We start from the raw sequence: 53688 nt of genomic DNA, 5'->3' as shown, positions 1-53688 counted from the left end.
GATCTTCGACCTCGATCACATTAATTCACTTGCCTGGGACGACGAAGGTCTGCCGCCGCCGAATCTGATCGTGCGGAACAGGAATAATGGACATTCACACCTTTTCTACGCCATTCCCCCGGTCTGCACGACTGAGAACGCCCGAGACAAGCCGATTCAGTACATGAAGGCGGTCTACACCGCCTTTGCCCTGCGCTTAAAGGCCGATACCGATTACAACAGCGGCCCCGTCGCCAAGACTCCAGGGCATCCGTGGTGGTCGACATCAGAGTTGCATAACCACGTCTACGAGCTAGGCGAACTGGCCGATTATGTGGAGCTGGAGGTTTCGCCTTGGAAGACGGGGCCACAGCTGGAAGACCTCCCGCACTCCAGACACTGCATCCTGTTTGAACAGCTTCGCTATTTCGCTTACAGCATCGTGAACCAGGAGCGCGAACGCGGGACGCTTGCCACGTTCACACGGCGACTGGAAGCCTTCGCTCACAACCATAACAAGTTCGCTAGGAATGGCTTTACCCAGGACTTAATGCTGTCCTCAGTAAGAGCGACGGTCAGATCCGTCGCACGTTGGACGTGGACGCGCTACGAGGGCAGTGCCAAGTGTTGCCGGGGGGCGATGGAACTCGACAAGTCATTACCACTAAACGAGCGTCAGAGCCTCGCAGCCAGGCGCACCCACGAATTGCGGCATAAGGCTACCGAATCGAAGATCCGAGCGGCGTGCAGAGGACTCCAGGAGCGCGGTGAACAGCTAACTCAAGCCTCGATAGCCACCTTTGCGGGTCTCGCTCGGCAGACGGTGGCCAACTATGGCCACGTCCTGGATGAAGTCTCGCGGCCGCAGATCATAGCCGTCCTGGGCGCGGCTAAATCCCCTTGCATGCAATCACAAATCGTCGCTGGCACCAGCGATCGAGTAAGCGAATGCAATCATTCCGCTGCCCCTACCAGCGCGACCTTGGATGTTAATTATGGTGCACATCAGGTAACCGCCCCTCTGCAGTTGGCTTTGAAAAGCAACTGGCGCGAAGTGGGGGTAGGGATTAGGGGAGCAACGGAACAGAAAGTGCACTGTAAGTCCCCCTGCCTGCCCCGCAAAAAGCTTGAAGAGCCCGTAACCTCAGCCTCATAGCATCCTCAGGTAAAGCGATGTCAAGCTTTATGTGGTAGTCTTGGCACAAATGAGGTGTTCCCATGACCGATAAATCGAAGTCCCAACCAACCGCAAAAGGCCAGCCCCTGTTTCAGGAAGCCGGCAGTGGTCGCTTTGTGACGCTCGCATTTTCTGGCGACCCCTCGCAGCACGAAGAGGTCAAGACTACTCATGCATTGCGAGTGAAGTCTTTCCTACGCCATCGAGGCTGGTCAAAGCTCAAGCATGTTGAAAAGTCGTCCTTGTCAGCGATGCAGAAGGAGATCAAGGAGCTGCAGCAACAGATGCAGGCCCTGGTACGCAGCCAGCAAGAAGCCGTGGTCGTTGACTTGGTGGATCTGGAAGGCCTCACCGTTATGAATTCGGCTGTCGCTCGTGAGATGCTCGACAATCCCCCTCCGCCAAACGCCAAACTCCAGGCCTTGCTCGCACTGCGCTAAGGCTTTAGGAAATGGAATTCAACACTGTCCCGTACGACAAGTCGATAGACCGCAAAGCTTTTGATTGCGGTCGTCACTTTGCCCTTAATACCTATATCGCCCAACAGGCTACCCAAGACGAAAAGCGCAACGTCTCCAGGACGTTCATGCTTGTTGAGGATGGCCAGCTGATAGGCTACTACACGCTGGCCAACGCCTCCGTCGTGGAGTCCGGCCTCAGCGAAGAGCAGATGAAAAAGATGCCCCGCTACCCGATGCCGGCAGTGCTGCTCAGCCGTTTGGCTGTGGACAAAGGTCAGCAAGGTAAAGGAGTCGGCAAGCGGCTAATGGTCGATTTCTTCCGACGGGTGTACGCGATCTCCAAGCATTCTGGCGTGGCTTTCATCCTGGTCGATGCCAAGGACGAAAAGGCAGCAAGCTACTATCGCGATCTGGACTTTGTAGAGACCAACACAAGCCCTCTACGCTTGGCACTCTCGACAGGCACCATCATCCAGGGCTTCAAAGCTCTTGAGGCTGCACAGCAGCCATCCTGACGGGGCAGCAGTTGGGCTTAAGTGCACTTTTCTGTTCCGTTACTCCCAAACTCCAACCTCGGGATAGGAGTGCTTATCGTCGGGGTATCTGCGCGGGGCGATATCTGGAAGGCCCGGAGAACTTGAGCTCTAGACGGGTTCGAGCTGCCTAACATGAATTTAACATCTAGCCCTGGATGCATTACGACTCAGCTAGAGGAATTCGACAGGGGAAATACCATGCGGCCTGTCAGGTTGAGGCGCTGCGTGAGCCGACTAGGCCAGCGACCCTGGCCTATGAGTTGAAGTCCGTGGCTGCGAGCTTTGAGCATGGCAAGGGCCATTATTCAGCGTGGAGCAGGATGAACAGAAATGATCAGTGGGCCTTTTGAACGCTTGTAAATCCTTGCATAATTAACTTGCGCCTTAGTCGTGTACCAAAGGGTGGTCACAGGGATCCGAAAGGATCGCACCCCGTTACTGCGAAAGCAGTTCGCCCAGCGCGACGCAAGAACGACCTGCCCCGTCGAACGCATGCATTCGACGGCTGAGAGTCCCTCCTAGAGAGGGATTCGCCGTTTCTGGCCCCCGATTTCCTGAATAGCCATAGCCTCAAGGCTTCAAGCTCTATGGACTCAAACGCTTAGCGTACGATTTTTTCGTATTCTCTATCGACCCATAGTAGTGCTTATCGTCGGGGTATCTGCGCGCCTGCGAGACGGGATGCCCAATCTTTGATCAAGCGCCAGAGGCGCTTGAGAGGCCCCGTAAGGGAAGGAAATGGATTGAAGGGCCGTGTGCGAAATTGCGCTCCAGTTGACCACCCGGTGCAATCGACCCGACCAGTCACTTGCATTCGTTCTGATCAGTGATTGCATCGGGTTTGACCGATAAGCGTTGTAACAATAATTGGCAGAGAACGGCCTACAGTCTGCAATTTGCCTCGTTGCTGTCGGTGACTGTTGGCGCGCTATGTCGTGGGCTTGATTAATTGGCGCGCCAGTTTGGCGATTTCGCGCGCGTCAAGTTTGGACAGGTGATCAATAAGCGCGATTTTTTTTCCGATCCCGTTCAAGGAGGTGCCCATAACAATGCCAGCCATGTTTTCAGCATCTATCCAAAAACGATCATGAAATTCGTCGGTAACAACATCCTTGATCGAAACATTTGGCGCAACTGCCTTCAGGGCAGAATGCATAGTCGAACTCTTATTAGCCGTTCTACCGTTCGTAAAGAATGTCACGGAGCTAAGCTGGTCGGAAAGTGCGGACATCATTTTTTCGAAAAGGGCAACGCAATCAGGATCATCCGAATAAAAATAGGGATCAATAATGAAAAGATCCTTTACTCCTTTCAGTTTTTCAACGAATTGAAGAACGACGTCCGCGATTTCATTCACATGGATACCCCCATGCATTACAGCATCGCAAGCCAGCGAAAAATTAAATAACGAAGAAAATCCGTTTTCAACAATATATTCTCGAAAATAATCGCGAGCGTTGATCGCATCGAATCTCGTTACGAGAAAATGCGAGAACTCTGGATGTTTGTGGACCTCTTTGAGAAAGTCCACGAAATCGAATCCTTCCTTGTAGCTTTTAACATAAACGATGCCGGAGTCCACAGTCCCTTCCTTTTTTTATTGGCTTCGAAGTTTCAGTTTCTTAACAAGCCTTGGTGCGGAGAACGCACGAACGCTCGATCGTTTCGTCGTTCGCGATGCTACTCCGATCGGGGCTTCGCCGACCCACGTCCGAAATGTTCGCTTAACGGCTCTTCGCAGTGCCTAAGCACCTCCCCGGTCTCGGGATCTAAGACGCGCTCGTAGTAAGTATCAGCATCTCGATCGATATCTCGCACCTTTTCAACAAACTTTTCCCGGGAAACGCTCCATTGGCTTCCCGTCTGAAGGTGTCGTCGGATTTTCCGCTTGCCCGTCACGTTCACATTTTTGGATTGAACGTCTAAAAAGTCTGTCACCGTCAGGTTAGCCTCGTCGACGAACACTAGGTGGATATGCTTCGCAAAGCTCCCGCAGCGACTACACGGAGCTTTTTTCTCGCCGACGCGGATTGGCATGCACGGCTCACCGCAATCTCCACATGTCCAGGTCTCGCCTTGACTCACGGCAAATCTCTCCTTGGAAGCCCCGCCCTGCCTTGCCGGGCGATGTCGTAATAGTTGGAAATGTACAGCATTTACTCTTCTTCCCGTAGATCGTAAGGGCGCATCAGGTCCAGGCTATCGACAGTGATTTGAGTATCATCAGGTGGATTGGATAGAGGGGGTATAGCCAGCTACCGACTTTCCGTAGCGGGCGCACACGGACCTGCAGGAGTAACAGGCCGAACGGCGGTGCAATAGCAGCAACTCCAATCACAATCTGATCGCTGAGCAGCTGATCAGATAGCAGCAGTATTTGTAGGCCGCCGTTTGCTAACACGGCTAAGAGTGCTGCTATTGACCAGCTCGCGATCCTGGACTCAAGCCCCTGCGCCTTGAGCGCAAACATTAAGGCAACAGGCAGTAGCCCCCCTGTCACACCATATCCAAGCACCGGTCTGTAAGCTATCGACAGCGCAAATGCGAGTAACCCGCCTGCAATTAGCCTTGGCGATCTATGATGTGCAGCTTGGGCTATACACAAGCCGAGTGCGAGAGTGAAAAAAATGTTTAAATTTCCATTGTCGAAAAATCTCGAATAAGGCCATTGACTCAGCATTGCGAACAGAAATATCCCACCCAGGTATTTCCACTCGCTCGGATATCCGACCGGCTGCCGGACAACATTTACCGCAATCGCCAGGCAGAATAAAGGGTATGCAAACCGACCGATAATTCGCATCCAGTACAGATTTTCGTGGACTTCATTTGGTAGCACGAACCAGGCGTGATCGATGATCATCGTAAATAGTGCGATCCACTTAATTAGATCAAGTGAGTTGTCTCTTTCGAAATTTTTCATTGTTGGCCTGCAAGGCTATTTGCTAGTGTTGATTATATATGAGTTCTACGCTTGTGATATATATTTATCATGAGTGCTCGTGAGTGAAGTGCTTGTATATGTAGTTGTGCTGGGGGATAATTGTCTTCAAGAAGTGCTTTGTAGTTAATGACTGTGCACCGAGCTTCCCCCGAACAGCGGTAGGGGAGGTTAGGCAATAATTAAAAATGTCCTGTCGGATGGCCGCTGTTACTCATATGTGTCCCAGTTGTTTCTGGCACCCTTCGAATGTTCTCGTTTCAATCATTCGATTAACAGAGTTACGGAGCTCCGACATGAAAGATGTGATTGTTATCCTCAACGATTTACAAGACATTGCAGACTCGATTGCACCGTTGTACCAAAAGTACGATCGTCAATTGCAACCGCAGCCTGCCTACATTGCCATTGACATCTGCAGCGGCGAGATTAAGGCGGATGTCAATGGCGAGGTCGGTAACGGAGTCCCGTTCAGCGTCTGGCATGGCCTGGTGCGCCGCTATAGAGTTCCCAGCGATGTGCGTGGCTCGGCCATCGCAGCATTTCTACGCAGTGCCGAGTTCCAAGTACTGGCCACCCGTATTGTGGGCGGCGCCGAAGATGTTTGGGACGACAATAACAGGGTCGGCAAGCTGAGTGATGACGCCAAAGTTGCTGAAGAAGAGCTGGAAGCCCTGATCCGGGTCGAGTTAGATGGGGACGACGAATATACTCATGCCCAGATCTGGGATGCTGATAGCTTGGGCCAATGCAGCTTGACCGATTACTGGTCAGCCGACAAAACCTTGGATGAGGCCACCATAGAGCTTGAGGAGGGCGCTAAGCACGAGGGCGCTCTATTAGACGTGGATGTCCGTGACTTTCTGTTGGACAACGCGCTCCGCACTTTCCATAGCCGGTCAGCTTGTTCGTTGACCGAAATCCATATTCTCGCTCTGTTGAGCCAAGGTCGGATTGACCAGGACGAAGCCGCTGAGTGGCGCGGTGAGTACCGCGACTACGAGCCTCCACAGCCCTAAAGTTAGACTAATCCAGTCGGGCAGCAACTCGGCTGGAGTTTTAAGTAGTACGGTGTAGATATAAGCTGCGCACTGAACTTCCTCGGATCAGCGACAGGGGAGGGGAGGCAATAAAAAGAAACGCCCAGTCGGGTCTTCGCTGTGACACCAGTTGATCTGCCGCTCCCGCGGCTTCGCATGCCATTGCGTGCAAACCCAATCAACCCGTCGCAGTAAAGGACTCGACAATGAAAAAGATCATCTCCGCATCGCTCATCATCAGCATCCTCTCCCTGGCCGGCTGCGCCAACCTCGCCCCGACTGACAAAGACGGCTCGCGCAACCAGACCTTGACCTGGGGGAGTATCGGCACCATCGCCGGCGCCGCTGCAGGCGCACTGATCAATAAAGGCAACCACGGCAAGGGCGCACTTATCGGTGCCGGTATCGGCGGTCTGGCCGGCGCGGGTTACGGCGTCTATGCGGATCGCCAGGAAGCCGAATTGCGCAAGGCAACTGCCGGCACTGGCATCGACGTACAGCGCCAAGGCGATGACATCAAGCTGGTGATGCCTGGTGCGATCACGTTCGCTAATGGCTCGACCGAACTGTCTCCTGCTGCCCAATTTAACCTGGACAAGCTGTCTGGTTCCTTCAAGCAGTACGGAGAAAACAACATTGAGGTGACTGGCCACACCGATAGCATTGGTAGCAACTCCAACAACATTGAGCTGAGCCAGAAGCGCGCTATCAGCGTCGGCAAACACCTAATCGCCCAAGGCATCGATAAAACTCGCATCCAGATCTACGGTGCTGGCCCGTCCCAGCCGATCGCAAACAACGGCACGGAGGAGGGCAGGGCACAAAACCGCCGGGTCGAGATCCGCCTGAAGGCACCGATCCAGCCCGTGGCCATGGATAAGGCTCAGTAATGAGCCTGCGCCTGGCTTCACCGCCAAGCCTGGATGTCGCCCTGCTCCTGATGCAGGGCGAGCACCTGGAAGCGGTCGCACTGATGGTTGAGTCCGGTGCTGTTGACCTGATGGAGCTTGAGGAACTGAAGATCAAAATTGGCGTATATGCCGAGATTGGTTCCAGCACGAGGATCCGGCTTGCTCCAGGTACACGCGAAAAACTACATCACGGCTCTATTGAGGTTAAACAGATCATCCAGGCCTGGCGCGAAGCGCAGCAGGACCTGGTGCGGGAGATAAACGATGAACGCACTTAGTATTTTCTGGCCCGGATTCACGACCGCTCGCCGGATCGCTCGCATTCCAGTGCGCTTTCTGGTTGCCGGCCTGGAGGCCTGTGTCGACTTTGGTCGTTATGTTTCGATCTCTGATTTCCGCTGGCTCGCTGCTCTCGTGATGTTTGCTCTGGTGTTCGGTTGCGGCGCTGCAGCGATGACCTGGGCGTTTGCGATCGCCGGCCTGACGTACGCCGCTCACACCGGTCTAACGATATCTGGATCTGCTGTCCTCGGCCTGCTGTACGTGACTGCAGCCGCTTACTTGGCCTTGCTCACTCCTCAGCTGATCGAGCTATGAGCCCGCTGATACACAAATCATGCGATCCGGTTGAAAATTGCGAAGTAAAGAGGACTGAAATCATGAAAATCAAAATCGCCATACTAGTGCTGACTCTGGTCGCCCTGGTTGGGTGTGGCGAACAGAAGTTGAATCAGGTCATGCCGAAAGCTGCGACTACTGACGCAGTTTACAGTGCGAAAGCCTCTCAATATCTGGAGGATGCACTCGGCACACCCAAGGCAAAAAAAATCGTACTGACCTTCTGGAATGAGAAAAGCAATCCAGACACCGGCTATTTATCCCTGGTCGTCGATGGCGTCGAAAAAGTCCGTCCCATTGACAACTACGGTGGCGTCAATCGCCGAACAGCAAGCACTGATGGATTTAAGTTTGTCTTTGAGAATGGCACTTGGCGGGCATATGTAGCTGAGAAGGATATCGAGACCCATGGTGAGCATCCCCAGGAGTTCTATAACGAGATGACCGGAATACTTCGCCGGTACTGATCAAGCTTCGCAAAAAAACCCCTCAATGAGGGGTTTTTTTGTGGGTGGGATATTAATAGTCAAGCCATAGTTTATAGCTATTGGTTTGAGAGTTGTGGGCGCTAAATTCTTCCTCGTGTTTGATTATTATATGCTGACAGAATTGCAAAAATATTTACCTGATTAGAAATATGCAATTGGAAGGTTTTGGTGCCGGCTATTAAGATTTAGCATTAGAAATTCGAAAGGAAAGAGTATGAGCATTACAACGGATAAACTTAACCGCGCTTTGGCTGCTCTCCGTGAGATTCAAGTCAAGGCGTGCGAATTACCTGAAATCTGTGAGCACGACGCTCACGTAATAGCAGCACTGGCTGGGACTGTAGAAATAATCTTAGATGAGGAGATTAGAAATGCTGCTTAAAGAGGCCTCAGTAAAGATTCCACGGGCGATTGGGATTGGTTTTATTATTTACTTTGGCCTTGTTGTTCCAGGGCGTGAAGCGACACCAATGCCTCACCCAAATACATTCGCTGCCATACAGGTTCCGCCGGTTCCAGTTCCACCAGTTTATACCAGTGAGACTGATCATGAGTAAGCTCAAAACAGTCGCAGGTTATTTGACCGGCTACAGCCAGACGAAGAATGCTGCACGCGAGCTGAAATATTCAGTAAGCTTGCCGATCTACTTTATTAAAGGGGGTTACCGCTGGTTCAAGGCTATTCGTGACCAGGCGAAAGGTGATCGTGAGCTGGCGGAAACTGATGATCGCCTGCTCTGGGATAAAATGTGCACAGATTGCATGATTACTAATGATTCATTACGACGTGCCTATAAGTCACTTTTATTCGTGAACGCGATTCTTATTCTCGGCATAGCTGGGGTGCTCGGTAATCTGGTTGCAAATTGGGACCGGGGTAGTCTGATGATTTTTGCAAATTTGGCCTTTCTGAACATGGTGTGTATGATGCTTTTCCAAAATGCATATCGTGTGAACATGGCCTATTCGCAAAGCGCTCCATCAGTAATTAAATTTCTGAGGGATGTTATCCGTAATCCGAGTTTGCTCGTCGGTAAAACGTTGCCGGCTGATTACCAAGTTCGGGTGAGGGCTAAGTGATGACCAGTTTTTCACAGTTGGTATTGTCCTGGATGTTTGGGCGTTGGATATTTCACCCGTCAGAAGTTACTGATTTCATTGCCCAAGACGTAACGCCACTGACAATCTTTGCGTCCGCGTTCGCAACACTTGGCCTTGCGATGTTCGGCGCTCTAGCGGCCTGGGCCATGTTTCTCGGTATTTTTCGACTCAAAAACAATGGTAACTTTTTCGGTGCAAGAGATGGAAACGAGGCATTTTTCTACCCGCTGCGGGTGATCGTCGCCTTGTCTTTAATTGCACCAGTTATTCCGGTCTCTAGTGCTGGCGGAATTCCGATCAGTTTGACGCCTGGGCACGCACTTGTCGCAGGTATCTCCAAGTCTGCGGCAGAATTTGGCGACACTATGCAGCACAATGCTTTTGAGCTGATGCATCGCCATAACCTGTTTAGCGATCCGAAATTTCGAGTTGAAGTTGACGCGAAAGTCGCTTTGGACATGTTAAACAGCTGGAAAATCTCAGCGGTTCAACTCGCCGGTCTGAAGATTTTTCGAGATCCTAACGATCAGATGATCTCACTTTCGAGTCGCGACCTTGCAGAAGAGGCTCTGAAAATCAGATGGAACCAGGTTTACGGCAGTAAATATCCCGCTGCAGGCTCGACTGAAACGGCTGCTGCAGATGTGTATATCGCAAACGCTGGCCGATCATTGCAGATACCGTTAATCCCGCCGAGTGACGAATTGGCCCGAGCTGCCAGCATGGGTGTCCAGGGACTGATCGAACCCGACGCTGTTACTGGCACGGTCGAAAGGGAGATGGAAACCGAGGGGTGGTTTTGCCAAGCCGGCTGGTTGTCTTCAATGACTTGCAGCGATGAGTACGCACAGGTCAAGAAAAACAATGCTGCCTCTATCGAGGCCGGTATAGCCTCGGCTCAGCGTCAAATCTGGATCGGTCTGGTTGAGCATGCCGTCCAGCAGGCAATTTCGGCCCGAGACGGGACTGTGGGGGCAGGGGACGCGAAGAAGTTTTTTGAAGACAGCATCACATGGGCTAGTCAGTCCGCTGACTGGTACAAAAAAGTGGTTGAGCAAACCATCGCCACCACAATTGCTACCGACCAGGCTGCTCGCAGTGAAGCGTATTTTAATGAAGTAAAGAATTGGGGTTGGATGCTTGGTGGCACTTTTGTGCTGCGCGCAGCGAGTGACTTCTCACGTGCCGCGAGCTACTCGGAAGGAGCTACAGCTCAGATGATGCCAAAGTCGGCACTGTCTACGCTGACGGCAGGTGACGACTTATCAAAGCTGGTCGAGAACGAAGCCCTGGCTCAAATTCAACCTGGTAATACTGGTACTGAAAAGTCGCTGCTGGCTAGAGTTTTTTCGCTCGACATCCTCAAGTCCACGACCGGGCCCTCGAATCAGAATATCCACAACATCGCGGCCTGGGGACGCTCGCTCGTTGGCACTGGCATTGGCTTTTTTGCGGGTGGGACGATAGCCCAATATATTCCAGGTTTGAGCTCAATCACCGATGGGACGCTGCCAAAAGCAATCGGCGGAGTAATGATTATCTCCGGGGGGTTGCTCGGTTACGTGATGCCTCTGCTTTTCGCGATCTATGGACTGATGGGGGCAATTAGCTGGCTCGTCGCAGTTGCGACGACGTTTTTCGGAGTGACGCTCTGGTCGGCTGGTATGGCCGCACCGAAAGGCGAAGAGCACACCTCCCAGCTGTCGGCGAAAGGGTATAACGCCTTCATCTTCATCTTCCTCTATCCTGCTTTGGCCGTGGGTGGTCTGGCAGCAGCGATCGTGATCAGCGCAGTCGGTCTGGCGATGGTCCAGGCGATGGCCATGGGACTTTGGGGCATGTTTGATCCAGGCGTGGCTGAAGTCGGGCGCCCATTGGAAAGTCTAGGCGGGATCCTGATTGGTGGCTTGCTGATGGTCATAGTCATCATCTTGCTGTCATGGAACGTGGTCGTCACCAGTGCTCAACTAATCACAAGTTTCCCCCGCAGTGTCCTCAACATGATTAGCCTTTCTGAGCCAGGCCTGAACCCGTACGAGAACAGCATGCAAGGAATCATGGGTGGGCTGTCGATGAGTACCCGCCAGATTCTGACGGGCTCTATCAGTCGAATGATCAATCCACCAGGAAGACAGCCGCCTCCTCAAGGTGGCGGCGAATGATGAAGTTATTATTGCTGTAGTTTGATTTGGTTCTACCTATAACTTACCGTTGTGGCCGCCAGTAAGCCCTTTCTTCGCCTATTTCACCATGAATTACGCCAAAGCGCCGAGCTAGCTCGGCCTTTGTGTCGTCGGCAAAATGGTAGTAGTGATTACTCATCATAGCGACGAAGCTTCCGAAAGAAGGATGTTCCTTCCAATATTCACCATGAATGGCGTATTCAAGTGAACGGTCGAACTGCCCCTTCATTGCTGCAAGAGCTCCTTCAACACGATCTTCGATAGTTTTTCCACTATATGCAGCGGAGTAACCATCGCTCTTCAATTGTTCTCGCTCTCTTTGCAAGTCTGGTTTGTAACCGAGTGCAGTGACTGCCGCTTCGTACTGATCATGATGTTCTTGATGGAGGGATACATCTTCGTGAAGGTCTGGAGCGAACGTAAAGCCGCAGTAGGCGCAGCTTCCTATGCTGTCGCATATTTTGACATGAGACATAATCGTAGCCCCACGCAACTGTAGGGGTTTGGGGAGCAATGGAACCAAAAACCAACGTAAGCCCGACTAGCTCCGTTCAGAGCCCTCTTCCCAGGCATCCGACTCGATAAAACCATTGCGCAACTTGACCACCCATTGGCGCCGTTATTGACCAGCCGGCTGCATTCTTGACCAGTTATTTGCATTCGGAGTGACCAGGAGGGGGGCAATAGAGAAAACGGAAAAAATCGTACGCTAAGGCCAAGCGTGTTTTGCTAATGAACTGTGCTAGCAGACAAAACCAGCGGCTAGCACAACATCGATTACTTGCATTGCGACACCCAGTACGAATTGCACGGTACTCCAGTCGTTTTGGGCAGCTATAAAATCGAATTTCGTTATCGAAGTTCGATTATTATGGATTAATCTGTGGAAAATCAGGTAGGCCAACGCATGACTAATACCTCCACCGATGACCGCAGCCCATGGTCGGTTTTTCTTATTTTTCTACGCCTTGGATTGACCTCCTTCGGCGGCCCCATCGCACACTTGGGATATTTTCGCGACGAGTTCGTCACGCGACGGCGCTGGTTGTCTGAACGCAGCTATGCTGATTTAGTGGCGCTGTGCCAATTTCTTCCAGGCCCAGCAAGCAGCCAGGTCGGCATAGCGTTGGGGCTATCACGGGCTGGATATAGCGGGGCGCTGGCTGCTTGGACAGGCTTTACGCTGCCTTCGGCCGTAGCTTTAATCCTGTTCGCGCTGGGCATTTCCAACTATGGGGATTCCGTTTCGCCGGGCGCGTTGCATGGCCTAAAAGTGGTGGCCGTTGCCGTAGTCGCCCAAGCGGTATGGGGCATGGCGCGCAACCTGTGTACGGATGGGCTGAGAGTCACAATAATGGCGATTGCCGCCTGTGCTGTCCTGCTCGTACCGTCCGCGTGGGGGCAGGTTGGTGTGATTGCTGCCGCAGGCATCATAGGCCGACTATTGTTCAAGCCAGCACATACTGTTGAGCACGACCCACTACCTATCACGGTCAGTCACCGGGCCGGCGCACTTTGGCTATCGTTATTTTTTGCCCTGCTGATTGGCCTACCGATCTTGGCAAAATTGCTGCCAAGTCCAACGATGGTGGTAGTGGACGCCTTCTATCGTGTGGGGTCACTAGTGTTCGGTGGTGGCCACGTTGTGTTGCCGCTGCTGCAAGCCGAAGTGGTGTCCTCCGGCTGGGTCAGTAATGAATCCTTCCTCGCGGGGTACGGGGCGGCTCAAGCGGTGCCCGGCCCATTGTTCACATTCGCCGCGTTCCTTGGTGCTTCGATGAGCACCGCTCCCTCTGGCTGGGTCGGCGGTATTGTGTGCCTACTGGCTATCTTCGCACCCTCTTTTCTGCTGGTTGTGGGAGCCATGCCATTTTGGGAGCGCCTGCGTCGCAATACAGGCATGCAAGCCGCGCTGGCTGGGGTCAATGCGGCGGTGGTTGGCCTGCTGCTGGCCGCGTTCTATCACCCTGTATGGACTAGCGCCATATTTCAGCCGCAAGACTTTGTCTTGGCCCTGGTCGCCCTTGTCGCACTGATGTTCTGGAAGCTCCCGCCGTGGCTAGTTGTCGTCGGCAGCGGTGCAGCGGGTTGGCTGTTGAGTATCGCGCTGTGAGGCACGAAAAATGACAGATAAAGACCTGTACGGCGGGTTGATCCGCCTGCACATACTTCACCATGCAGCCGAGAAGCCCGTCTTCGGACTGGGAATCATCGAAGAACTGCAACGACACGGCTACGAGCTGAGCGCCGGGACGGTATACCCAATGCTGCACGGGCTGGAAAAGAAGGGCTATTTGACCTCACGCCACGAACGCACCGGGCGACGTGAACGGCGTGTCTATGAGATCACTGAGCAAGGCCAAGTTGCGCTGGTCGAGGCACGTGCAAAGGTTAAGGAACTGTTCGGCGAGTTGATCGAAGGTTGCTGAGTTTACGGCTTCAACTCGGCGTCAGGCGGTTCACTGGCACCGCGTCAGACTAGGGCCGCTTTCTGCATTTTCTGACGCCAAGGCGTCAATCTCTATGGCCTCAACCTGACAGGCCGAATGCTTAGCGTACGATTTTTTCCGATTTCTCTATCGACCCCAGGAGGATCTGAATTGATCTCTCCACCATGTGTACACTGCCTGACAGCGGAGTTCGTCGCGGTTTAATCTAGAAAGACTTGCCCTAGGGAGATCAGCACGGCTGGAAGAACTGACCCAAACGAGGCAGCAGGTCGCATTTGACGATATCTTCACTGTATACTTTATCGCTCAGCCATACCTCTTGAGCTACAGGAACACCAGCATGACTGTACTCCAAACGATCTACTGGCAGCCTACGCCGCCTTAGCGCTACGCCCCCTCGCAACATCTCGCTTCCGCTAGTTTCGCTCGCGGTCGCGTACTGCTGTATGCCCGGTTTTTACACCCAAGGCACACAGCCAAATAATCCTCACAACTTGAATTCGTATCGACGCGCTCGCCATCTGCCTGGTGTGCGTGTGGTGCATTGCCTTGGATATTCTGATGCTGCAATCGCTCAAACAGACGTGGTTTTCCAACGTCCGTGGAGACGTGCTCGCGGGGATCGTGGTCGCGCTCGCGCTGATCCCGGAGGCCATTGCTTTCTCTATCATTGCCGGCGTCGACCCCAAGGTCGGTCTCTACGCCTCCTTCTGTATCTGTGCTGTCATCGCCTTCGTCGGCGGTCGACCCGGCATGATCTCGGCAGCTACCGGTGCGATGGCACTGCTGATGGTCACCCTGGTAAAAGATCACGGGCTTCAGTATTTGCTGGCAGCCACCTTGCTCTGCGGGGTGCTTCAAATCCTCGCTGGATACCTGAAACTGGGCTCTCTGATGCGCTTTGTTTCGCGCTCGGTAGTCACAGGCTTTGTGAATGCATTGGCGATTCTGATTTTCATGGCGCAGTTACCTGAATTGACCAACGTGACCTGGCACGTTTACGCCATGACCATAGTGGGCCTCGGAATAATCTATCTGTTTCCGTATGTACCGAAGATCGGCAAGCTGATTCCCTCGCCGCTGGTGTGCATCCTGGCCCTGACGGCCATTGCTATTTACCTCGGTCTGGATATCCGCACTGTGGGTGACATGGGCGAACTGCCGGACACGCTGCCGATTTTCCTGTGGCCTGAAGTCCCGCTGAACGTTGAAACTCTGCGCATCATCTTCCCGTACTCAGCCGCCTTGGCCGTAGTAGGTCTGCTTGAGTCCATGATGACCGCGACCATCGTCGACGATTTGACCGATACCACCAGCAACAAAAACCGTGAATGCAAGGGTCAAGGCATTGCCAACATCGCTGCCGGGATGCTCGGCGGTATGGCAGGCTGCGCCATGATCGGCCAGTCGATCATCAACGTGAAATCCGGTGGACGTACCCGTCTCTCCACATTGTGCGCGGGCATTTTCTTGCTGCTGATGGTCGTTTTCCTCGGCGAATGGCTCTCCAAGATCCCGATGGCTGCATTGGTTGCTGTGATGATCATGGTATCCATCGGCACCTTTAGCTGGGATTCCTTGCGCAATCTGAAAGAGCACCCACTGTCGACCAACCTCGTCATGGTCGCGACCGTTGTGGTGGTCGTGGCAACGCATAATCTGGCTTACGGCGTGTTGGTCGGCGTACTGCTGGCTTCGTTGTTCTTTGCGAACAAGGTCGGACATTACCTCGATATCAAGAGCAGTCTTGAAGAGACGGAGTCGCATCGGACTTACCGCGTGGTAGGCCAGGTGTTCTTCAGCTCGGCAGACAAGTTCACCGAAGTTTTTGACTTCAAGGAAGCGCTCAACAAGGTCACCATCGATCTGACACAGGCGCATTTCTGGGATATCACCGCCGTCGCCGCGCTGGATAAAGTGGTAATCAAGTTCCGTCGCGAGGGCGCCGAGGTTGAAGTGCTGGGTCTAAATGAGGCCAGCGCCACAATCGTTGACCGCTTTGGCGTGCATGACAAACCTGGCGCCATCGACAAGCTCATGAGCCACTAAGGAGATCGACAATGACCCACGTAATGGCATGTATTGATAACTCACAATCCTCATTGGCGGTCTGCGACTACGCAGCATGGGCGTCGCAGCGACTCAACGCGCCTCTTACCTTGCTTCACGTATTGGATGAAGAGAAATACCCAGCAGCAGCTGACCTAAGTGGAAATATTGGTCTCGGCAGTCGAGAGCATCTGCTGGAGGAGCTGGCTACATTGGATGCCCAACGCGCCAGACTCGCTCTGGAACAGGGCCAACACATGCTGGAAAAGGCCAGGGAGCGAACGGTCATTTCCGGCGCTGCGTTTCCTGAGCTGAAGCAGCGCCACGGACACTTGGTAGAAAGTCTGAGCGACCTTCAGGAGGATATTCGACTGTTGGTGATAGGGGTTGTAAGCCGGAAACCCAGAAATTTCCGTCAGCCGATCAACATGGCTTGTCTCGCGCTTGGTCGATGAGTTCCTGCATCGCCCGCATGACTTCTTCGTGGGTGTATGTTGGCGCTGATGGAAAATTGACCCACCCTGCCGATTGAAATTTGACCCAGGGCGGATTGCTGATTTTGTTACCAGCAACTGTGGATAAGTCTACCAGCGCAGCTGCTGTTGCCCCCACTCCTTCGCTAGCCCAGTTCAGTTGTTTAAGACCTGCCACACGCAGCCATGTAGCAGGCCGTCGTCGCCATGAAATCAGAACGGCTCATCGTCCTCCGGTTCCTGGCTGCCCTTACGCTTTCGCTCCCGTGATTTGATCTTGGCCTGGGCCGCCAAGCTACTGACTGCCACATCGCCACCAACTGCGCCCGCAGAGCCCCGGTGCGGTTGGATTTACCTTACAACATTGTAATGAAGTTTTTCGAAACGGGCTCGGTAGGAGCGTGTCATAATTCAGTGTCTGCTAACAGGCTGATGAGCCGTATCGGTCAGTAGGCACCGACGACATACAACTATCGAACCCTGGAGAACGCAATGACAAACTCAATGTTCGCTTCCTGTATCCAAGCTTGTTCGAACTGCGCCCTTGTGTGCGAAACGTGCGCCTCTGCTTGCCTGCGTGAGGATGACGTAAAAATGATGGCACGCTGCATCGAGCTTGACCGCGACTGCGCGGACATTTGTAGGTTGGCCGCCATACTGATGAGTCGCGAAAGTGATTACGCTAAAGAATTTTGTGCCCTTTGCGCCAAGATCTGCCGTGCATGCGGAGAGGAATGCGCGAAACATCAAGTGGATCACTGCCAAGAGTGTGCCAAAGCGTGCATGAAGTGCGCTGAAGAATGCGAGCGCATGGCTGCGTAACATTCGCGACTTGCTGCTCTGGCAAAGCTCGTCATCTCGTTGCCAGAGCAGCTTCGCCGGAATGACCTTATATCCCAGCATGTGCAGTTGAAGCTAAGCCAGCTGACTTGCTAGCAGAAAAGGCCTAGATATCCGCTGGCCGAGCTCACCCAAACCGTAAGCGTTCATTCCACGACGTACTGGACTTACTTTACGTCCCGAAGGGGCCTTAGCAATTCCGGTGAGACCTTGTACTGTTTCGTGCCGTTCTCGGCCAGGACGATCACGCTCTTGCGGTTGATCTTGGTGACGATCCCCATAGTCAAGCCAGTTCGGCTTTCGAAGGTCACCTTCAGCCCCACGTGCAGCCGACTCAGCGCCTGCAGGTTTTCTTGATCTTGCAGTTCATCAATGCGCCGGCAGATCATTCGGTTCAGCTCCAATAGCTGATCGATGCTCATGTCTTCAATGCGCATGGAGGGTGCCCTTTGGCTGTGCGGTCTGTCGATCAGAATGGCGCGGATCGATCAGCGAGCGTAACGGATTATCGGCGAACCGGGTCTTCCAGAGCCGAGGCGTCAGGTCAGCGACCTTGCTGGCCGGGTGCTGACTGATGCGCTGCAGCACGTCCACCAGATAGGTGTACGGGTTGATGTCGTGCAGTTTGCACGTAGTGATCAGGCTCTGGATGATGCCCACGTGTTCCGCGCCGAGTTCAGTCCAGCAGAACAGCCAGTTCTTGCGTCCCATGGGAATGGGGCGCAGGGCCCGTTCCAGGTGGTTGGTGTCTGGCTGGACGTCTGGGTCTTCCAGGAAGACGGTCAGGCTGGCTTCACGGCTGAGCACGTAGTTCAGTGCTTTGGTCAATAAATCACTGGGCAGCAGACCGCCCTGTGCCAGTTGATCCCGGCACCATTGGAAGAAGTCGCTGACCACCGGCTTTGAGTGGAGCAGCCGGTACTGGCGTTTCTTTTCGCCGGTCAGTTGCTGGACGCGGATCTCTTCTTCGTTGGTGTATAGCTTGGCAATCTGCTGAAGGGCTTCGGTGGCAGTTATCGGGTGGTCCTTCTGCGCCTCAATGAAGTAACGACGACTGTGCACCCAGCACTGCGCGTGGATGATGTTCTGCTGTGCGGCGGCATAGCGGGCATAAGCAGCATAGCCGTCACTGATCAGAGTTCCGCTGAACTGTTCGTTCAGTACCTGCTCGATATGGGCTCGGCCTCGACTGTTCGAGTAAGTGAACACCACTTCATCGGCATCGCCGTATAACGGCCAGAACCAGCCGGATTTCATCTTGCCTTTTTGTGGGCCTGCCCGACCCTGGTGGCCAGCTTTAATCGGCGTCTCATCCATCGCCAACACCCGGCTGCGCAGAACATTGTCGGTCTGGGCATCCACGATCGGCCGCAGCAGATCAATAGATCGCTTGATCAGATTGGTGAGGGTGCTGCGGCTGAGGGTAATACCCGCTTGCTGGATGCGTTGGTGTTGGCGATACAGCGGTAGGTGAAACTGGAACTTGTCGACCATCAGACCCGCCAACAAGCTGACGTCGGCCAGGCTGTTGTCCAGTACGTTGGACGGGGCCGGCGTGGTCACGGGCTTGTCGCTGCCCTTGCGCCGAAATACGGGGCGTTCCACTTGCAACACCACGTAACTGGACGTCCGCTGGGCCAGCCGATAGGTCGTTTTGGTGCCAAGGATGTCGTACTGGTCGGCGTCGGGGCCGCTTAGCTCCGGCGGCAGGTGTTCAACAACTTCCACTGGCACGTCCGCTGTAAAACGCAGACCCGTATCGTTCAGGCAGTCGTCGTCCCGCTGTTTCTTTCCGGTGCCTCGCTGATAAGCCCGAACCGGGCGTTTCTCCGCATCGAGAGGCTTCTCCGGGCTAGCCGCATCATTCGATTGGAACAGGCCGCCCTGCTCCGGGAGGTCATACACCTGCTTCTCGGACTTGGGGCCGAACAGCTGCTTCTTGAACCAGTCCAACTGCCGCTGCATGACCTGTAGCTGCTCACGCAACAGGGCATTCTCCTCGGCCAGTACCGAGTAGGAAGGGGCGTTGGAATAGGACGCGGAAGCCATTGAATTCATGGCCGATATTATACCGGAACACAACCCGCTACGTGCCCCGAAAACGCTTGAACTGACGGTACTTTTGCACCTCGATACCGTCAATCAGCAACTGGAGATCAGTCAGGTTTAAGGGGCGCTGTCCCGAAGAAGACGGCCGTACCCGGAACTGCCCCTGCTCCAGTCGCTTGGCCCACAGGCAGTAGCCCGTGGGCGTGAAATACAACATCTTCATTTGGGTCTTGCGACGGTTAACGAAGACAAAATACTGCCCGCTGAGCGGATCTTGCTTGAGTTGATTGCGGACCAGAGCGCTCAGCCCCCGGAAGGATTTGCGCATATCCGTGGGCTCGGTGCACAGCCAGATCCGGGCCTGGCTATCCAGACCGATCATCTGATCTGGCTCAGCCTTAGCTCAACACCATTACCCAGGCTCAGCACGATATTCCAGCCGCTTCCGGGAGAGGCCGAGTCATCCATCAGCGATGACAGATCCAGGAAGCTGGCATAACCAGAATCCGCAGCCTCACCGACCGGCTGACTCAACAGGCGCTTGCGCCAACTACAGAAGCTGGCATAACCGAGTTTGTGCTCCTTGCAGAACTGCGTGGCCGACAGGCCGCTGTCACGCTGCTGACCGATTAGGACTTGCCACTGTTCTGCGGTGCGGTGTTTTCTCATGGGGTTGTAAGCCGGAAACCCAGAAATTTCCGTCAGCCGATCAACATGGCTTGTCTCGCGCTTGGTCGATGAGTTCCTGCATCGCCCGCATGACTTCTTCGTGGGTGTACGACTTGGCGTTGGGGTCGTCGGCCTCTCGGAGAGCTTCCTCGACCTCGCGGGTCATCCGCGCATATTCTTCCGGCCACAGCGCTTGCTCCATGCGCAGCGACGCCTGCCCAAGCAGGTGCAGCAGGCCGAACAGCCGCATGTCATTGGTGGCGACGACGTGCTCTCGAATCCGCTCCTGGATCACCTCGCAGGCCCGATGCGCCTCTGGCGTCGCCGTGCCCTCGTAGCCGGCTGGGAGTTCTGCTTCTTCAGCGATTCGCGCCCAAGCGATAGCCGGTGGACAGGTTCATTTGCTCATCCACTTGCGCAGCAGACGCTTTTTCAGGGAGGCGCGCTCTTGCGGATTGCGTCCCTTGTGGTTGGCAATGCGATCCGCCGTGGCGGCCTGGCGCTTGATGGGCCAGTAGGAGCGGCCATCCTTACCCATCGACCAGACGTTGCTGACCTGGTTTTCCAGTAGAGGCAGATGGGCGCATAGAGCTTCCGGCGACGCGCTGGCCAGCGCGGTGCGCTCGTGAGTTCGCCAGCGCTGATGCCAGAGTTTCTTGTCCTCGCGCTCGCTACGGCAGGTCGTGTGCCCAACGATGGGCGTTTTGCGGCGGCTGCGGCTCATGATGTGGTTGTCTCCAAGAACATTCAGGACAGGCTTTCTGGGTAGAGCGCCGTCAACCGGGACAGGGTTTCTTGCACTTGTTCCAGCGAGGTCATCAGATGATCAACCTGATCCTGAAGATCCACGGCGAGATCAAATAGCTCAGCCACTCGGCTGCGTGATCCCTCGTTGAACGCGGCCATTGCCAGTTGATGCAGCTTCAACAGGTCGGTGCGCAGTTGCGGAGGTGCGCCGTCTGCGCTGTCATTCAAATCGCCGCGCAGCACGTCCACGGCATCGACTGCACGCAGCAGTGCCGTGGTATCGAAATTCTCGGGAGTCAGTTCGTCCCATTCGTCGTCGGTGATGCGGGCTGCCATCAGGAGGGCTCCGATTAAGCGGTTGCGAGCGTTAGATGCCCGATCGGCTCGGCTGCTGGCCGTACCTTGATTTCGATGTCGTAGCCGAGGCGATTCAGACAATCCATCAGCTTGCGTTCGGATAGATTGGTGAAGTCGCCGCGCATCATGCCCGACACCTTCGGTTGCGGGATGCCCATGCGTTTGGCCGCCGCTTGTTGAGTCAGCCCAAGGGCGCGCATGGCCCTCCTGATCTCGACCACCAGGCCGGTCTTGATCTTGAGCTTTTCAGCGTCAGGCAGTCCAAGGTCGGCAAAGACGTTGCCCGAGCTGCGCTGAACCTCGACGCCTTCAATGATTCGTTTTTGCATTTCGTAGCTCCTGTGCCAATACCTCGGCCACCTTCAGCCGAGCGCGGATGATGTCCATGTCGGCCTTTGGCGTGGCGATTCCGCTCTTGCTCTTCTTCTGGAAGCAGTGCAGGACGAACACCGCTTCCGCAAACTTGACCGTGTATACCGCTCGATAGGTGCCGCCGGCATCGTCTTCGACGACCTCCAGCACGCCGGCACCACCGAACCCCTTGAGCACCTTTGCTGCGTCATCCTGATCGCCTATCTGCGCCAACGAGAGCGCGTAACCGAAACGGCGACGCACGTCGGACGGCAACGCCATCAAATCCTTGTGGCTGCTCGCGATCCATTCGAGCGGTTTTTCTTTGTTTGTCATGACGGAATTTTATACCTGTTCAGGTAATGATGTAAACGCGGCAACCTCAAGGAGGTGTCGTAAAACATTTGTTTTGCGACAGGCTGTCAGCCGCCGCTGTGCTACCTGTGCAACACCCCCTCAAAAATGTACGGAAAACTCTATCGCTATTCACTATTATGCGGAAACCTGTTTTTGATGGTTATCCGCCTATGTTGGTTGGCTACATGCGCGTGTCGTCGGACTCCGACCGCCAGAGCACGGACTTGCAGCGCGACGCGCTGCTCGCCGCCGGCGTCGATCCGCGTCACCTGTTTGAGGATCGTGCCTCTGGCGCGAAGGATGACCGTGCCGGCTTGGCGCGGGCGCTTGAGTTCGTTCGAGCCGGCGATGTGCTGGTGGTGTGGAAACTCGACCGGCTCGGTCGCTCGCTGTCGCACCTGCTCGCCATTGTGACTTCGCTCAAGGACAAGCGGGTGGCGTTCCGCTCGCTGACAGAGAACCTGGACACTACGACGCCCTCGGGCGAATTCCTGTTCCAGGTGTTCGGTGCGCTCGCGCAGTACGAGCGCGCCTTGATTCAGGAGCGCGTCGTCGCGGGCTTGGCCGCCGCACGCAAACGCGGCCGGATCGGCGGCCGGCCGCAGGCGATCACTGGTGAGAAGCTGGACGCCATCGTCGCCGCGCTCGATGGCGGCATGTCTAAGGCGGCGGTGTGCCGCAACTTCAATGTCAAGCGCACTACGTTGATCGAAACATTGACGCGAGCAGGTTGGCGTGGTGCGGGAAGGACGGTCGATGAGCAACAAGAATAAGCTACTCACCGTCTTTTCTGACGCAGAGCAGGAAGCCTTGTACGGCCTACCGGACTTCGACGATGCTCAGCGGCTGGAATACCTGGCGTTGACCGAATCTGAACTGGCGTTCGCCAGCAGCCGGCCTAGCCTGCAGGCCCAAGTCTATTGCGTCTTGCAGATCGGCTACTTCAAGGCCAAGCATGCTTTCTTCCGCTTCGATTGGCATGAGGTCGAGGACGATTGCGCCTTCGTGCTGAGTCGCTATTTCCACGGCGAAGCGTTCGAACGCAAGGCGATCACCAAGCATGAGCACTACAGCCAGAGGGGTCAGATCGCCGAACTGTTCGGCTACCGGTCGTGGGCGGCTAGCTTCCTGCCGCAACTGGCACAGCAGGCTGAACAGATCGTGCGGCGCGACGTAATGCCAGGATTCGTGGCCGCCGAACTGATCGTTTGGCTCAGCGAGCACAAAATCATCCGGCCCGGCCACACCACCTTACAAGAGCTGGTCAGTGAAGCCCTGTCCACCGAACGCAGGCGCTTGGGCGGCTTGCTGGCAGAAGTGTTGGACGAATCGGCCAAAGCTGCGCTGGGCCAGCTCCTGGTGCGTGACGACACCCTGTCTCAACTGGCAGCGCTCAAGCAGGACGCTAAAGATTTCGGCTGGCGTCAGATGGCAGGGGAGCGCGAGAAGCGCGCCACGCTGAAGTCCTTGCACGGGATCGCCAAGGCGCTGCTGCCCAAGCTCGGCATCTCGCAGCAGAACCTGCTGTACTACGCGAGCCTGGCGAACTTCTATACCGTCCATGACCTGCGCCACCTGAAGGCGGAGCAGACCCGGCTCTACCTGCTGTGCTATGCCTGGGTACGTTACCGGCAGCTCACCGACAACCTGGTCGACGCGATGGCCTTCCACATGAAAAAACTTGAGGACGAGAGCCGCACGGGTGCGAAACAGTCCTTTGTCGCCGAACAGCTGCGACGCCATCAGGAAACGCCGCAGGTTGGCCGCCTGCTGTCGCTGTACGTGGACGACAGCGTGGCCGATCCGACGCCGTTCGGCGAGGTGCGCCAACGCGCCTACAAAATCATGTCCAGGGAATTGCTGCAAAACACGGCGCAGCGCATGAGCGTCAAGCCACTGAACAAACTGGCGCTGCACTGGCAGGCGGTGGACGGCCTGGCCGAACGCATTCGACGCCATCTACGGCCGCTGTACGTCGCGCTCGACTTCGCCGGCACGGCCCCCGATAACCCATGGCTCGCGGCGCTGACTTGGGCCAAGAGCGTGTTCGCCAAGCAGCAGCGCCTATCACAACGGCCACTCGACGAATGTCCGGCGGCAACGCTGCCGAAACGCTTGCGTCCGTACCTGCTGATGTTCGATGCCGAAGGCACGCCGACAGGCCTGCATGCCGATCGTTACGAATTCTGGCTTTACCGTCAGGTCAGGAAACGCTTCCAGGCGGGCGAGCTCTACATTGACGACAGCTTGCAGCACCGGCATTTGTCCGACGAGTTGGTTTCGATGGACGAGAAAGCCGCCGTGCTCGCGCAGATGGACATCCCCTTCCTGCGGCAGCCGGTCAGTGCCCAGCTCGATGCACTGGCGGCCGAGTTGCGTGCGCAATGGGTGGCGTTCAATCGCGAGCTGAAACAGGGCAAGCTGACGCACCTGGAATACGACAAGGACACGCAGAGACTGACCTGGCGCAAGCCCAAGGGGGAGAACCAGAAGGCGCGCGAGCAAGCTCTCTACGAGCAACTGCCATACTGCGATGTCGCCGACGTGTTTCGCTTCGTCAACGGTCAGTGCCAGTTCCTGTCGGCGCTGACACCATTGCAGCCACGCTATGCGAAGAAGGTAGCCGACGCCGACAGTCTGATGGCGGTGATCATTGCCCAAGCCATGAACCACGGCAACCAGGTTATGGCACGTACCAGCGACATCCCGTACCACGTCCTGGAGAGTACCTACCAGCAGTACCTGCGCCAGGCGACGCTACATGTGGCCAACGATTGCATCAGCAACGCCATCGCCGCACTGCCGATCTTCCCGCATTACTCGTTCGACCTCGATTCGTTGTACGGTGCCGTTGATGGGCAGAAATTCGGCGTCGAGCGACCAACTGTGAAGGCGCGCTACTCGCGCAAATATTTCGGCCGCGGCAAGGGCGTCGTCGCCTACACGCTGCTGTGCAATCACGTGCCGTTGAACGGCTACCTGATAGGCGCACACGAGTACGAGGCTCACCACGTGTTCGACATCTGGTACCGCAACACGTCGGACATCGTGCCGAGCGCGATCACCGGCGACATGCACAGCATCAACAAGGCCAACTTCGCCATCCTGCACTGGTTCGGACTTCGTTTCGAGCCGCGCTTCACCGACCTCGACGACCAGTTGCAGGAGCTGTATTGCGCCGATGATCTGGCATTGTACGAGAAATGCCTGATCCGGCCGGCTGGCCAGATCGACCGGCAACTCATCGTCGGTGAGAAGGCGAACATCGACCGAATCGTCGCCACACTGGGCCTGAAGGAAATGACGCAGGGCACGCTGATCCGCAAGCTGTGCACCTATACGGCGCCGAACCCGACGCGGCGCGCAATCTTCGAGTTCGACAAGCTCATCCGCAGTATCTACACACTGCGCTACCTGCGCGACCCGCAACTGGAGCGTAATGTTCACCGCTCGCAGAACCGCATTGAGTCCTATCACCAGCTACGCTCGACCATCGCCCAAGTCGGTGGGAAGAAGGAATTGACCGGCCGCACCGACATCGAAATCGAGATCAGCAACCAGTGCGCCAGGCTGATCGGCAACGCGATCATCTTCTACAACTCGGCGATCCTGTCCCTGCTGCTGACGAAGTACGAGGCAGCTGGCAATGCCAAGGCGCTGGCGTTGATCACGCAGATGTCGCCAGCGGCCTGGCGGCACATCCTGCTGAACGGGCATTACACCTTCCAGACTGACGGCAAGTTCATCGACCTGGATGCGCTCGTGGCGGGACTGGAGCTGGGCTGACGGAAATTTCTGGGATTCCGGCGTACAACCCCAGCGTAGGGCGAATCGAAGAGAAGTGGACATCGCTCAGCTCCTATGTAGAGAGCCTTCACGGTAGGTGCAGAGGACGACGTTCGACTTGAACGAAAGAGCTATGACTTCTGGAGATCGACCGCAGCCAGGGCGGAGGACGGATCGATGCCCAGCAGCGCCCTGAATGTCCGGGAGAAATGCGCCGAGTCGGAAAAACCTGCCGCATGCGCGGCTTCGGTCAGCCGTCCCCCTTTGGCCAGGTGTTGCAGGGCTTGGGTGAGGCGCAGCCATTTGACATAGCTGCGCAACGGCAGGCCGGTTTGCTCCACGAACCAATGGGAAAAACGCGTGGGTGACAAATGCACCAACGCGGCCATTGCCTCACGCCCCATTTGGCCTTCGCGCAGCGCTGCGGTGACCTTGGTCAAGCGCGGATCAGGGATTGGTGGATCGGCAAGCCGCAACAGCCGACGTACCTGCGCCTGCAACTGGACAGGCGAATGCCCCGACGCCCTCAGTGCCTCGACCATCGCAGCAATATCGGCCGCTACGATCTCCATCAGCCTCACGGCTCCGCTCACCCGCAAGGCACGCGCCTCATCGGACAGCACATCCAGGTAGATCGACAGGACATGCCCAGCACTGAGCCGGTGCTTCAAGCCTGCCGGAATCAAGATGGCAGCCCCAGATTGCCCACCCAACGGCGTTTCAACCGTTATCGCGGCGTCGAGCCCCACTGCAATTTGATGTGCTTGATGATGGTGCCAATCCTGGTGGGCGGCATGGCCGAGAAAGACGCCGATACCGGGGCCGACCCAGGCATGGCCTGACCAGCGAGCCACTTCTGCGGCATCCGAGCTTCGCATTATCTGCCCCGGTCCAGTTCCGCGCTTGGACTCAGCACACTGCTCAGGAGCAACATGGCGGCACCGCCCACGATGCCGATGTCCGCCAAGTTGAATGCAGGCCAATGCCAGGATTGCCAGAAAAAATCCAGATAGTCGATCACATGGCCTCGGAAGCTGCGATCGATCAGATTCCCCACTGCCCCTCCCAGTATGAGGCTATAGCCCAGCGCTTCGAGCTTGGCCCTGGGCTTACGCAAGAGCAACGCGAGCCCAATCGAAACAACCAGTGCGAGGAGAATGAAGAAGTAGCGCTGCCAACCGCCCGCGTCAGCTAGGAAGCTGAACGCTGCGCCGGTATTCCAGAAATGGACCAGATTGAAGACTGGGGTCAGAGGAACCACGGCGCCGACCGAGAGCGAACCCTCAATTACATATTTGATCGCCTGGTCGGCCAGGGCAACGGCTAGCGATAGCGTCCACCAGAGCCCGGGAGTGATACGGTGCGCCATTCCAAGTGGCGATTTCATTGTTTCGCTCCCTGAAACAGTCGCTGCAATCCGGGTGAGACGGGCATCGGCGCGAATGCACTGATCCTCGCGCGTCCGGTATTGCCGAGCGGTACCCAGATCTTCGAGAACAACACGGCAGCGATGATCCGTGGTGCTTGGCCGAACATTTCCCGGTAGTCGCGCAACTGCCAGCCAGCCCTTAGCATCAACCAATGGCTCCGCGCATGCAGGACGGGCATGTGCTGGCTCAAGATGTGGGCGCGCTCGAGCCAGGGGAATGCCTCGGTTGGCGCCTTTTCACGGAGTGCTGTCCTTGCCTGGAAAAAGGCTTCATCGATGGCATTGCGGAGGGCGGTATTCATCTGGAACTCACTTGCGCAGCAGTTGGAAGGCCATGATTCTGGGCCGATCGTGCAAGTGAACACCCTGTAGCCGCTATAGGGTCAAGCTCTACGCTTTGAGCAGAAGCGAATGGCACTTTTCTAGCGCGCCTTATGGAAGCCGTTTGCCTCCCTCCACTAGACCCGAAAGTATTCCGCAGTCCAGGCTTTGTCGTTCGTCATCGCAGCAGCTGCGTAACGTCACCAACTGGTTTTCCAGGGCTTGCAAGGATGCGATCTGGGCCCTGACCTGGGCGATATGGCTATCAAGCAGCGTATTGACCGCCGCGCACGGTTGCTGCGGCTGTGCTTGAACGCTCTGCAAAACACCAATTTCGTCCAACGACATGCCAAAGGACCGGCAACGGCGGATGAACAGCAGTTTCTCCACATGATCCGCTTCGTAGGCTCGGTAGCCATTTGCCTGGCGATTGGGCGATGCAAGCAGGCCCTGGCGCTCATAGAAACGAATGGTCTGAATGTCCGCTCCCGTCAGCTGTGCAAGTTGACCAATGCGCATAGGCTGCTCCTCGATAAACAGCCAGTATATCCAGGCTTGACCCTATACCTGCTATATGGTTTTCAATTGCCAGAATTGAACCTGATAGGAGAGGCGGATCATGAGCTCGTGTGAAAAATCCTGTGGCTGCGGTTCAGTGTCAGCGCCTGCTGAAGCAGCGAGCGCGCCCTCGACCGAAGGAGCCTGGGTCAGCCATTTTTCTGTACCCAAGATGGATTGCCCTTCGGAAGAGCGAATGATTCGGCTCGCGCTGAATAGCTTGCCTGAGCTTCGTTCGTTGTCCTTTGATCTGAGCAGCAGGCAGGTACTCGCTTTCCATGACGGGGCGGTTGACCCAATCACTACCAAGCTGGAGTCCCTGGGTCTAGGGGCAGCGCTACTGGGGACTCAACCAGCTAGTCAGGAAGCAGCCTCGACCAATCGCGCTGATGAGGAATTAGCGGCGTCGAAAGAGGCGAGCACCCTGAAAATTTTGCTCGGCATCAACGCTGCCATGTTTGTTATCGAGATGGGCGCAGGGTTGATCGCTCAGTCGACGGGCCTTATTGCCGACTCGCTGGACATGTTTGCGGATGCTGCCGTCTATGGCTTGGCTCTCTTTGCCGTCGGCCGCAGTGCACAGCTGCAAGTTCGCGCTGCGCACCTGGCGGGTTTCTTTCAGATCCTGTTGGCACTGGGCGTACTCGTGGAGGTGGCTAGACGCTTCCACTATGGCAGCGAACCTGAGTCGATGCTGATGATGGGGATTGGCTTAGTTGCACTCGTCGCAAACGCCAGCTGTCTCTTGATGATCTATGGCCATCGCGAAGGCGGTGCACACATGAAAGCGAGCTGGATTTTTTCGGCCAACGATGTGCTCGCGAACATTGGCGTTATCGTCGCCGGCGCGCTGGTTGCGTGGACGGGCTCTCCCTACCCAGACTTGGTGATTGGTACGGTCGTTGGCCTCATCGTATTGAACGGTGCGCGCCGAATCCTGGCATTGAAAGCCTGACCAACCGATCCTGTATTCCATCGCGATGGGCTCACTTTCTACAAGTGAACATCAATGGTACGGACAGTCCAATAAACCTTCGTTTGATAGACGCCTCTGGCGAGGTGTGCTGGGTGCACTCCTGGAAGGATTGAGCTACAATGTAGCTCATCAATCTGGAGGATCAAACCATGTCCGCAAATGCTGTAGTCCGTGCCCGTATCGACGAGCACATCAAGGAAGAGGCGACCGTCGTGCTGGCAGCGATGGGACTCACCGTGTCTGACGCCTTCCGCATCATGTTGACCCGAGTCGCCCGCGAGAAAGCCTTGCCGTTCGAGCCGCTGATTCCGAACGCCACCACCATCGAGGCGATGAAGGAAGCGCGCCGTGGCGGCTTGAAGTCGTTCGCTTCCGTCGAGGATCTGATGGCGGATCTGAATGCGGACGATTGAACAGACCAGCCGGTTCAAACGCGATTATAAACGCGAAGCCAAAGGCCCGCATCGTCAGACGCTGGCGAGCGATTTCATTGCCGTCGTCACAGCCCTGGCGAATAACCAGCCTCTGGCCGAGAAGCACCGTGACCACGCCCTCACCGGCGACTGGAAAGACCACCGGGACTGTCACATCAAGCCCGACCTGGTGTTGATTTACCGCAAGCCGGATGACGCCGTGCTGCAACTCGTGCGTCTCGGATCGCATAGCGAGCTTGGCCTGTAACGCCGGGGTCTGCCCAGGACAAGGAAAGAAGCTACATGACAATCAGCATCACCGACGACGATTGGAACGAACTGACTCCCGAGAGTTTCGATACCACCGCACTGCTGCGGGCAGTCGATGCCGTGGACGAGCTGCGCGGCGATTGAGTGACAACGCAGACGGCGGGCCTCCGCAACTGCGCACCGACCTGTTGAAGCTGCATCAACTGGCGATGAGGTGATCCAGGTGCGGATTCGAGAGCACGTCATCGCCACCAATGACATGCGTCTGTTCGGTCTGCACCTACTGGGGCAGGCGTCGCTGCGCATGGAGCAAGCGCTGTGGCCAGAAGAATATGAGCGGATGACCCGCGAGGTCGAAGAAGCTCTCCGTGAGGCCGACGACCCCAACGCCAAGTCGTACACCCACGAGAAGTCATGCAGGCGATGCAGGAACGAATCGACCAAGCACGAGACAAGCCATGTTGATCGGCCCTGCCCCAACTCCCTCGAACTCGGATGAGTCGGACCTAGCAACGTGGTGACACCGATCATCTAGGGCCGGAGCAGAGCCTGTGTCAGCCCGCGAGGCGGTGCGTCACTTCGCTGAGCTGGGCCGACAGCGTATGCAGGTTCTGGCTGGCTGCCTCGGTACGCTCGACATTGTCCTGGTTGGTGGTGGCGATGGCGGTAATTTCGGTCAGATTGCGCGAGATATCTTCCGCCACGGACGTCTGCTCTTCGGCAGCGGTAGCGATCTGACGGTTCATGTCGCGGATCGCTTCGACTTCTTGGGTGATGCGCTGAAGCATGCTGCCCGCTTCCGTAACCTGTTCGACACCTTCGTTGCTGCGGGTTTGTCCATTTTCAATCGCACGCACCGCATCCACCGCGCCGGTCTGCACCGTGTCGATAATCTGATGAATTTCAGCGGTGGAGTCGGCGGTGCGCCTGGCCAGCGTGCGCACCTCGTCGGCAACGACGGCAAACCCGCGTCCGGCATCGCCCGCGCGGGCGGCTTCGATGGCTGCGTTTAGCGCCAGCAGATTGGTCTGGTCGGCGATGCCGCGAATAACTTCCAGCACCTTGCCAATGCGACCGCTATCGGTCTCCAGACGGCGTATTACCTCGGCGGTGTTGCTGATCTCGCCGCGCATGTGGGTAATGGTCTGGATAGTCGAACGCATCATGGTCTCACCCTGCTGCGCCGAATGATCGGCCGCATCCGCTGCACGCGCGGCTTCGGCGGCGTGACGGGCGACTTCCTGCGCCGTAGCGGACATTTCATGCATGGCGGTAGCGACCTGATCGGTGCGCGAGAACTGCTCGCGAGTGCCTTGGCCCATCAGTGCGGCGATGGCGCTCAATTCACCACTGGCGCTGTCCAGGTCCGAGGTGTTGCGTTGCAGGAGGGTGAACGTATCGGCAAGGAAGTCACGCAGGATATTCGCGGCAACTGCCAGACGTCCCAATTCGTCAGCACGGGACGCATCGACGCGCTGTGCAAAGTCGCCCTGGCTGAGCTTGGCGATGTGGTCGATCAGGTGACGGATGGGGGCGATCAGATTGCGGTTTACCAACCATAGGCTGAGCAAGGCGATGAAAACGCCAGCGGCTAGCATTACCAACGAGCCGACGACTATTTTACGATCTGCGGCTTCGCTGATGGTTTCCGAACGATGCAGCGCCGAATCGCGCTGCTGGATGACCAAACCACTGAGCTGTTCGCTGGTGGCACGGTCGATGCCTTGAACCGCCTCGTCGCCGGCGAATGGATCGTTTCCGCCGGCGATGTAGGCCGCACGGCCCGCGCGGTAGGCGGCGCCGAGGCGCCGGTGCTCCTCGTGCAGGTCGCGGAGCTGCTTTGACAGGGCAGGGTTGTGCTCGCTTCGCTCAACGAGTCTGCCCAGGATGTCCTGGACCTTTCGTTCCTGGTTCTCGAAGCTTTGCCAGTACTTGCTCAAGGCTTCAGGTGATTTGCCACGCAGCAAGACGTTCTTCCACTCCTGCACCTGCACTTTGAATTCCACGTTGGCTTCGTCGATCAGGCGCGACGTTTCGATCGGACCCTTGAGTAGTTGTTGATACTTGGAAATGTCATCCGACAAGAAGGAAAAACTGGCGAAGGCGATCAGCAATATCACCAACAGGCTGCCGCCGATCAGTGTGAGCAGCTGAGCGCGCAGGGATTTTTTCAAGAGCATCTGGGCGGTCTCGTATCGAAAGGGGGGCGCTTGAGTCATACGCAAGATTGAGCGAGCGGTCAGCCAAATGACCGTTCGTTCGCCCCCTTATGTCGGCGTACCGCTGCGATACTTGAACGCTTTCAGACCAGACGCAGATGGTTGTCCCAGAGCCCTGCCGGCAATTGCAGCGCGGTGCTGACGAAGCCCCCGCTGGCGGGGTCGACCGTTAGGACAAGATGTCCGATCCGCGCTCATCGAAGCCTCCGCGCCTGGCCGGGGCACTTCTACCCGTGTGTTCGCGCAGTTGCGACAGCCAACCCGCAGGGAGTTTTTGCGGTTCATCCGCGTGGCTTGAGGAGACCAAGTTTCCGTCGCGGTCAAATAAGCTCATGCGCTTGAAAACCGGGTCCTCGGCGAGCATTCGCGCGGCTCGTCTCTGGTTTGGCCTTAAGCTACCGGCGCCCCTATCTGCCTGGTCTGCACTCTTTACTATACCGAACGACGAATGTCAGATCGAGCGCTCGGCGATCGGGAATATTTTTCGCCAAGCAAGGGCTACGCATGTCGCGAGATTCCAGCGCCTACGACTGGTGTTTAGAGTCGGCCAATACTCCTGTCCGGCCGGTCAGCCATGCGTCCTTGAGTCGTCGTGAATCCTGGCGGGATCGGACCTGGGCCCACAACCGTTCCCACCGAACATTTTCCCCGCCGGCGAGCGGCTTTCTCGCGCAACAAATTGTTCGGAGCTCAAGGTCCTTCTCTACGTTTCGGCTGCATTGGCAGTGCGTTCGGCCCTCACCCGCCGATCGGCTCACAACAAGGACGCGATGGGCGCGACCATGAATCCGAAAGGAGAACACCATGGCCATCATCGGCATCTTTACCACCTCTAAAGACGGGGCTAGTTGCAGTTAATGTGAGTAGGGAACGATGGAATGCAAGCCGGCGCGGCTGAATGCAAGCTCGCTCGCAAATAATCTGAGCCAGACGGCTCCGTCAGTCGCAGTTAATCTGAGCCGGAAATTGCGCTGATTGCGAGCACGGCCGTTTTCGATTGCAAGCCGGTACAGCTACCTGCTCACCCGGAGCGAAGGCACCATCGGCGAGCTTGCACATCTGCTGGTGGCGGCGGCCGTCGCCGCCGTGGAGAGTGGCGAGGAAGCGATCAACCACCGCACGCTCAGCATGGCCGACTACATCGGCCCCAGTGAGCGGCGGCGACAGTTCGAGCGGGAACTGATGTGAAGTCCGCGCCGCGCTGGCCGCTGCATCCGGCACCCAAGGAAGGCGAAGCCCTGTCCTCATGGCTCAACCGGGTCGCCGCCTGCTACCAGATGGACGTGCACGAGCTGCTGGCCCACGATCTTGGTCACAGCCAACTTGATGACCTGGATACCGCACCATCCTTGTCGTTGCTGACGGCGCTCTGCCAGCGCAGTGGCGTCGAGCTGGAGCGGTTGCGCAGCATGAGTCTTGCAGGCTGGGTGCCGTGGCTGCTCGACAGTCTCGACGATTCGGTACCAGCAGCCTTGGAAACCTATACATTCCAATGCGCGGTGCTCCTGCCCAAGCGCACCCGCAAGGTGCGGTCCATCACTCGCTGGCGTGCCTGGCTACCGAGCCAGACGATTCGCCGGGCGTGTCCGCAGTGTCTGAACGATCCAACGAATCAAGCTGTGCTACTCGTCTGGCAGCTCCCCTTGATGCTGAGCTGCCCGCAGCATGGCTGCTGGCTGGAGTCCTACTGGGGCATGCCCGGCCGGTATCTTCAGTGGGAAATCGCCGATGCTGCGCCGCGCCCTGCCGATGACGCAATCGCCTGCATGGACCGGCGCACCTGGCAGGCGCTGACGACGGGTTTTGTGGAGCTGCCGCGTCGGCGTGTCCACGCCGGCTTGTGGTTCCGGCTGCTGCGCACCCTGCTTGATGAGCTGAACACGCCGCTCTCGCACTGCGGCAGTTGCTCGGCGAGCATCCGCCATGTCTGGGAGCGCTGCGGCCATCCGCTGCGCGCCGGGCAGAGTCTGTGGCGTCCCTACGAGATTCTGGCCCCGGCGGTGCAGTGGCAGATGCTGGAGGCGGCGGCCACCGCCATCACGCTGATCGAGTCAAAGGCGCTGATCCCGCGCGGGGAACAGGCCGCGCTGTTTCAGACGGAGCCGCACACTGGTTTCACCAACGGCCTGCCGGCGAAGGTGCCGAAGCCGGAACCCATCAACCACTGGCAACGAGCAGCCCAGGCCATCGATGAGGCCATCATTGAAGCGCGACACAACCCGGAGACGGCCCGCTTGCTGTTCACACTGGCGTCCTACGGGCGACGCGACCCCGAATCCCTGGAACGTTTGCGCGCCACGTTCACCAAGGAGGGCATCCCGCCGGAGTTTTTGTCACATTACGAGCCTGAATGGCCGTTTGCAGGTCTTAGACTAAATGACGGGTTAAGTGACAGTTTTTGACGGCGAGAACTTTCTGGCTCACACTGTCACATAATCGAACGTATATGTGACAGGTACGACATGCTGATAGGCTACATGCGGGTATCGAAGGCGGACGGCTCCCAGGCTACCGATTTGCAGCGCGACGCGCTGATTGCCGCCGGGGTCGATCCAGTACATCTTTACGAGGACCAGGCATCCGGCATGCGCGAGGATCGGCCCGGCTTGACGAGCTGCCTGAAGGCGTTGCGAACTGGCGACACACTGGTCGTGTGGAAACTGGATCGGCTCGGACGCGACCTGCGACATCTCATCAACACCGTGCACGACCTGACTGGGCGCGGCATCGGCTTGAAGGTATTAACCGGGCACGGCGCGGCCATCGACACCACGACCGCCGCCGGCAAGCTGGTCTTTGGCATCTTCGCCGCCCTGGCCGAGTTCGAGCGCGAGTTGATCGCGGAGCGCACGATTGCCGGCCTAGCCTCGGCCCGCGCGCGCGGGCGGAAAGGCGGCCGGCCGTTCAAGATGACCGCCGCCAAGCTGCGGCTGGCGATGGCGGCAATGGGTCAGCCAGAGACCAAGGTCGGCGACCTGTGCCAGGAACTTGGCGTCACGCGGCAGACCCTGTATCGGCATGTTTCACCCAAGGGTGAGCTACGTCCAGATGGCGAGAAGCTACTCAGCCGAATTTGATGCCGGCATGAGGCAACGTAGCGACAGCGTGGTTTGTCTCAATGGGAAGCGCTCATGATCGATCTTTGAAGGCCCGCAGCAGTCGTGTCACAGACAGGACGAACAAACCGGTCAGCGTGAGGGCTGCGATACCCCAGTACTCTCCGATGAACGCGCCGGCCGTCGTGCCGGCCAGCACAATGGCGAGAATCGGCAAATGGCAGGGACAGGTGAGCACGGCCAGCGCGCCCCACAGGTAGCCGGTGATCGGTTTGTGCGTCTCGGACGGCAAGCGCTCGGGGCTGTTCATGGCAGACTCTCCGCGTGCTGTGCCGGCTCGGTCGGCATGGTGGCCAACTGCACCTCCAGATCGGCCAACGCTTCGCGCCGACGCTCGACGAACTGGCGCAGAACGGCAAGCTGCGCGGCCGCTTCATCGCCGTCCGCAGCATCCAGCGCCCGGCACAGCCGCGCCAGCGCGTCCAGGCCGATGCCCGCCTCGAAGGCCGCCCGCACGAAGCACAGCCGTTGCAAGGCGGCATCATCGAACAGGCCATAGCCGCCCGGGGTGCACGCCACCGGACGCAGCAATCCGCGCAGCAGGTAGTCGCGCACGATATGCACGCTCACCCCGGCATCAAGGGCCAGCCGGGACACGGTGTAGGCGCTCATTGAAAACCTCCTTTTTTTATCCAGCGCAGCAGGAAAGCTGCTTCACGTCCTTGTTGAAGGTCTGCGCCGCAAGCTTCAACCCCTCGACCATTGTCAGGTAGGGGAACAACTGGTCGGCCAGTTCCTGCACCGTCATGCGGTTGCGGATGGCGAGCACCGCCGTCTGGATCAGTTCGCCCGCTTCCGGGGCCACCGCCTGCACGCCGATGAGCCGTCCGCTACCTTCCTCGATGACCAGCTTGATGAAGCCGCGTGTGTCGAAGTTGGCAAGCGCTCGCGGAACGTTGTCGAGTGTCAGCGTGCGACTGTCGGTCTCGATGCCATCGTGGTGCGCTTCCGCCTCGCTGTAGCCCACGGTGGCGACTTGCGGGTCGGTGAACACCACTGCCGGCATCGCGGTCAGATTGAGGGCTGCGTCGCCGCCGGTCATGTTGATCGCGGCACGGGTGCCGGCGGCCGCTGCCACGTAGACGAACTGCGGCTGGTCGGTGCAGTCGCCGGCCGCGTAGATGTTCGGGTTGCTCGTGCGCATGCCTTGGTCGATAACGATGGCCCCTTGCGCATTGACAGTGACCCCCGCCGCGTCCAGCGCGAGGCTGCGCGTATTCGGTGCCCGACCGGTGGCAACCAGCAACTTGTCAGCGCGCAATTCACCGTGTCCGGTGGTCAGCACGAATTCGCCGTTCACATGGGCGACCTGGCTGGCTTGCGTGTGCTCCAGCACCTCGATGCCCTCGGCGCGGAAAGCGGCTGTCACGGCCTCGCCGATGGCCGGGTCTTCCCGGAAGAACAAGGTGCTGCGTGCCAGGATCGTGACCTGGCTGCCGAGCCGGGCAAAGGCTTGCGCCAGTTCCAACGCCACCACCGACGAACCGATCACGGCCAGGCGTGCGGGAATGGTGTCGCTGACAAGCGCTTCGGTGGAAGTCCAGTAGGGTGACTCTTTCAGGCCCGGAATCGGCGGCACGGCCGGACTGGCACCGGTGGCGACCAGGCAGCGGTCGAACGTTACCTCGCGCTCGCCACCCTCGTTCAAACGGACGACCAGGCTCTGGTCGTCCTTGAAACGCGCTTCACCGTGCAAAACGGTGATGGCTGGATTGCCGTCCAGGATGCCTTCGTATTTGGCGTGCCGCAGTTCATCGACACGGGCCTGCTGCTGGGCCAGCAGTTTGCTGCGGTCAATCGCAGGCACAGTTGCCGCAATACCGCCGTCGAACGGACTTTCCCGGCGCAGATGGGCAATATGGGCAGCGCGGATCATGATCTTGGACGGCACACAGCCGATATTGACGCAGGTGCCGCCGATGGTGCCGCGTTCGATCAGCGTGACCGTCGCGCCTTGCTCGACGGCCTTCAGCGCCGCCGCCATCGCGGCCCCGCCGCTGCCAATGATGGCGATATGCAAACCGGCGCCCTCAAGTGCATCACGGATTTTTGGTTCATCTTTGAAATCACCAACCCGGATCGAGCCTTGATAACCCAATGCGGCGATGGCGGCCAGCAGTTGGTTGTGGCTCACGGCGGTGTCTGCCATGACTTGCGCGCGGCTTTCTGGATAGGACACCACAGCGGCATTCACGCCGGGAATCTTTTCCAAAGCATCTTTGACATGGGTGGCGCAGGATGTGCAGGTCATGCCATTCACGGTGATTTCGGTCATTTTTTTACTCCATTGAATTTCGGGGTGCAGCAGGCATCGGCTTGGCGTTTTCGTTGGATGGCGTAGATGGTCAAGCCGATGAAAATCGCCAGCGCAGGCAGCAGCACATAGTCCAGATAGCCGGTCAGCGCGGACAAGCCGACCACACCGAGCAAAATGACCAGAACAGGGGTGAAGCAACACAGCGCCACGAGGGTTGTGCCAATGATGCTGACCCGCAGCAGTGTCTTCGGGTCTTTCATGATCAGTTCTTGACTGATGATGGGTAGCCCGCATCCTCGGTAGCCTTGGTCAGTTTCTGCACGCTGGTCTTGGCATCATCGAAGGTGACCACCGCTTCGCGCGTCTCGAAGGTCACGTCAACTTTACTGACGCCATCGACCTTGGAAATCGCCTTCTTGACAGTGATCGGACAGGCCGAGCAGGTCATGCCCGGTACGGACAGCGTAACGGTCTGGGTGGCGGCCCACACGGGGGCAACAACGGCAGCGAGGGCAAGGGCGGAAAGCAGCTTTTTCATGGTGAACTCCTGTGATCAATAGAAAAATGGCACGACGTAGGGAAATCCGAGCGCGACCAAAACCAGCACGGCCACGCCCCAGAAAATGAGCTTGTAAGTAGCTCGCACTTGGGGAATCGCGCAAACCTCACCCGGTTTGCAGGCGGCTGACGGCCGGTAGATGCGCCGCCAGGCGAAGAACAACGCCACCAGCGCCACGCCGATAAAGATGGGGCGATAGGGTTCCAACACCGTCAAGTTGCCGATCCAAGCGCCGCTGAACCCCAAGGCGATCAGAACCAGCGGCCCGAGGCAGCAAGCCGAGGCGAGGATGGCGGCCAGCCCGCCAGTGAAGAGCGCGCCGCGCCCGTTTTGAGGTTCAGACATACGTTTGTCCTTTCGAATCTGAATTGGATAGCTTAAGCTTACTTCCGTAGTTATGTACGGAGTCAAGCGATATGGAAAACAATTTGGAGAACCTGACCATTGGCGTTTTCGCCAGGACGGCCGGGGTCAATGTGGAGACCATCCGGTTCTATCAGCGCAAGGGCTTGCTCCCGGAACCGGACAAGCCTTACGGCAGCATTCGCCGCTATGGCGAGACGGATGTAACGCGGGTGCGCTTCGTGAAATCAGCCCAGCGGTTGGGCTTCAGCCTGGATGAGATCGCCGAGCTGCTGCGGCTGGAGGATGGCACCCATTGCGAGGAAGCCAGCAGCCTGGCCGAGCACAAGCTCAAGGACGTGCGCGAGAGGATGGCTGACCTGGCGCGCATGGAGGCCGTGCTGTCTGATTTGGTGTGCGCCTGCCATGCGCGGAAGGGGAACGTTTCCTGCCCGCTGATTGCGTCACTGCAAGGGAAGAAAGAACCGCGCAGTGCGGACGCGGTGTAGCCCGAGGGAACTACGCCTTAGCGTGCTTTATTTTCCGTTTTCTGAGGCGACTCCAACGTCAGAAAAGACCGTGCGGTCGACTTTTGATATTTCGTGCTGTCGCCTTCTGAAAGTGACACCCAGCTCCGAGTTAGCCCATATTATGGTTTTAAATACTGGTATCGTTAATCAAGGTTCTATTTTCAATTTCTCTGTTGAGTAAACGGTACTTTTGATGAAAATTGGCTATGCGCGGGTGAGTACTCGGGATCAGAACGCCGACCTCCAGATCGATGCTCTGACAAAGGCAGGGTGCGAGCGGATCTATCAAGACGTTGCCAGCGGCTCAAAAAGCGCACGTCCGGAACTGGACAAATTATTGGTTCATGTACGGGCCGGTGATGCTGTGGTGATTTGGAAGCTGGATCGTCTAGGGCGCTCGCTCAAGCACCTGGTCGAACTGGTCGGTGAATTGGCCGCTCGTAACGTTGGCCTGCAAAGTCTGAATGACCCCATCGATACCACCCACGCGCAAGGCCGCTTTGTGTTCAACCTGTTCGCTTCATTGGCAGAGTTCGAACGTGAGTTGATTCGTGAGCGCACACAGGCAGGCTTGTCCGCTGCACGGTCACGTGGTCGAGTCGGTGGCCGCCCGAAGGGGCTGCCCGCTCAGGCGGAAGCGACCGCTATGGCCGCAGAAACGCTGTACCGAGAGGGTCGGTTAAGTGTGAGCGCCATTGGCAAGAAACTGCACATTTCCAAAAGCACGCTTTACCGCTACCTCCGGCATCGCGGCATAACGATCGGCGTACCCGCAAAAATCACCTAGCATCTCAACATCACGGTCCCACCGGCAGTGGACAATGCCGAACGGATCGCGACGGTCATATTGCGCCTGGCCGTCGAGAACAACAGCAAGTTCGTGCGTGGTAAAAAACGGGCACTGGAGAATATCGAGCGTTACTGCCTGGAACCTTACGGCATGAAGCTGCTTGAGTCGGGCAACTACGCGCTGAGCATTCCCTATCGCAACGATGAGGCACTGGATAAGACGGTACATGATCTGCTGACCGAGATCAGCCAAGAGGCCGAGATGCGTAATTGCTTTATCGAGGCGGATGCCTGGGAAGAGGGCTCTGAGCGGAGGTGGTAGGGCTTATGTTGGTTTTTGGTTCCATTGCTCCCCACACCCCCTGTACGAGTTCGTGATAACTCCGCAGCTTGAAAAAATCCTTTGCAACCTCATTCAGTCTTTGATTGTAAGTCAGGTGAGGTAGCATGGCCTTGATTGCTTGGCCATCTTTTTTGCGGTGGCAATGTCTGCCAAAGAAATAGAAATGCTCATCGGTGAATCTCCTTCCAGTAAGGATTTCCAGGACCCGATCAGAGAAATCAGCTGGTTGAGATGCACAAGCATTTCAGGAGTGGAGTTCGGGTAGTTGCACTAGGCTATGCCAATTCGGGTCGGCAAGCACCTACCGGGTGCTCCAGCGTAAGATCACCTAGCTTGTAGTCATTGTCAACCTTGTGAAACTCTAAGGTCGTTACCATGATCCCACCTCACTTATCTGATCTCGTAGTAGATCACATAGTTAACACCGTGCCCGTTTTGCAGATCGGCCGTGATCGAATGGTCTACTACCCGGGCTCTGCTTTCGCCGGCTTGGCCTGCAACGCCTACCCGCAATCCTGGAGAGCCAAGGCATCGAAAGAACCCAGTGGTTCACTTTGGTTCGCGATCCACCTTGATGCGATCGGAATTTACTGGGAAGTTGACTATGTTGCATGGGCGAAAGGCTGCGCTTTCGTCTCTACCCCCGAGCATCGATTCTATTGGGCGCACGGCAAACCCGGGCTGGCTGAGAGGGTGTTGCGCCCCTTGTATCTGGACTGGATGCTTCAAGGTGCTCTTGCGGCTGAGTACGGGCCTGATTATTTACCAGGGTTAGCCGGAGACCCAGTGCTCCTGGACGAGTACAGCGAGTACCAGGAGCAAATGGTCCAGCTACTGAGCAGATTCGCAGTCGAGGCGCGATAGGTTGAGCAAGCATTGACGACAACCGCGAATATCCTTAGATTGAATCCAGTAGCCGAGGGAAACGAGGGCGAAAGCCTCCACCCGCGGACATATGAAACTGCTTTACGAAGAAACCACCTCACGGTGGTTTTTTCGTTTCTGGCGCCGAATTTGCCAGCAATCCTTCAAAGCCTCCCCCTGGTGCGCAGGGACATGTCCCGCCCCGGCGCTCACCGTATTCCCTTCTGGGCTTGGCCCGCGCAGCGGGCATAAAGATCCCGGCCGAGGCCGGGATCCTTTAAGGCGCGAGCCGACAAGACTACCAGTCCAGGACCTGGACCTTGCCAGGCACGCCCGTGGGCGCCGCGCGAGGCTTTGCCGCCGGCACGGGTGCTGAAGTTTCCGGCGGCATGAGCGGCTCGGGTGCTGCCGGAGCGGCCGGCACAGAGCGAGAAGCTGCCGGCTTCGCCGGGGACGCGGCATCTTTCAGCTCCCGAGTCTCAGTTTTTGAGCCTGTGGCCGTTTTGCCTTGCGCAATCAGCAGTAGCTCGCGGTTGATTTTGTCCAAGTAGTTCATGCCTTCCTGGATCTTTGCGTTTTCAGTTTGATAATGCTCATCCAGTTTCGGACTGGTTCCATTCGCAACCCAGCTGTCGCGATCGAGTTCGATGAAGACCTCGAATGCAGCTGGATCAATGCCCTGAAGGGGCTTGATTGGTGCTGGATAGCGCTGAAGCAGATAATCCACGTCAGGATCTGTTTCTCTATTGGCCAGTAGCGGCCCGAAGCGTTCCAGTAAGGCATCACGCTTAGAACTGATCCGAGATTGCAATGCCGTCAGGCGTTGTTGTAGGCCCACCACCTGGATGGCCGCAATGCGCTTTTCCTCGGCCACTCGTGCAGCCTTTGCCTTCTCGGCAGCAGCAATACGAGCAGACTCTTCCCGAACCCCTTGGGTGAAGTACCCCGCGCCGGCGGCAACTGCGACGCAGAGCGCCGCGACACCGATCGCTTTCATTAACCGGCCAGACTTGAGTTGTAGCGGCTCGCCGACGATAACCGAACCGACCTGGAGCAGGTCGCCATGCTGGGCGAGGAGATGTGCGGAAGAGTTTTTCATGCTGCTACCTCCTCAGCGGGCTGTTCAATTTGCTGCTCGGTCGGGAATGTGAACATCGGATTGAGACGGATCTGGGCGCGGCGGACGGTGCCGCAACGATTCACCGCAGCCAGGGCCGTGAATTTTTTCATCGTCAGCGACCGGATCTCCTCCGGCGACACGAGCGGGATCTCGCCAATTTTTACGCTGCCAGCCGGCCGCTCCCGACGAATTGCGGCAGGCAGCTGCTGCCATGCCTGTTCAGCACCCAGTTTCTTCGCCAATTCAGAGACAGTGCTGATAGCTTGGCCGACATGACTATACGAGCGGCCAACTTTGATCATCTCGTCGGATGTCTGCGCTTTGGCAGCCAAGGTTCCAGTGGAGTAACCGCCAGCATTGGCGCCGTAAAGGTTTGCCGTGGCCACCGGATCAGTTGTGTTCGCAGCGACCTCAGAAAACACCACGCGAGGCGCAGTCCCCAGGCGCTGGGAAACGTAGTCGAGGGTCATCTCAGAGCCGACTTGCATGCTCACCACAGAACGGTATTGATCCAGGAGCATGATCGTGGCCTGCTCGTCCTGCAGTGCAACCTGCAGACCATCGAGGCCCTGAGTTGAGTACAACGCGCACAGACCGAGCGAGCGGGCTTTAGGCAGGATCGCCAGCTCTTCATGCGAAACCAGATCCTGTGCCTCGTCGACTACCAGGAGCACAGGCTCCTGACCTTCGGTTTTCCAGTTGTCGCCACGGCGCTTGATCGCGCTATAGAAGCGACGCTTGGCCAGCGCCGAAACGGCAACGCCACTCTGGGTATCAGGTAGAGCCAGCCCAATCATTGCGCCGTAGAGGCAGTCCTCGATCTCGACACCTTCAACACAGTCAGCCCACGCACCAAGCTCTTGATCATTGATTAGAGTACCGAGCCAGGTTTCCAAATTGAGTTCGATGGACGAACGGGTTTCGGTAGCTTTCTGCAGGTGGCGCACCATGAACGAGTTATAAGCACGATGCAGGTGTCCAGGGAGAAGATGCATGCAATCGCCTTCGATCAGTTCTTTTGCGCGATCACGGCTACTTGGCTCGAATGCGAGTTTGTAGATTGAGCTGAGATTCCATGGCCACTCGACCGGCTCCAAGGCATTCATGAGGGCAAGAACTTTCGCCGTGCTGCGCAGTAGCTCACGGGCGAATTGCTCCCACTCGCTGCCCGAAACGTCGCCCGCATTACCTTTATCGGAACTGAATAGCTGGAAAAGAGTATCGGCGACTTCATCCGGCTGGAGATTTTGGATGGCGTTGAAGTTCGACGATTCGGGACTGATAACCTGGTAACCGGGCAGGCCGGCGAGCTCTTTCGGAAGTTGACCCTTGCCGTCCAGTACCAGCAGGCCGCCTGCTCTCGCCTCTTGCCATTGCCAGACCACTGGCCGAATCACCGCTGCCGTTTTACCGGTTCCGGTTTGGCCCAGTACAAGCATGTGCGTCGAAAGGTCCCCCACAGACAGGCCGAAAGGCATGCCCGCTTGGGCGGGGCTATACGGATCACGTCGTTCAGCAAATAGATCAGTTGCAGTGCCCAGGTTGATGAACGAAGACTTTTCGCTCATTGCTCGTTCGATCTGTTCATTCAATGCGCGATCGAAGTCCGCGAATTTGCTCTTACCTTCCTGCTCAATGAGTTTGGGATAGGCAGAGACCGCCAGGGCCTCGCGGGCCGCCGCAGCTCGGGTCTTAGCGATTGAGGACAGATCGAAGATCGCCAGGAGCGACCAAGCTGCAGCGCCGCCGGCGGCGACCGGCGCGATGAACCAGCTCAGGGAATCTGAAGCGACGAATAGACCTGCCAGCAGAATGGCGATTCCGGCGACAGCCATTGGCATCGACTCATCAACCAGGGCTTTGCGCAAGTAGGACACCGATAGGTCATCGGGCACGATCTGGCCATCAACAGGATTGCCGTCGCGATCGTACGTCCATGATCGATACGAGCCTACCAGATCGGCAGGAGTCCGAGGCGGAGTTACGCGCAGCAACACGCGAGAGCCGAACTTTTTCACATCCTGGATTTCATCCTCAGTCAGCAGCGGGCCGGCAGGGACTATCAGGCGCCAAGCCGCAGGCGTCAGACCGAGTGAGCAACGGAAAACGTACCCCCCCCGCCACAGCGATGCAGAGACCGGCAGTGATCGACCCCCATTGCCAGGCGAGGCTGGAACCGTTGCGACCCAAGAGGTAGGCCGTTGCGGATACCAGGAAGAACGCACCGACGCTCAGCGCGAAATTCCGGGCGCGTAGGCGCTTCTGGAGTCGAGCGCCCGCATGGAATGCAGCGCGGCCATAGAAGGCGCGGCGCGTAAGAGACGCACGATCCGATGGGAGGGCCTCTATCACATCATCGTGGAGGATCTGATTGGCCGGCCAACCGCGAGTATCCGCGCTCAGTTGTGGGCCAAGCGCTATGCGAATGGCCTGGGTACGGCGCTCTCGCCAGGCGCGTTTTGCTGCTTCAGGATCTGTGACCCAAAGAAGCAGATTTTCCATGTAATTACGGAATTGCGTTACCATACAATTTCTTCCTTTCGTGGGTTTTTCCTGCCGCGAAACCGGCTCACCTGAGTTGCCGCTCAGGTGAGCCACCCTTTCACTGCGCTTGCTTAGTTGCGTTCGCCGCCGCAGCAATTTGAGCGCTCTCGATTACCAGCGCCCGCGACGCATCAGCAATTTTTGCTCGGGTGTCCGCATTGCGGACCCGTTGCTCAAAATGACGCAATTGCGGCATCCGGCCAGTTGTTTCTGTCTGAATCAGGTCCGATTTCATCGCGTCTAGAAAACTGTTCAGGCTCGGATAAAGCTTGAGGCTGCTGACGTCAGGTGGAGTGCCAGTTGCCAAGGCCAGACGAAGAGCGCGATTCTCAGTTTCGAGTAGTGCGATTCTGAAATCAGCGGCGATTAGCCCAACGTGCATTGCCGCTTGTCCAGACTGCTTCAGGTCATACACACCGAGCATGTCTTGGTCACGAGACTGAAACTGAGGCTCGCTCAATCCAGGCAGGCAATCTTCAAGAGGGCAAGCGCCCACCTGGCCAGTAAAAACTGCGACCAGTGCCGATGCTGCAATGAGGGTTCTGTTATCCATCACATTGATCTCCCGGCGTATTCGCTCTGTTTTTCCTGGTTGACCTGCTGATCAGTCAGCTTTTTTTGCTCCTCCTGGACCACCTCCTGGGCATCTTTGCGCTGCTCAGCGTGGGATGCTGGAGCGTCGTCCCGCTGCTGATGTTGCTTATGCAACTCCTCCATGCGAGGATCCTTGGCCAGTGTGTCCAGCTCATGAAGGTCGCGCCCCTCAAGGCGCTTGAACTCTTCGCGCTCCTCGCGTCGGGCACGGATAAACGCCTCCGCGTCACTGCCAAGCAAGCTCACCTTCTTTTTTCGGGCACGAAAATCCCCGTCATCGCTATGGTTGCTCATGCGATTTTCTCCGTCAGTAGTGGTTGCGCGTTAGCGCTATTGGTGGTGGTTTTGGGTAGATTGTTTGAGGTACAGCTCAGCCGCCGGCACAAGTGTGGTCAGAGATACAACGACACCGATAACCAGGCCGGCGCATAGGTCGAGCAATCGGGCCTTGCCGGCGCGATTGCTCGCGGCGGCAAAGTCGGCCGAGATCAAGCGAAGTGCGTTGTCCTTGTCCTGCTCGAAGTACTTCATTCGTTGGACCAGCACGGCGTTCTTTTCTCTCTCTGCTTCGAATTTGCCTTTCAGCTGATTCCGCTCGGCAAACAGATTTGCCGAGCTCTCACCTACATTGGCCATGGCAAGGTTGATCTTCATGCTCAACTCATCGATCGCGATCTGAGCCGCTTCGTCTTGCACATGGCGTTTGGCGTCAACGATCGAGTCAGCCAGTACCTGCGCGATCGACTCACGCAAGGCCGCCCTGAACTGCATGTCATCTGCCGACCGCAGCAGGCGGTCAGGCAAGGCCCCCAGTTGTTCGCTCAACAGGGAGGCGCTGGCAAGATGGCCAGCAACACCGTCCAGCCTATCGATGAGTTTCACAGACTCTTCCAGGATGCCTGGATAATCGCGATTGCCGCGCAGGAGAACGTGGAGTCGCGTCACTTCATCAACGAGCTCATCAATCGAGCGGATTGCGCCGCCGATGTCACTCATGGCGGCCACCCAACGAATAGAGCAGGTATGGCGCGATCAGCTGCTGTGAGGTAAACGATTTGCCGACCCCGCCCTTGGTCGAAACGACCATCATGCGCAGACGATCGCGTTGACCGAGGATCTGATCGAGGCGCTTGAACACCACATTGATCATTTCACGCACGGTTTTTGAGCCGGTCACGGCACGCATCAGGCGGGTATTAAGCTTGGCGCGGTCGAGGTCACCAGCCTGCTCGGCCTCGATGATGATGCTGCGCAGGCGATCAGCGATCGCTTCGCGCTCTTCGGAGATCTCCCACTGAGTCAGGCCGATGCGCCGACTACGGCCATAGCGTTCGATTCGAGGCATGACAAGGAGCTCGGTGCCGGTCTGCTCAGCCAAATCGAACACTTCGGCAAACGCTTCGCGCAGCGCGAGATCCGTGGTGTCCTGGGTGCGACTGGTGATGTCGTTGAGCAGGATGGCAATCGGGGTTTGCTTATCGAATTCGCGGATCAGCTTGATGGTTTTGAAGGCGTTATCAACATCCTGGCCTTCGTCGCGTACGGGAATCAGAGTCAGGTCGAAGTGCCGCAGTAACATCTGCTCACCGATGGCCGTGATGGTCTTGCTCGCTGTCTCATTGCCACCGATGTCCAAAACGAAGCTGTCCAGCCCGCTGCCGTAGATCAGGTGTTCAATCGACGCGCCAGGGTCACTACCAACTGGGAGTTGCAGCGGGCGGATTCGCGATGCAGTGAGCCACGACGAATCGAGGTTAAGGTCGTCCATTTCCACCAGGTGAGCAACTGCTGCTGCTTTTGCCATTTTCTCTTCCTTCTTGCTCATGGGTTTTCCCGTTGATTTCTAGAGAAACTTTCGAGGGGTTGCCGCCCGCTCTAAGTCAATATTTCCTGCAGTTGAACCGCTTTCTTCCTTAATGCTTGTTGTTTCTGCTGGTCGCTTATCGAAGGCTTCAGGGGTGTTTGTGCGGATGACTTCAGGGTGTAACTCACGCCCAAAATCAGGATCAGCTCCGGTCGTTCGTACGTTCGCCAGAAACTCTCGGTACTCGCGAGCCAGGAATTTCTGGATGAACTTGCGCAAGCTGTTGTAGCTAACAACGATTCCTGCCCTTTCCAGCATTTCCTGCTGTTGCGTGATCGGTGTTCCTAAGCGCGTTGCCTCGCGGAGGATTTCGATCCTCGGCAGCAAAGCTTTGGTGACGCTTCCCCTTACGTTCTTCTGGCCACTGCCAGATTCAGCGGCGGCCTTCATACGCTCCAGCTCGGCTTTCAATGCCGCCGTTTTGCGATCGGCCTCTTCCTGCTGCATCCGCATCCACTCCAGCTGGTCCTGCTCATCACGGGCGCGTTCGGCGTCTGTGCGTCGGTCAAACATGGCATTCACCTATGGTCGCTGCGTTTGTTTAAAACTGCTTGCTAACTCTACCAAAGGTTCGGCTTCTAGTTGGCGGTTTATTGCAAACAAGCTGCAAAGGTTGACCGCTTAGGGTTCATATTAGTTGCAAACTAGTGCTAGTCAAGCAAAACTTGCTTAAAGTGATGCGATATGCTTGTATATATACAGCTTTCGTTAACACATCTGCACCCTTCGGGTGCTTCGCGTCGGCCCGGAGCCCGCGCTGTGCGCGGCCTCCAAGCCGGAAAAGCAACAAAGCAAAAGCAAGGTACGCCGGCTAAAGCCGTCTACCTGAGAAGCGTTCTCAGAAGGGAAAAGGAAAATGGCGCGGAAGAAGGCCGGGGCGAAGACCTCGACCCAGTACCTGGATGAAGTTGCGGCAGTGCGTCTGGAACGCCTTTCGGCTCGCCTGGGCGTTGCTCAAGGCCGCGTGCTCGATGCCCTCATGTCCCTGCGCACAGACGAAGAAATCGCCGGCTTCATGGCTGCGCAGCGTTTCAGCGCCGAGCCTTCCCGACCTGTTCCCGTTCTCCTCGATGGTCCGGTTGTGGCTTCGATGGCAGGCGCAATCACCCAGTCCGTTTCTTCCCTTCTGGGCTCTGCTCTTCCTGATCTGCTGTTGCAGGTTCTCGCCAGCCAGGCTGAACGCCGGCCTGAACTGCTCGCCGGCACCGTCGAGCCGATGCTCAATCGGCTCGTGCCGATGGTTATGGATCGCCTCATTGCCGAGCAGACAGGCATGGAGATCGAGCGATGAGCCACTACGGGATGAGCAATCAGAAGACCACGGCCGGCAATTTTGCAGCCAAAGCCAGCTACTTCGAAAAGAAACTGAAGGAGCTTCAGGCCTTACGTGAGGAGCGCATTACTCTGGGCGCAGAGCGTGGCGTGACAGATGAAGTAATGGCTGCCGAACTGGCGAAAGTCGATGCCGAGATCGCAGCGATCGTCAGTCAGGTGGAAGGCGACCAGGGCACAGGGCGCGAGGACTACTACCACAAGTCCGGCAACGACACCTTGGCGTCGGGTATTGCCGGCCCGTTGGCCAACAAGCTGGACCTCGGTGAGCATCCCCAGGACGGTGATTACCTAGCTCTTTTCCGTGGCATCAATCCGCGCACTGGTGAGGCGTTCCTCGATGAGAAGCGCCAAAACGCCATCGACAAGGCTATTCAGGAAGCTGAATCAAAGAAGGCAAACCCGTCCTCGAAAAAGCAGCTCGACGCCGGTGATCTGGAGCGACTGGAGAAGGAGGGCAAAGAAAAATCGGCAACGGATCCTGTCCTTGGCTTCAGCTCGTGCGTGTCCATGCAGAAGTCCATCAGTATCTACTGGGCACAGACCGACGACCAAACCCGTCGCGTGATCCAGGAATGCATGATGGGAGCCGTCAACGATGCGATTGAGCGCGAGCACCTTACTGGTCGGATTCGCGGACGTGAAGGCGCTCAGGGCGCAGAGTCTGTAACCGGCGAATGCGTCACCCTGACATATGCTCATTGCACAGCACGTCGCGCCCCTGGTCAGGACTTCCCTGATCCCCAGTTGCATGTACATCTAGAGCGGCCGAACTTCGTTCGCACCGTCGACGGCAAGTTCCTAACCCTCGATGCGGGATGGCTATACAAGACCCAGAAGGAGTTCGGGGCCGTCTTTGACGTGGCCTTTTTTCAGCGTCTCCAGGCACAACTACCCGAGTTGGCATCGGCGATGGTCGTTGATTGGAGCGGTCACGGCCTGCGCATCAATGAATCTTCAGTGTCGAAGGAACTTGTTGCCGAATTTTCTAAGCGCAGCGAGCAAATCCAGGCCGAGAAGAAGACTATGGCCACCTCTGGCCAAGCTGCAGCTCAGGCGATCGCTGTCCGAAGCCGCGATGCGAAGGACATTGAGCTAGGTGACAGCTTGGATGCCCATTGGCGCGAAGCGATTCCTACAATCAAGCTGAGAGCATCTACAGCTAAAGAGCTCCAGGCTCCGAGTCTCGCTGAACTGCAGCGCATGGTGTTTCGTGGATCCACCGTGATCGATGAGTTCGCGATCGATTCTGCAGCTGCGCACCTGACTATTGGCAAAGGTGGACTCGATGAAATCGAAGCAACCAAGTCGGAGATTTTCAAACAACTCGGACTCATCGAAATCCCCCAGCAGCCCGACGAACACGGCCGGATGCCGTCGAAGCGGTACACGACGAAAGAGCTAATCACCCTCGAAGCTGACTGCCTAAAAGCCGTTCATGCCGGCCTTGATGATCCGAGTTGGAACGTCGACCGGACCCTCGTAGACCTGGTGATCGATGGCTACGAGAAAGAAAAACAGTCGACCCAGAAACCGGGTGAAAAGCCCTTCAGGCTTAGTCTGGAGCAACGCCAAGCTGCCTACGATCTGACTGGGCCAGGCCAGTACACATACCTCAAGGGGGCCGCTGGCGTGGGCAAGTCGGCCACCATGGCGCCGACTTTCCGCGTATATGCCGAGGCGTTCAAGGCGCAGGGGCGCCGCGTCATTGGCGTTGCGCCTGCAAACAAGCAGGCGACGGAGTTGGCGAAGTCGACCGGCATCCAGGCTCAGACTGTCCATTCGTTGCTCATTAAGCACCAGGAGGCCTTGGCCGCTCAGCAGGCCGGCGAGCGCGTCAAAAAGCAGGACCTCATTGGACGTGGTGATATCGTCGTGTGTGATGAGGCCGGCATGCTGGACACATATCAGATGCATAACCTAGTAGTGGCTTGCCACCAGGCCGGTGCCCGCCTGATCTGCGTGGGTGACAGAAACCAGCATGACGCCGTAGAAACCGCCGCACTGTTCGGCCTCCTGCATGACGCTGTTGGCGACCGCTGCGCGAAGATCGAAACGATCGCCCGTCAGGTAGACCAGTTCAAACCGACTGCCCAGGCCCTGTATGAAGGCAAGGTGAGCGATGCAATTCGGCATATGCAGCGCGACGACCAGCTCAGGGTTTTCGCGGACGGTGTGAACGAGGCTGACGAGCTGGTTGGCGATGTTTTCGGTGACATGAAAGCCGGCCTAACAGGAAAAGATGGCGTCGTTCGAGAGTTGGACTGGTCCCAGATCCTCGTTCTCGCCGACACTAACGAACAGGTTCGAGCGCTCAACAACAAAATCCGCGATGCCCGATTCGCTCGCAGTGAATTGAGCGTAGGGGGCAGCGTTAGCATCGAAACCGAAGTGCTGCCGGGCGAGCGTTGCACGATCCAGGTCGCGATTGGCGATCGACTATTGTTACGCAAAACGGCCAAGGATGCCCAAAAAGAGCCCATCTATAACGGGGATCTCGGCACCGTATTGGGTATCGAGCGAATCGCCCGCGAAGTCGACGGCGAGCCGATCGAGGAGATTCTGTTCACGATCGCCCGGGACGATGGGAAGTCAGTCAAGATCAACTCCAGCGAGTACGAGTCGCTGCAGTACGGCTACGCCATGACCGGACACAAGGCACAGGGTATGACTGTCATGCAGTCCTACTACCTGCCGTCCTCCTACGCCTCTCTACAGGCTTGGTATGTCGCCTATACCCGCGGAATCCACGGTTGCAAAACGTACCTGAGTGAAGCGAACTGGCTCCCATTCAAGAAGTCGGCGTCGCAATTCATCTACAAAGAAAACGCCCTCGATCTCATGCCTCAAGTGCGCGAAGCAATTCGCGCATCCGTGCACACCGGCCAGCCGTTCAAGCTAGCCCCTCAACAACTGTCTGTCCTCGATCGCCTCCAGGGTGTTTCACCACTCTTCCAGTTCCCCGGCCAAGCGAAGGAACAACCTCAAGAAAAGCCCCGTCAGTCCGTCACGGTCCTGCCGCCCGCTCAAACCGAGATCGACCACGCCAAGGCCTTCGGCGCTGCCGTGGTCGACCTTCGCGCCAACGAACAGACCTGGCCGCTCGACGCCCGCCGCGTTGCTGTTGTAGCTGCAGAAAACCCCGCTCTAGGTATTGAAGTTGAACCCTGGACAAACCCCGGCTCATCCGTGCCCCTAGAGCAACGCCGCGACCTTTGCGAAACGCTCCAGGGAATGAAGCCCGCCTTATTCACCACGAAGCTGAAACTGATCAAGCCTGAGCCTCAGGAGGCCCGCTATGTTCGAATTGATCCTGCCCGACCTGCCACCCTTGCCGGCCTCGGCCGGTACCCCCGCGTTGATGGACGACCTGTCGCCGCCGTCGATGGAGTTTCCCGACCCGAGTCCCGAGCCGGCGCCGCAGGCCAGCGAGTCGCCGGCAGCCTCGGCCAATTTGACCGCGCCGCCGGCGCCGGTAACGCCGCAAACGAAGAAGCCTTCTCCCGTCCGCTCGGCAACATTAAACGCCCTGCAGGGCGAGTTTCCTCAGACGGTCTGCGTACGTTGTCCACATGCGATCTGGCAGCAGGTTCCGGAAGGGGACGTGAGGGTCTATTGCCCGATAACACACTCGCTGATCGACAGCCTCTTGGTCGAGTGCGACGGCAGGTTCCTGGTTCTGCTGTAGCACGCTCGATGAAATACGACAAAGCATCAGACGCCCGCGAAGTGGCCGCGATGAAACGCGACGTTGACCTGACCGACTACGCTGTTCACCTTGGCATGGAGTACGACAAGAAGGCCTCGTACAAAGGACATGCTGTTTTCCGCCACGGCTCAGGGAAATACGACATTTACCAGGCCGCTGATGACAATTGGGTCTGGCATGACCGCCATTCGGGCAAGAGCGGTGACATCTTCAAGCTCTATCAGGAAGCCAGTGGCGGCACCTTCATCCAGGCCAAGGACGATGTTCGTGCGTTTCAGGGGGGCGTTCTGCCTTCGCTGGGTAAATCAGCGGAAGAGCAGGCCCGTATTGATCGGGCACGCGAAGAGTCGCGACAGAGGAAGGAACGCGAGCGCCTAGAGACAATCGCAACCAGCACGGAAAACCACTACCGCACTTTCGGATTCATGTCTCGCCGTGATAGCTATCTGAGCCAAGAGCGAGGTATCTCGTCCGAAGTGTTGGCCGAAACGCGCTGGCGTACGAGCCGGCATGGCTCCGCCGTGTTTCCTCACATTGATGCTAATGCCAAGTTCTGCGGGTATGAGTACCGCGGCGCTCAGGTTATCAATGGCGAACGACGTGAGTTCAAGGGTTTTACGACAGAAACTGAAAAAGGTGTCTACCTCGCTAACCCGAAATGCGCGAACCCCACCGAAATCCGCTTCAGCGAGGGCGGTGTCGACACCCTGAGCACCTACCAGTTGGCTAGCCCAGAAGAGCGGCAGCGGATCCTGTTCATCGGCACTACTGGCGAACCTGGTCCAAACACTGAGGGGGCAATCATCGCCCTGGCCGAGCGCTATAAAATCCAGCGCTTTTCGCTTGCTTATGATCGCGACCAAGGCGGCGATAGCCTTACGGTGAAGCGTCATGCTCGACTCGTCAGCCAGTTCGCTGGTGCGCAGATCGAGGATGTTCGCGAGCGTGTTGGTCTGCAACTTGGCGAAGATCCCAACGAAGCCCTGAAGCGTATTGAAGCGATGAGCGCCCAGCGAGAAGTGCAGAATTCTGAAACCGTTGCTCTGGCAGAACCGACAACAAGGCCGGTTGCCCAGCCAGAAACCCAACCTTCGTATGACGAAGATGAAGCAACTTATAGCTACAGGAGATCGATCTAATGTCTCGGGACCATGAAAAATTCCTTTGTCAGATCCAAGCTCTTGGTAAGCAGATGCGTGCTTTAGAAATCTCCAATCTGGCGACCCAGCTTGAACAGCTTCGCGCTTCGTTTTCTAACGAAAGCGCTGGTCCTTTCGTACTCATGTTAACTATCGCTCAGCAGGTGTTGCCGATCAAAGAGGCGTATGTCGTTCCCCATTCGCTATCTGATGAGAAATGCTGGGAAGGAAATGGTGGTTGGCACCTTGTGCTATTTTCGGAAAACGCCCCTGATGAGCTCGGCATACTCAATCTTCGTAATCGCCTTTTCGACGACGGCCCTCGCCCGGTAGCCAATCGAGTCGAAGTATTCAGCTACATCAAACATGCTGAGCACCTAGGACAGGCGATGGCCATCGGCATCCAGATCCCTCTTTTGGAGTTACATCATGACTAAACGCTTGAGCTTCAGCCTAGACCTGAACGAAAATGACCTTGATGCGCTGCAGACCGTGCTGGCAAACCCGAGGGCCGTCGCGACGGCTGTTGCACCGAATGATCCGTGGGAGCATGCGCGGATTGTTGATGTGTTGGTGGAAATGGCTGGGACTGTTGCCGTTGCGCTGAAGCCAACAATGGATTGCGAATCGCCAGGTTAAATCACTCCACGCCCTCATGGCTGGGCTACGTCGCGGAAACGTAATTGGGGTGACGGACCTATGCACCGTGCATAGCTCGCCATTTGTGCGGTTTGCAGCAGTCAAAGCGGGTTTCAAGCAGTAGCAGATAGCAAACGCACACTCCACATAGCCTAGGCGTCGATCCAGACAAGCCAGCCTTCGGGTGTGTTCCCTTCT

61 protein-coding genes and 5 pseudogenes (1 of these 66 cut by a window edge) are annotated in these 53688 nt (G+C 57.0%); 34 read left to right on the top strand and 32 right to left on the bottom strand.

The window, feature by feature from the left end:
* The 3 genes from ACIGDJ_RS12035 to ACIGDJ_RS12025 form a co-directional block, all read left to right on the top strand.
* Positions 1-1135, top strand: the 3' portion of a protein-coding gene (locus ACIGDJ_RS12035) for a replication initiation protein (protein ID WP_080727696.1). The gene continues 218 nt to the left of window position 1, outside the view; the window shows 1135 of its 1353 coding nt (coding positions 219-1353); its start codon lies off the left edge, out of view; its stop codon occupies positions 1133-1135.
* Positions 1136-1197: 62 nt separating this feature from the next.
* Entirely contained in the window at positions 1198-1596 is a 399-nt protein-coding gene (locus tag ACIGDJ_RS12030; RefSeq protein ID WP_038442601.1) for a hypothetical protein, read from the top strand.
* Positions 1597-1607: 11 nt separating this feature from the next.
* A complete protein-coding gene (locus ACIGDJ_RS12025) occupies positions 1608-2132 on the top strand; it encodes a GNAT family N-acetyltransferase (RefSeq protein WP_038442600.1) in 525 nt (174 codons plus the stop codon).
* Positions 2133-3081: 949 nt separating this feature from the next.
* Here ACIGDJ_RS12025 and ACIGDJ_RS12020 read toward each other — a convergent pair.
* Positions 3082-3735: a hypothetical protein gene (locus tag ACIGDJ_RS12020; RefSeq protein ID WP_038442598.1), complete on the bottom strand. Its 654-nt coding sequence runs from the start codon at positions 3733-3735 to the stop codon at positions 3082-3084.
* 606 nt (positions 3736-4341) lie between these two features.
* Positions 4342-5076, bottom strand: coding sequence for a TraX family protein (locus tag ACIGDJ_RS12015; RefSeq protein WP_038442596.1), 735 nt, complete (start codon positions 5074-5076; stop codon positions 4342-4344).
* Between the two features lie 314 nt (positions 5077-5390).
* Between ACIGDJ_RS12015 and ACIGDJ_RS12010 the strand changes: the two genes are divergently transcribed.
* From ACIGDJ_RS12010 to ACIGDJ_RS11970, 9 genes are all read left to right on the top strand, one after another.
* Positions 5391-6113 (top strand): hypothetical protein, encoded by a 723-nt coding sequence (locus tag ACIGDJ_RS12010; RefSeq protein WP_038442595.1) that lies wholly within the window; start codon positions 5391-5393, stop codon positions 6111-6113.
* A gap of 227 nt (positions 6114-6340) precedes the next feature.
* On the top strand, positions 6341-7024 hold the full coding sequence (locus ACIGDJ_RS12005; protein ID WP_038442593.1) for an OmpA family protein: 684 nt from the start codon (positions 6341-6343) through the stop codon (positions 7022-7024).
* Positions 7024-7323 carry a hypothetical protein gene (locus ACIGDJ_RS12000; protein WP_038442591.1) on the top strand — a complete coding sequence of 100 codons (300 nt, stop codon included), beginning with the start codon at positions 7024-7026 and terminating at the stop codon, positions 7321-7323. Before ACIGDJ_RS12005 ends, ACIGDJ_RS12000 begins: the two co-directional genes overlap by 1 nt.
* Complete coding sequence (locus tag ACIGDJ_RS11995; RefSeq protein ID WP_038442590.1) at positions 7310-7642, top strand: hypothetical protein; 333 nt, start codon at positions 7310-7312, stop codon at positions 7640-7642. Before ACIGDJ_RS12000 ends, ACIGDJ_RS11995 begins: the two co-directional genes overlap by 14 nt.
* Before the next feature lie 62 nt (positions 7643-7704).
* Positions 7705-8130: a hypothetical protein gene (locus tag ACIGDJ_RS11990; RefSeq protein WP_038442588.1), complete on the top strand. Its 426-nt coding sequence runs from the start codon at positions 7705-7707 to the stop codon at positions 8128-8130.
* Positions 8131-8365: 235 nt separating this feature from the next.
* Positions 8366-8533: a hypothetical protein gene (locus ACIGDJ_RS11985; RefSeq protein WP_156996949.1), complete on the top strand. Its 168-nt coding sequence runs from the start codon at positions 8366-8368 to the stop codon at positions 8531-8533.
* Positions 8523-8708 carry a hypothetical protein gene (locus ACIGDJ_RS11980; RefSeq protein ID WP_144243168.1) on the top strand — a complete coding sequence of 62 codons (186 nt, stop codon included), beginning with the start codon at positions 8523-8525 and terminating at the stop codon, positions 8706-8708. The genes ACIGDJ_RS11985 and ACIGDJ_RS11980 overlap by 11 nt, the downstream gene beginning before the upstream one ends.
* Positions 8701-9231, top strand: coding sequence for a hypothetical protein (locus ACIGDJ_RS11975; protein WP_038448034.1), 531 nt, complete (start codon positions 8701-8703; stop codon positions 9229-9231). The genes ACIGDJ_RS11980 and ACIGDJ_RS11975 overlap by 8 nt, the downstream gene beginning before the upstream one ends.
* Positions 9231-11414 (top strand): hypothetical protein, encoded by a 2184-nt coding sequence (locus ACIGDJ_RS11970; RefSeq protein WP_038442586.1) that lies wholly within the window; start codon positions 9231-9233, stop codon positions 11412-11414. Before ACIGDJ_RS11975 ends, ACIGDJ_RS11970 begins: the two co-directional genes overlap by 1 nt.
* 43 nt (positions 11415-11457) lie before the next feature.
* Here ACIGDJ_RS11970 and ACIGDJ_RS11965 read toward each other — a convergent pair whose 3' ends face one another.
* Positions 11458-11910 (bottom strand): hypothetical protein, encoded by a 453-nt coding sequence (locus tag ACIGDJ_RS11965; RefSeq protein ID WP_397478870.1) that lies wholly within the window; start codon positions 11908-11910, stop codon positions 11458-11460.
* Between the two features lie 432 nt (positions 11911-12342).
* Here ACIGDJ_RS11965 and chrA point away from each other — a divergent pair, with 432 nt between their 5' ends.
* From chrA to ACIGDJ_RS11945, 4 genes and pseudogenes are all read left to right on the top strand, one after another.
* Positions 12343-13548, top strand: a complete 1206-nt coding sequence (gene chrA, locus ACIGDJ_RS11960) for a chromate efflux transporter (RefSeq protein WP_031318243.1) — start codon at positions 12343-12345, stop codon at positions 13546-13548.
* A 10-nt stretch (positions 13549-13558) separates the two neighbouring features.
* Positions 13559-13864 carry a PadR family transcriptional regulator gene (locus ACIGDJ_RS11955; protein WP_017335982.1) on the top strand — a complete coding sequence of 102 codons (306 nt, stop codon included), beginning with the start codon at positions 13559-13561 and terminating at the stop codon, positions 13862-13864.
* A 582-nt stretch (positions 13865-14446) separates the two neighbouring features.
* A complete protein-coding gene (locus tag ACIGDJ_RS11950; protein ID WP_023102381.1) occupies positions 14447-15934 on the top strand; it encodes a SulP family inorganic anion transporter in 1488 nt (495 codons plus the stop codon).
* Positions 15935-15945: 11 nt separating this feature from the next.
* A pseudogene (locus ACIGDJ_RS11945) lies at positions 15946-16326 on the top strand (universal stress protein); the annotation flags it as partial.
* A gap of 294 nt (positions 16327-16620) precedes the next feature.
* Here the strand turns inward: ACIGDJ_RS11945 and ACIGDJ_RS11940 are convergent.
* A pseudogene (locus ACIGDJ_RS11940) lies at positions 16621-16707 on the bottom strand (AAA family ATPase); the annotation flags it as partial.
* Positions 16708-16899: 192 nt separating this feature from the next.
* Here ACIGDJ_RS11940 and ACIGDJ_RS11935 point away from each other — a divergent pair.
* The gene (locus tag ACIGDJ_RS11935; RefSeq protein WP_032489165.1) at positions 16900-17229 is read left to right on the top strand and encodes a four-helix bundle copper-binding protein; all 330 of its coding nucleotides are present in this window, start codon (positions 16900-16902) and stop codon (positions 17227-17229) included.
* 185 nt (positions 17230-17414) lie between these two features.
* On the opposite strand, the gene ACIGDJ_RS11930 is transcribed toward ACIGDJ_RS11935, so the two are convergent.
* Genes ACIGDJ_RS11930 through ACIGDJ_RS11890 form a run of 9 tightly spaced genes read right to left on the bottom strand, consistent with a single transcriptional unit; the run spans position 17415 to position 21756 of the window.
* Positions 17415-17684, bottom strand: coding sequence for a hypothetical protein (locus ACIGDJ_RS11930; protein ID WP_003458515.1), 270 nt, complete (start codon positions 17682-17684; stop codon positions 17415-17417).
* Positions 17674-19305 (bottom strand): IS66 family transposase, encoded by a 1632-nt coding sequence (gene tnpC / locus ACIGDJ_RS11925; protein WP_004423346.1) that lies wholly within the window; start codon positions 19303-19305, stop codon positions 17674-17676. The genes ACIGDJ_RS11930 and tnpC overlap by 11 nt, the downstream gene beginning before the upstream one ends.
* A 28-nt stretch (positions 19306-19333) precedes the next feature.
* Positions 19334-19678, bottom strand: a complete 345-nt coding sequence (gene tnpB, locus ACIGDJ_RS11920) for an IS66 family insertion sequence element accessory protein TnpB (protein ID WP_004423345.1) — start codon at positions 19676-19678, stop codon at positions 19334-19336.
* Positions 19675-19965 carry an IS66 family insertion sequence element accessory protein TnpA gene (gene tnpA, locus ACIGDJ_RS11915; protein WP_004423344.1) on the bottom strand — a complete coding sequence of 97 codons (291 nt, stop codon included), beginning with the start codon at positions 19963-19965 and terminating at the stop codon, positions 19675-19677. Before tnpA ends, tnpB begins: the two co-directional genes overlap by 4 nt.
* Positions 19966-20005: 40 nt before the next feature.
* On the bottom strand, positions 20006-20347 hold the full coding sequence (locus ACIGDJ_RS11910; RefSeq protein ID WP_025999701.1) for a hypothetical protein: 342 nt from the start codon (positions 20345-20347) through the stop codon (positions 20006-20008).
* Between the two features lie 15 nt (positions 20348-20362).
* Complete coding sequence (locus ACIGDJ_RS11905; RefSeq protein WP_000091614.1) at positions 20363-20689, bottom strand: hypothetical protein; 327 nt, start codon at positions 20687-20689, stop codon at positions 20363-20365.
* A gap of 23 nt (positions 20690-20712) precedes the next feature.
* Complete coding sequence (locus ACIGDJ_RS11900; protein ID WP_000741275.1) at positions 20713-21048, bottom strand: hypothetical protein; 336 nt, start codon at positions 21046-21048, stop codon at positions 20713-20715.
* 14 nt (positions 21049-21062) lie between these two features.
* A complete protein-coding gene (locus tag ACIGDJ_RS11895) occupies positions 21063-21398 on the bottom strand; it encodes a helix-turn-helix domain-containing protein (RefSeq protein WP_001172026.1) in 336 nt (111 codons plus the stop codon).
* Positions 21379-21756 carry a type II toxin-antitoxin system RelE/ParE family toxin gene (locus tag ACIGDJ_RS11890; RefSeq protein WP_003151133.1) on the bottom strand — a complete coding sequence of 126 codons (378 nt, stop codon included), beginning with the start codon at positions 21754-21756 and terminating at the stop codon, positions 21379-21381. The genes ACIGDJ_RS11895 and ACIGDJ_RS11890 overlap by 20 nt, the downstream gene beginning before the upstream one ends.
* A gap of 191 nt (positions 21757-21947) precedes the next feature.
* On the opposite strand from ACIGDJ_RS11890, the gene ACIGDJ_RS11885 reads away from it, so the two are divergent.
* Together ACIGDJ_RS11885 and ACIGDJ_RS11880 are read left to right on the top strand one after the other, a co-directional pair.
* Positions 21948-22550, top strand: a complete 603-nt coding sequence (locus ACIGDJ_RS11885; RefSeq protein ID WP_010465829.1) for a recombinase family protein — start codon at positions 21948-21950, stop codon at positions 22548-22550.
* Positions 22534-25563 (top strand): Tn3 family transposase, encoded by a 3030-nt coding sequence (locus tag ACIGDJ_RS11880; RefSeq protein ID WP_010799689.1) that lies wholly within the window; start codon positions 22534-22536, stop codon positions 25561-25563. Before ACIGDJ_RS11885 ends, ACIGDJ_RS11880 begins: the two co-directional genes overlap by 17 nt.
* A 131-nt stretch (positions 25564-25694) precedes the next feature.
* On the opposite strand, the gene ACIGDJ_RS11875 is transcribed toward ACIGDJ_RS11880, so the two are convergent.
* The 4 genes from ACIGDJ_RS11875 to cadR form a co-directional block, all read right to left on the bottom strand.
* On the bottom strand, positions 25695-26441 hold the full coding sequence (locus tag ACIGDJ_RS11875; RefSeq protein WP_024015048.1) for an AraC family transcriptional regulator: 747 nt from the start codon (positions 26439-26441) through the stop codon (positions 25695-25697).
* Positions 26441-26950, bottom strand: coding sequence for a signal peptidase II (gene lspA, locus ACIGDJ_RS11870; RefSeq protein WP_003452327.1), 510 nt, complete (start codon positions 26948-26950; stop codon positions 26441-26443). The genes ACIGDJ_RS11875 and lspA overlap by 1 nt, the downstream gene beginning before the upstream one ends.
* Positions 26947-27294, bottom strand: coding sequence for a DUF3703 domain-containing protein (locus ACIGDJ_RS11865; protein WP_024015047.1), 348 nt, complete (start codon positions 27292-27294; stop codon positions 26947-26949). Before ACIGDJ_RS11865 ends, lspA begins: the two co-directional genes overlap by 4 nt.
* Positions 27295-27424: 130 nt before the next feature.
* A complete protein-coding gene (gene cadR, locus ACIGDJ_RS11860) occupies positions 27425-27832 on the bottom strand; it encodes a Cd(II)/Pb(II)-responsive transcriptional regulator (RefSeq protein ID WP_024015046.1) in 408 nt (135 codons plus the stop codon).
* Positions 27833-27932: 100 nt separating this feature from the next.
* Between cadR and ACIGDJ_RS11855 the strand changes: the two genes are divergently transcribed.
* The 4 genes and pseudogenes from ACIGDJ_RS11855 to ACIGDJ_RS11840 all read left to right on the top strand — a co-directional run.
* A complete protein-coding gene (locus ACIGDJ_RS11855; RefSeq protein ID WP_033902376.1) occupies positions 27933-28826 on the top strand; it encodes a cation transporter in 894 nt (297 codons plus the stop codon).
* A gap of 170 nt (positions 28827-28996) precedes the next feature.
* Positions 28997-29260, top strand: coding sequence for a type II toxin-antitoxin system RelB/DinJ family antitoxin (locus tag ACIGDJ_RS11850; protein WP_020303033.1), 264 nt, complete (start codon positions 28997-28999; stop codon positions 29258-29260).
* Positions 29247-29528, top strand: a complete 282-nt coding sequence (locus ACIGDJ_RS11845; protein WP_011282522.1) for a type II toxin-antitoxin system YafQ family toxin — start codon at positions 29247-29249, stop codon at positions 29526-29528. The genes ACIGDJ_RS11850 and ACIGDJ_RS11845 overlap by 14 nt, the downstream gene beginning before the upstream one ends.
* A gap of 165 nt (positions 29529-29693) precedes the next feature.
* A pseudogene (locus tag ACIGDJ_RS11840) lies at positions 29694-29995 on the top strand (hypothetical protein); the annotation flags it as partial.
* An 89-nt stretch (positions 29996-30084) separates the two neighbouring features.
* Here the strand turns inward: ACIGDJ_RS11840 and ACIGDJ_RS11835 are convergent.
* The gene (locus ACIGDJ_RS11835) at positions 30085-30789 is read right to left on the bottom strand and encodes a methyl-accepting chemotaxis protein (protein WP_370588167.1); all 705 of its coding nucleotides are present in this window, start codon (positions 30787-30789) and stop codon (positions 30085-30087) included.
* 228 nt (positions 30790-31017) lie between these two features.
* Positions 31018-31128, bottom strand: a pseudogene (locus ACIGDJ_RS11830) (hypothetical protein); the annotation flags it as partial.
* Between the two features lie 1632 nt (positions 31129-32760).
* On the opposite strand from ACIGDJ_RS11830, the pseudogene ACIGDJ_RS11825 reads away from it, so the two are divergent.
* The 3 genes and pseudogenes from ACIGDJ_RS11825 to ACIGDJ_RS11815 form a co-directional block, all read left to right on the top strand.
* A pseudogene (locus ACIGDJ_RS11825) lies at positions 32761-32937 on the top strand (transposase); the annotation flags it as partial.
* Positions 32934-34151 carry a TniQ family protein gene (locus tag ACIGDJ_RS11820; protein WP_003465063.1) on the top strand — a complete coding sequence of 406 codons (1218 nt, stop codon included), beginning with the start codon at positions 32934-32936 and terminating at the stop codon, positions 34149-34151. The pseudogene ACIGDJ_RS11825 and the gene ACIGDJ_RS11820, both read left to right, overlap by 4 nt.
* Positions 34152-34211: 60 nt before the next feature.
* Positions 34212-34826, top strand: coding sequence for a recombinase family protein (locus tag ACIGDJ_RS11815; RefSeq protein ID WP_000904941.1), 615 nt, complete (start codon positions 34212-34214; stop codon positions 34824-34826).
* A gap of 52 nt (positions 34827-34878) precedes the next feature.
* Here ACIGDJ_RS11815 and merE read toward each other — a convergent pair whose 3' ends face one another.
* From merE to merT, 6 genes are read right to left on the bottom strand one after another with little or no spacing between them, the layout of a single operon-like run.
* Positions 34879-35115 carry a broad-spectrum mercury transporter MerE gene (gene merE / locus ACIGDJ_RS11810; RefSeq protein WP_001087809.1) on the bottom strand — a complete coding sequence of 79 codons (237 nt, stop codon included), beginning with the start codon at positions 35113-35115 and terminating at the stop codon, positions 34879-34881.
* Positions 35112-35477 carry a mercury resistance co-regulator MerD gene (gene merD / locus ACIGDJ_RS11805; RefSeq protein ID WP_003465059.1) on the bottom strand — a complete coding sequence of 122 codons (366 nt, stop codon included), beginning with the start codon at positions 35475-35477 and terminating at the stop codon, positions 35112-35114. The genes merE and merD overlap by 4 nt, the downstream gene beginning before the upstream one ends.
* A 16-nt stretch (positions 35478-35493) precedes the next feature.
* Positions 35494-37140, bottom strand: a complete 1647-nt coding sequence (gene merA / locus ACIGDJ_RS11800) for a mercury(II) reductase (RefSeq protein ID WP_000136268.1) — start codon at positions 37138-37140, stop codon at positions 35494-35496.
* Positions 37137-37382 carry a mercury resistance system transport protein MerF gene (merF, locus tag ACIGDJ_RS11795; RefSeq protein ID WP_000654684.1) on the bottom strand — a complete coding sequence of 82 codons (246 nt, stop codon included), beginning with the start codon at positions 37380-37382 and terminating at the stop codon, positions 37137-37139. The genes merA and merF overlap by 4 nt, the downstream gene beginning before the upstream one ends.
* A gap of 2 nt (positions 37383-37384) precedes the next feature.
* Positions 37385-37660, bottom strand: a complete 276-nt coding sequence (gene merP / locus ACIGDJ_RS11790) for a mercury resistance system periplasmic binding protein MerP (protein ID WP_000735441.1) — start codon at positions 37658-37660, stop codon at positions 37385-37387.
* A gap of 15 nt (positions 37661-37675) precedes the next feature.
* Complete coding sequence (merT, locus tag ACIGDJ_RS11785; protein ID WP_001294667.1) at positions 37676-38026, bottom strand: mercuric ion transporter MerT; 351 nt, start codon at positions 38024-38026, stop codon at positions 37676-37678.
* Positions 38027-38097: 71 nt separating this feature from the next.
* On the opposite strand from merT, the gene merR reads away from it, so the two are divergent.
* The 4 genes from merR to ACIGDJ_RS11765 all read left to right on the top strand — a co-directional run bounded on the left by merR (position 38098) and on the right by ACIGDJ_RS11765 (position 40549).
* Positions 38098-38532, top strand: a complete 435-nt coding sequence (merR, locus tag ACIGDJ_RS11780) for an Hg(II)-responsive transcriptional regulator (protein ID WP_000429838.1) — start codon at positions 38098-38100, stop codon at positions 38530-38532.
* A 214-nt stretch (positions 38533-38746) separates the two neighbouring features.
* On the top strand, positions 38747-39340 hold the full coding sequence (locus ACIGDJ_RS11775; protein ID WP_397478869.1) for a recombinase family protein: 594 nt from the start codon (positions 38747-38749) through the stop codon (positions 39338-39340).
* A gap of 27 nt (positions 39341-39367) precedes the next feature.
* A complete protein-coding gene (locus ACIGDJ_RS11770) occupies positions 39368-39664 on the top strand; it encodes a hypothetical protein (protein WP_397478868.1) in 297 nt (98 codons plus the stop codon).
* 396 nt (positions 39665-40060) lie between these two features.
* The gene (locus ACIGDJ_RS11765) at positions 40061-40549 is read left to right on the top strand and encodes a hypothetical protein (protein ID WP_235205583.1); all 489 of its coding nucleotides are present in this window, start codon (positions 40061-40063) and stop codon (positions 40547-40549) included.
* A gap of 298 nt (positions 40550-40847) precedes the next feature.
* Here the strand turns inward: ACIGDJ_RS11765 and ACIGDJ_RS11760 are convergent, their stop codons facing one another.
* The 7 genes from ACIGDJ_RS11760 to ACIGDJ_RS11730 form a co-directional block, all read right to left on the bottom strand.
* Positions 40848-41648, bottom strand: a complete 801-nt coding sequence (locus tag ACIGDJ_RS11760; protein WP_038442582.1) for a hypothetical protein — start codon at positions 41646-41648, stop codon at positions 40848-40850.
* Complete coding sequence (locus ACIGDJ_RS11755; RefSeq protein WP_397478867.1) at positions 41645-43687, bottom strand: type IV secretory system conjugative DNA transfer family protein; 2043 nt, start codon at positions 43685-43687, stop codon at positions 41645-41647. Before ACIGDJ_RS11755 ends, ACIGDJ_RS11760 begins: the two co-directional genes overlap by 4 nt.
* 584 nt (positions 43688-44271) lie before the next feature.
* Positions 44272-44766: a hypothetical protein gene (locus ACIGDJ_RS11750; protein WP_038442581.1), complete on the bottom strand. Its 495-nt coding sequence runs from the start codon at positions 44764-44766 to the stop codon at positions 44272-44274.
* Positions 44766-45101 (bottom strand): hypothetical protein, encoded by a 336-nt coding sequence (locus ACIGDJ_RS11745; RefSeq protein WP_038442579.1) that lies wholly within the window; start codon positions 45099-45101, stop codon positions 44766-44768. Before ACIGDJ_RS11745 ends, ACIGDJ_RS11750 begins: the two co-directional genes overlap by 1 nt.
* Positions 45102-45137: 36 nt before the next feature.
* Positions 45138-45803, bottom strand: coding sequence for a hypothetical protein (locus ACIGDJ_RS11740; RefSeq protein ID WP_038442577.1), 666 nt, complete (start codon positions 45801-45803; stop codon positions 45138-45140).
* The gene (locus ACIGDJ_RS11735) at positions 45796-46632 is read right to left on the bottom strand and encodes a hypothetical protein (protein WP_038442576.1); all 837 of its coding nucleotides are present in this window, start codon (positions 46630-46632) and stop codon (positions 45796-45798) included. Before ACIGDJ_RS11735 ends, ACIGDJ_RS11740 begins: the two co-directional genes overlap by 8 nt.
* Before the next feature lie 18 nt (positions 46633-46650).
* Positions 46651-47184 (bottom strand): hypothetical protein, encoded by a 534-nt coding sequence (locus tag ACIGDJ_RS11730; protein ID WP_041023492.1) that lies wholly within the window; start codon positions 47182-47184, stop codon positions 46651-46653.
* 343 nt (positions 47185-47527) lie between these two features.
* Here ACIGDJ_RS11730 and ACIGDJ_RS11725 point away from each other — a divergent pair, with 343 nt between their 5' ends.
* Genes ACIGDJ_RS11725 through ACIGDJ_RS11710 form a run of 4 tightly spaced genes read left to right on the top strand, consistent with a single transcriptional unit; the run spans position 47528 to position 53490 of the window.
* Entirely contained in the window at positions 47528-47962 is a 435-nt protein-coding gene (locus ACIGDJ_RS11725) for a hypothetical protein (RefSeq protein WP_038442574.1), read from the top strand.
* Entirely contained in the window at positions 47959-52851 is a 4893-nt protein-coding gene (gene mobF / locus ACIGDJ_RS11720) for a MobF family relaxase (protein WP_038442573.1), read from the top strand. The genes ACIGDJ_RS11725 and mobF overlap by 4 nt, the downstream gene beginning before the upstream one ends.
* Positions 52851-53288: a hypothetical protein gene (locus ACIGDJ_RS11715; protein ID WP_038442571.1), complete on the top strand. Its 438-nt coding sequence runs from the start codon at positions 52851-52853 to the stop codon at positions 53286-53288. Before mobF ends, ACIGDJ_RS11715 begins: the two co-directional genes overlap by 1 nt.
* On the top strand, positions 53281-53490 hold the full coding sequence (locus tag ACIGDJ_RS11710) for a hypothetical protein (RefSeq protein WP_038442570.1): 210 nt from the start codon (positions 53281-53283) through the stop codon (positions 53488-53490). Before ACIGDJ_RS11715 ends, ACIGDJ_RS11710 begins: the two co-directional genes overlap by 8 nt.
* The last annotated feature ends 198 nt before the right edge of the window (positions 53491-53688 follow it).

The organism is Pseudomonas sp. NPDC079367 (assembly GCF_044542195.1).
Lineage (GTDB): Bacteria > Pseudomonadota > Gammaproteobacteria > Pseudomonadales > Pseudomonadaceae > Aquipseudomonas.
The sequence above is the reverse complement of the archived record's forward strand: the minus strand, read 5'-3'. Positions and strand labels throughout refer to the sequence as shown.

Bases quoted from the DNA above. Each gene is read 5' to 3' on its own strand.
- merT (WP_001294667.1), bottom strand. From the start codon at position 38,026: ATGTCTGAACCTCAAAACGGGCGCGGCGCGCTCTTCACTGGCGGGCTG.
- ACIGDJ_RS11710 (WP_038442570.1), top strand. From the start codon at position 53,281: ATGACTAAACGCTTGAGCTTCAGCCTAGACCTGAACGAAAATGACCTT.
- ACIGDJ_RS11995 (WP_038442590.1), top strand. From the start codon at position 7,310: ATGAACGCACTTAGTATTTTCTGGCCCGGATTCACGACCGCTCGCCGG.
- ACIGDJ_RS12005 (WP_038442593.1), top strand. From the start codon at position 6,341: ATGAAAAAGATCATCTCCGCATCGCTCATCATCAGCATCCTCTCCCTG.
- tnpC (WP_004423346.1), bottom strand. From the start codon at position 19,305: ATGAATTCAATGGCTTCCGCGTCCTATTCCAACGCCCCTTCCTACTCG.
- ACIGDJ_RS11855 (WP_033902376.1), top strand. From the start codon at position 27,933: ATGAGCTCGTGTGAAAAATCCTGTGGCTGCGGTTCAGTGTCAGCGCCT.
- ACIGDJ_RS12030 (WP_038442601.1), top strand. From the start codon at position 1,198: ATGACCGATAAATCGAAGTCCCAACCAACCGCAAAAGGCCAGCCCCTG.
- tnpB (WP_004423345.1), bottom strand. From the start codon at position 19,678: ATGATCGGTCTGGATAGCCAGGCCCGGATCTGGCTGTGCACCGAGCCC.
- ACIGDJ_RS11750 (WP_038442581.1), bottom strand. From the start codon at position 44,766: ATGGATAACAGAACCCTCATTGCAGCATCGGCACTGGTCGCAGTTTTT.
- ACIGDJ_RS11895 (WP_001172026.1), bottom strand. From the start codon at position 21,398: ATGCAAAAACGAATCATTGAAGGCGTCGAGGTTCAGCGCAGCTCGGGC.
- merA (WP_000136268.1), bottom strand. From the start codon at position 37,140: ATGACCGAAATCACCGTGAATGGCATGACCTGCACATCCTGCGCCACC.
- mobF (WP_038442573.1), top strand. From the start codon at position 47,959: ATGAGCCACTACGGGATGAGCAATCAGAAGACCACGGCCGGCAATTTT.
- ACIGDJ_RS11815 (WP_000904941.1), top strand. From the start codon at position 34,212: ATGCTGATAGGCTACATGCGGGTATCGAAGGCGGACGGCTCCCAGGCT.
- ACIGDJ_RS11965 (WP_397478870.1), bottom strand. From the start codon at position 11,910: ATGTCTCATGTCAAAATATGCGACAGCATAGGAAGCTGCGCCTACTGC.
- ACIGDJ_RS11745 (WP_038442579.1), bottom strand. From the start codon at position 45,101: ATGAGCAACCATAGCGATGACGGGGATTTTCGTGCCCGAAAAAAGAAG.
- ACIGDJ_RS11725 (WP_038442574.1), top strand. From the start codon at position 47,528: ATGGCGCGGAAGAAGGCCGGGGCGAAGACCTCGACCCAGTACCTGGAT.
- lspA (WP_003452327.1), bottom strand. From the start codon at position 26,950: ATGAAATCGCCACTTGGAATGGCGCACCGTATCACTCCCGGGCTCTGG.
- ACIGDJ_RS11990 (WP_038442588.1), top strand. From the start codon at position 7,705: ATGAAAATCAAAATCGCCATACTAGTGCTGACTCTGGTCGCCCTGGTT.
- ACIGDJ_RS11975 (WP_038448034.1), top strand. From the start codon at position 8,701: ATGAGTAAGCTCAAAACAGTCGCAGGTTATTTGACCGGCTACAGCCAG.
- ACIGDJ_RS11985 (WP_156996949.1), top strand. From the start codon at position 8,366: ATGAGCATTACAACGGATAAACTTAACCGCGCTTTGGCTGCTCTCCGT.
- ACIGDJ_RS11715 (WP_038442571.1), top strand. From the start codon at position 52,851: ATGTCTCGGGACCATGAAAAATTCCTTTGTCAGATCCAAGCTCTTGGT.
- ACIGDJ_RS11980 (WP_144243168.1), top strand. From the start codon at position 8,523: ATGCTGCTTAAAGAGGCCTCAGTAAAGATTCCACGGGCGATTGGGATT.
- ACIGDJ_RS11880 (WP_010799689.1), top strand. From the start codon at position 22,534: ATGAGCAACAAGAATAAGCTACTCACCGTCTTTTCTGACGCAGAGCAG.
- ACIGDJ_RS11930 (WP_003458515.1), bottom strand. From the start codon at position 17,684: ATGCGCATTGAAGACATGAGCATCGATCAGCTATTGGAGCTGAACCGA.
- ACIGDJ_RS11730 (WP_041023492.1), bottom strand. From the start codon at position 47,184: ATGTTTGACCGACGCACAGACGCCGAACGCGCCCGTGATGAGCAGGAC.
- ACIGDJ_RS11900 (WP_000741275.1), bottom strand. From the start codon at position 21,048: ATGGCAGCCCGCATCACCGACGACGAATGGGACGAACTGACTCCCGAG.
- ACIGDJ_RS11835 (WP_370588167.1), bottom strand. From the start codon at position 30,789: ATGTCCGCTACGGCGCAGGAAGTCGCCCGTCACGCCGCCGAAGCCGCG.
- ACIGDJ_RS11775 (WP_397478869.1), top strand. From the start codon at position 38,747: ATGAAAATTGGCTATGCGCGGGTGAGTACTCGGGATCAGAACGCCGAC.
- ACIGDJ_RS11890 (WP_003151133.1), bottom strand. From the start codon at position 21,756: ATGACAAACAAAGAAAAACCGCTCGAATGGATCGCGAGCAGCCACAAG.
- ACIGDJ_RS11970 (WP_038442586.1), top strand. From the start codon at position 9,231: ATGACCAGTTTTTCACAGTTGGTATTGTCCTGGATGTTTGGGCGTTGG.
- ACIGDJ_RS11950 (WP_023102381.1), top strand. From the start codon at position 14,447: ATGCTGCAATCGCTCAAACAGACGTGGTTTTCCAACGTCCGTGGAGAC.
- cadR (WP_024015046.1), bottom strand. From the start codon at position 27,832: ATGCGCATTGGTCAACTTGCACAGCTGACGGGAGCGGACATTCAGACC.
- merF (WP_000654684.1), bottom strand. From the start codon at position 37,382: ATGAAAGACCCGAAGACACTGCTGCGGGTCAGCATCATTGGCACAACC.
- ACIGDJ_RS11765 (WP_235205583.1), top strand. From the start codon at position 40,061: ATGATCCCACCTCACTTATCTGATCTCGTAGTAGATCACATAGTTAAC.
- ACIGDJ_RS11865 (WP_024015047.1), bottom strand. From the start codon at position 27,294: ATGAATACCGCCCTCCGCAATGCCATCGATGAAGCCTTTTTCCAGGCA.
- ACIGDJ_RS12025 (WP_038442600.1), top strand. From the start codon at position 1,608: ATGGAATTCAACACTGTCCCGTACGACAAGTCGATAGACCGCAAAGCT.
- tnpA (WP_004423344.1), bottom strand. From the start codon at position 19,965: ATGAGAAAACACCGCACCGCAGAACAGTGGCAAGTCCTAATCGGTCAG.
- ACIGDJ_RS12015 (WP_038442596.1), bottom strand. From the start codon at position 5,076: ATGAAAAATTTCGAAAGAGACAACTCACTTGATCTAATTAAGTGGATC.
- ACIGDJ_RS11955 (WP_017335982.1), top strand. From the start codon at position 13,559: ATGACAGATAAAGACCTGTACGGCGGGTTGATCCGCCTGCACATACTT.
- ACIGDJ_RS11905 (WP_000091614.1), bottom strand. From the start codon at position 20,689: ATGAGCCGCAGCCGCCGCAAAACGCCCATCGTTGGGCACACGACCTGC.
- ACIGDJ_RS12010 (WP_038442595.1), top strand. From the start codon at position 5,391: ATGAAAGATGTGATTGTTATCCTCAACGATTTACAAGACATTGCAGAC.
- merD (WP_003465059.1), bottom strand. From the start codon at position 35,477: ATGAGCGCCTACACCGTGTCCCGGCTGGCCCTTGATGCCGGGGTGAGC.
- merR (WP_000429838.1), top strand. From the start codon at position 38,098: ATGGAAAACAATTTGGAGAACCTGACCATTGGCGTTTTCGCCAGGACG.
- merP (WP_000735441.1), bottom strand. From the start codon at position 37,660: ATGAAAAAGCTGCTTTCCGCCCTTGCCCTCGCTGCCGTTGTTGCCCCC.
- ACIGDJ_RS11735 (WP_038442576.1), bottom strand. From the start codon at position 46,632: ATGAGCAAGAAGGAAGAGAAAATGGCAAAAGCAGCAGCAGTTGCTCAC.
- ACIGDJ_RS11885 (WP_010465829.1), top strand. From the start codon at position 21,948: ATGTTGGTTGGCTACATGCGCGTGTCGTCGGACTCCGACCGCCAGAGC.
- ACIGDJ_RS11875 (WP_024015048.1), bottom strand. From the start codon at position 26,441: ATGCGAAGCTCGGATGCCGCAGAAGTGGCTCGCTGGTCAGGCCATGCC.
- ACIGDJ_RS11740 (WP_038442577.1), bottom strand. From the start codon at position 45,803: ATGAGTGACATCGGCGGCGCAATCCGCTCGATTGATGAGCTCGTTGAT.
- ACIGDJ_RS12000 (WP_038442591.1), top strand. From the start codon at position 7,024: ATGAGCCTGCGCCTGGCTTCACCGCCAAGCCTGGATGTCGCCCTGCTC.
- ACIGDJ_RS11935 (WP_032489165.1), top strand. From the start codon at position 16,900: ATGACAAACTCAATGTTCGCTTCCTGTATCCAAGCTTGTTCGAACTGC.
- ACIGDJ_RS11845 (WP_011282522.1), top strand. From the start codon at position 29,247: ATGCGGACGATTGAACAGACCAGCCGGTTCAAACGCGATTATAAACGC.
- chrA (WP_031318243.1), top strand. From the start codon at position 12,343: ATGACTAATACCTCCACCGATGACCGCAGCCCATGGTCGGTTTTTCTT.
- ACIGDJ_RS11760 (WP_038442582.1), bottom strand. From the start codon at position 41,648: ATGAAAAACTCTTCCGCACATCTCCTCGCCCAGCATGGCGACCTGCTC.
- ACIGDJ_RS11850 (WP_020303033.1), top strand. From the start codon at position 28,997: ATGTCCGCAAATGCTGTAGTCCGTGCCCGTATCGACGAGCACATCAAG.
- merE (WP_001087809.1), bottom strand. From the start codon at position 35,115: ATGAACAGCCCCGAGCGCTTGCCGTCCGAGACGCACAAACCGATCACC.